This window comes from Haloprofundus sp. MHR1 (assembly GCF_005155585.1).
Classification (GTDB): Archaea; Halobacteriota; Halobacteria; order Halobacteriales; family Haloferacaceae; genus Haloprofundus; species Haloprofundus halophilus.
Genome location: NZ_CP039833.1, coordinates 2,944,199 through 2,999,914, shown reverse-complemented (window position 1 = coordinate 2,999,914; position 55,716 = coordinate 2,944,199). Strand labels below are relative to the sequence as shown.

60 protein-coding genes (1 of these 60 running past the window's edge) are annotated in these 55,716 nt (G+C 65.6%); 35 read left to right on the top strand and 25 right to left on the bottom strand.

What is annotated here, in order from left to right; all coding sequences use genetic code 11:
* The 3 genes from FCF25_RS15160 to FCF25_RS15150 form a co-directional block, all read right to left on the bottom strand.
* Positions 1-226, bottom strand: the start of a protein-coding gene (locus FCF25_RS15160) for a transcriptional regulator (RefSeq protein ID WP_117591025.1). Its footprint begins 401 nt before the window's first position; only the first 226 of its 627 coding nucleotides appear in the window; the start codon lies at positions 224-226; the stop codon falls past the left edge of the window.
* A gap of 19 nt (positions 227-245) precedes the next feature.
* The gene (locus FCF25_RS15155) at positions 246-875 is read right to left on the bottom strand and encodes a CDP-4-keto-6-deoxy-D-glucose-3-dehydrase (protein WP_137049286.1); all 630 of its coding nucleotides are present in this window, start codon (positions 873-875) and stop codon (positions 246-248) included.
* Positions 876-1,198: 323 nt separating this feature from the next.
* Positions 1,199-1,573, bottom strand: coding sequence for a YlbF family regulator (locus FCF25_RS15150; protein WP_117591027.1), 375 nt, complete (start codon positions 1,571-1,573; stop codon positions 1,199-1,201).
* 116 nt (positions 1,574-1,689) lie between these two features.
* On the opposite strand from FCF25_RS15150, the gene FCF25_RS15145 reads away from it, so the two are divergent.
* Positions 1,690-2,712 carry a sodium:calcium antiporter gene (locus FCF25_RS15145; protein ID WP_137049285.1) on the top strand — a complete coding sequence of 341 codons (1,023 nt, stop codon included), beginning with the start codon at positions 1,690-1,692 and terminating at the stop codon, positions 2,710-2,712.
* Positions 2,713-2,754: 42 nt separating this feature from the next.
* Here FCF25_RS15145 and FCF25_RS15140 read toward each other — a convergent pair whose 3' ends face one another.
* The 3 genes from FCF25_RS15140 to FCF25_RS15130 form a co-directional block, all read right to left on the bottom strand.
* Positions 2,755-3,171 carry an HIT family protein gene (locus FCF25_RS15140; protein WP_137049284.1) on the bottom strand — a complete coding sequence of 139 codons (417 nt, stop codon included), beginning with the start codon at positions 3,169-3,171 and terminating at the stop codon, positions 2,755-2,757.
* A gap of 33 nt (positions 3,172-3,204) precedes the next feature.
* Positions 3,205-3,861: an alpha/beta hydrolase gene (locus FCF25_RS15135; RefSeq protein ID WP_137049283.1), complete on the bottom strand. Its 657-nt coding sequence runs from the start codon at positions 3,859-3,861 to the stop codon at positions 3,205-3,207.
* A gap of 83 nt (positions 3,862-3,944) precedes the next feature.
* The gene (locus FCF25_RS15130; RefSeq protein ID WP_117591031.1) at positions 3,945-4,136 is read right to left on the bottom strand and encodes a hypothetical protein; all 192 of its coding nucleotides are present in this window, start codon (positions 4,134-4,136) and stop codon (positions 3,945-3,947) included.
* Between the two features lie 304 nt (positions 4,137-4,440).
* Here FCF25_RS15130 and dph2 point away from each other — a divergent pair, with 304 nt between their 5' ends.
* From dph2 to FCF25_RS15095, 7 genes are all read left to right on the top strand, one after another.
* Positions 4,441-5,487, top strand: coding sequence for a diphthamide biosynthesis enzyme Dph2 (gene dph2, locus FCF25_RS15125; protein WP_117591032.1), 1,047 nt, complete (start codon positions 4,441-4,443; stop codon positions 5,485-5,487).
* A 69-nt stretch (positions 5,488-5,556) separates the two neighbouring features.
* Positions 5,557-6,099 (top strand): hypothetical protein, encoded by a 543-nt coding sequence (locus FCF25_RS15120; protein WP_137049282.1) that lies wholly within the window; start codon positions 5,557-5,559, stop codon positions 6,097-6,099.
* A 68-nt stretch (positions 6,100-6,167) separates the two neighbouring features.
* Positions 6,168-6,710: a hypothetical protein gene (locus FCF25_RS15115; RefSeq protein WP_137049281.1), complete on the top strand. Its 543-nt coding sequence runs from the start codon at positions 6,168-6,170 to the stop codon at positions 6,708-6,710.
* A 46-nt stretch (positions 6,711-6,756) separates the two neighbouring features.
* On the top strand, positions 6,757-7,326 hold the full coding sequence (locus tag FCF25_RS15110; RefSeq protein WP_137049280.1) for a ribbon-helix-helix protein, CopG family: 570 nt from the start codon (positions 6,757-6,759) through the stop codon (positions 7,324-7,326).
* Positions 7,327-7,449: 123 nt separating this feature from the next.
* Positions 7,450-8,658 (top strand): Nramp family divalent metal transporter, encoded by a 1,209-nt coding sequence (locus tag FCF25_RS15105; protein WP_137049279.1) that lies wholly within the window; start codon positions 7,450-7,452, stop codon positions 8,656-8,658.
* Positions 8,659-10,677 (top strand): hydantoinase/oxoprolinase family protein, encoded by a 2,019-nt coding sequence (locus tag FCF25_RS15100; RefSeq protein WP_137049278.1) that lies wholly within the window; start codon positions 8,659-8,661, stop codon positions 10,675-10,677.
* Complete coding sequence (locus FCF25_RS15095; RefSeq protein WP_137049277.1) at positions 10,674-12,284, top strand: hydantoinase B/oxoprolinase family protein; 1,611 nt, start codon at positions 10,674-10,676, stop codon at positions 12,282-12,284. Before FCF25_RS15100 ends, FCF25_RS15095 begins: the two co-directional genes overlap by 4 nt.
* 30 nt (positions 12,285-12,314) lie before the next feature.
* On the opposite strand, the gene FCF25_RS15955 is transcribed toward FCF25_RS15095, so the two are convergent.
* Positions 12,315-12,449, bottom strand: coding sequence for a YHS domain-containing protein (locus tag FCF25_RS15955; protein ID WP_137049276.1), 135 nt, complete (start codon positions 12,447-12,449; stop codon positions 12,315-12,317).
* Between the two features lie 93 nt (positions 12,450-12,542).
* Between FCF25_RS15955 and FCF25_RS15085 the strand changes: the two genes are divergently transcribed.
* Entirely contained in the window at positions 12,543-12,758 is a 216-nt protein-coding gene (locus tag FCF25_RS15085; protein WP_137049275.1) for a hypothetical protein, read from the top strand.
* An 11-nt stretch (positions 12,759-12,769) separates the two neighbouring features.
* Here the strand turns inward: FCF25_RS15085 and FCF25_RS15080 are convergent, their stop codons facing one another.
* Positions 12,770-13,543, bottom strand: a complete 774-nt coding sequence (locus tag FCF25_RS15080; protein ID WP_137049274.1) for an SDR family NAD(P)-dependent oxidoreductase — start codon at positions 13,541-13,543, stop codon at positions 12,770-12,772.
* A gap of 133 nt (positions 13,544-13,676) precedes the next feature.
* Here FCF25_RS15080 and FCF25_RS15075 point away from each other — a divergent pair, with 133 nt between their 5' ends.
* Positions 13,677-14,669 carry a hypothetical protein gene (locus FCF25_RS15075; protein ID WP_137049273.1) on the top strand — a complete coding sequence of 331 codons (993 nt, stop codon included), beginning with the start codon at positions 13,677-13,679 and terminating at the stop codon, positions 14,667-14,669.
* Between the two features lie 277 nt (positions 14,670-14,946).
* Positions 14,947-15,510: a type 1 glutamine amidotransferase domain-containing protein gene (locus FCF25_RS15070; RefSeq protein ID WP_137049272.1), complete on the top strand. Its 564-nt coding sequence runs from the start codon at positions 14,947-14,949 to the stop codon at positions 15,508-15,510.
* Between the two features lie 85 nt (positions 15,511-15,595).
* Here FCF25_RS15070 and FCF25_RS15065 read toward each other — a convergent pair whose 3' ends face one another.
* On the bottom strand, positions 15,596-16,000 hold the full coding sequence (locus tag FCF25_RS15065; RefSeq protein ID WP_117591043.1) for a helix-turn-helix domain-containing protein: 405 nt from the start codon (positions 15,998-16,000) through the stop codon (positions 15,596-15,598).
* Positions 16,001-16,361: 361 nt separating this feature from the next.
* On the opposite strand from FCF25_RS15065, the gene FCF25_RS15060 reads away from it, so the two are divergent.
* The 6 genes from FCF25_RS15060 to FCF25_RS15035 all read left to right on the top strand — a co-directional run bounded on the left by FCF25_RS15060 (position 16,362) and on the right by FCF25_RS15035 (position 22,760).
* Positions 16,362-17,435 carry a phosphotransferase family protein gene (locus FCF25_RS15060; RefSeq protein WP_117591044.1) on the top strand — a complete coding sequence of 358 codons (1,074 nt, stop codon included), beginning with the start codon at positions 16,362-16,364 and terminating at the stop codon, positions 17,433-17,435.
* A gap of 42 nt (positions 17,436-17,477) precedes the next feature.
* Positions 17,478-18,311: an MBL fold metallo-hydrolase gene (locus FCF25_RS15055; protein ID WP_137049271.1), complete on the top strand. Its 834-nt coding sequence runs from the start codon at positions 17,478-17,480 to the stop codon at positions 18,309-18,311.
* A gap of 179 nt (positions 18,312-18,490) precedes the next feature.
* Positions 18,491-20,089 (top strand): hypothetical protein, encoded by a 1,599-nt coding sequence (locus tag FCF25_RS15050; protein WP_137049270.1) that lies wholly within the window; start codon positions 18,491-18,493, stop codon positions 20,087-20,089.
* An 81-nt stretch (positions 20,090-20,170) separates the two neighbouring features.
* Positions 20,171-21,079 (top strand): hypothetical protein, encoded by a 909-nt coding sequence (locus tag FCF25_RS15045; RefSeq protein ID WP_117591047.1) that lies wholly within the window; start codon positions 20,171-20,173, stop codon positions 21,077-21,079.
* Between the two features lie 234 nt (positions 21,080-21,313).
* Complete coding sequence (locus tag FCF25_RS15040) at positions 21,314-21,709, top strand: DUF5805 domain-containing protein (protein ID WP_117591048.1); 396 nt, start codon at positions 21,314-21,316, stop codon at positions 21,707-21,709.
* The gene (locus tag FCF25_RS15035; RefSeq protein WP_137049269.1) at positions 21,699-22,760 is read left to right on the top strand and encodes a tyrosine-type recombinase/integrase; all 1,062 of its coding nucleotides are present in this window, start codon (positions 21,699-21,701) and stop codon (positions 22,758-22,760) included. The genes FCF25_RS15040 and FCF25_RS15035 overlap by 11 nt, the downstream gene beginning before the upstream one ends.
* A gap of 328 nt (positions 22,761-23,088) precedes the next feature.
* On the opposite strand, the gene FCF25_RS15030 is transcribed toward FCF25_RS15035, so the two are convergent.
* Positions 23,089-23,793, bottom strand: coding sequence for an SOS response-associated peptidase (locus tag FCF25_RS15030; protein ID WP_137049268.1), 705 nt, complete (start codon positions 23,791-23,793; stop codon positions 23,089-23,091).
* Between the two features lie 97 nt (positions 23,794-23,890).
* Here FCF25_RS15030 and FCF25_RS15025 point away from each other — a divergent pair, with 97 nt between their 5' ends.
* Positions 23,891-24,637 carry a ribonuclease H-like domain-containing protein gene (locus FCF25_RS15025; protein ID WP_137049267.1) on the top strand — a complete coding sequence of 249 codons (747 nt, stop codon included), beginning with the start codon at positions 23,891-23,893 and terminating at the stop codon, positions 24,635-24,637.
* 21 nt (positions 24,638-24,658) lie between these two features.
* Here the strand turns inward: FCF25_RS15025 and FCF25_RS15020 are convergent, their stop codons facing one another.
* Positions 24,659-25,360 carry a helix-turn-helix domain-containing protein gene (locus FCF25_RS15020; RefSeq protein ID WP_137049266.1) on the bottom strand — a complete coding sequence of 234 codons (702 nt, stop codon included), beginning with the start codon at positions 25,358-25,360 and terminating at the stop codon, positions 24,659-24,661.
* A 112-nt stretch (positions 25,361-25,472) separates the two neighbouring features.
* Between FCF25_RS15020 and FCF25_RS15015 the strand changes: the two genes are divergently transcribed.
* Positions 25,473-25,823 carry a hypothetical protein gene (locus FCF25_RS15015; RefSeq protein WP_117591053.1) on the top strand — a complete coding sequence of 117 codons (351 nt, stop codon included), beginning with the start codon at positions 25,473-25,475 and terminating at the stop codon, positions 25,821-25,823.
* A 62-nt stretch (positions 25,824-25,885) separates the two neighbouring features.
* On the opposite strand, the gene FCF25_RS15010 is transcribed toward FCF25_RS15015, so the two are convergent.
* On the bottom strand, positions 25,886-26,083 hold the full coding sequence (locus FCF25_RS15010) for a DUF5800 family protein (protein ID WP_117591054.1): 198 nt from the start codon (positions 26,081-26,083) through the stop codon (positions 25,886-25,888).
* A 94-nt stretch (positions 26,084-26,177) separates the two neighbouring features.
* Here FCF25_RS15010 and FCF25_RS15005 point away from each other — a divergent pair, with 94 nt between their 5' ends.
* Complete coding sequence (locus FCF25_RS15005) at positions 26,178-27,032, top strand: polymer-forming cytoskeletal protein (RefSeq protein ID WP_117591055.1); 855 nt, start codon at positions 26,178-26,180, stop codon at positions 27,030-27,032.
* 47 nt (positions 27,033-27,079) lie between these two features.
* Positions 27,080-28,255, top strand: a complete 1,176-nt coding sequence (locus FCF25_RS15000) for a redox-regulated ATPase YchF (RefSeq protein WP_137049265.1) — start codon at positions 27,080-27,082, stop codon at positions 28,253-28,255.
* Positions 28,256-28,346: 91 nt separating this feature from the next.
* Here FCF25_RS15000 and FCF25_RS14995 read toward each other — a convergent pair whose 3' ends face one another.
* Together FCF25_RS14995 and FCF25_RS14990 are read right to left on the bottom strand one after the other, a co-directional pair.
* Complete coding sequence (locus FCF25_RS14995) at positions 28,347-28,667, bottom strand: PadR family transcriptional regulator (RefSeq protein ID WP_117591057.1); 321 nt, start codon at positions 28,665-28,667, stop codon at positions 28,347-28,349.
* A gap of 203 nt (positions 28,668-28,870) precedes the next feature.
* Entirely contained in the window at positions 28,871-29,086 is a 216-nt protein-coding gene (locus tag FCF25_RS14990) for a hypothetical protein (protein ID WP_137049264.1), read from the bottom strand.
* Between the two features lie 311 nt (positions 29,087-29,397).
* On the opposite strand from FCF25_RS14990, the gene FCF25_RS14985 reads away from it, so the two are divergent.
* Positions 29,398-29,577, top strand: a complete 180-nt coding sequence (locus FCF25_RS14985; RefSeq protein WP_137049263.1) for a hypothetical protein — start codon at positions 29,398-29,400, stop codon at positions 29,575-29,577.
* 30 nt (positions 29,578-29,607) lie between these two features.
* Here FCF25_RS14985 and FCF25_RS14980 read toward each other — a convergent pair whose 3' ends face one another.
* The 4 genes from FCF25_RS14980 to FCF25_RS15750 form a co-directional block, all read right to left on the bottom strand.
* Positions 29,608-30,462, bottom strand: coding sequence for a UbiA family prenyltransferase (locus FCF25_RS14980; protein WP_137049262.1), 855 nt, complete (start codon positions 30,460-30,462; stop codon positions 29,608-29,610).
* Between the two features lie 88 nt (positions 30,463-30,550).
* Positions 30,551-31,672 carry a pyridoxal phosphate-dependent aminotransferase gene (locus FCF25_RS14975; protein ID WP_137049261.1) on the bottom strand — a complete coding sequence of 374 codons (1,122 nt, stop codon included), beginning with the start codon at positions 31,670-31,672 and terminating at the stop codon, positions 30,551-30,553.
* 125 nt (positions 31,673-31,797) lie between these two features.
* Entirely contained in the window at positions 31,798-33,369 is a 1,572-nt protein-coding gene (locus FCF25_RS14970) for a nitrous oxide reductase family maturation protein NosD (RefSeq protein WP_168191270.1), read from the bottom strand.
* A gap of 132 nt (positions 33,370-33,501) precedes the next feature.
* Positions 33,502-33,654: a hypothetical protein gene (locus FCF25_RS15750; RefSeq protein WP_168191269.1), complete on the bottom strand. Its 153-nt coding sequence runs from the start codon at positions 33,652-33,654 to the stop codon at positions 33,502-33,504.
* Between the two features lie 104 nt (positions 33,655-33,758).
* On the opposite strand from FCF25_RS15750, the gene FCF25_RS14965 reads away from it, so the two are divergent.
* The gene (locus tag FCF25_RS14965) at positions 33,759-35,105 is read left to right on the top strand and encodes a DEAD/DEAH box helicase family protein (RefSeq protein WP_137049259.1); all 1,347 of its coding nucleotides are present in this window, start codon (positions 33,759-33,761) and stop codon (positions 35,103-35,105) included.
* 8 nt (positions 35,106-35,113) lie between these two features.
* Here the strand turns inward: FCF25_RS14965 and FCF25_RS14960 are convergent, their stop codons facing one another.
* Positions 35,114-35,521 carry a transcriptional initiation protein Tat gene (locus FCF25_RS14960; protein WP_137049258.1) on the bottom strand — a complete coding sequence of 136 codons (408 nt, stop codon included), beginning with the start codon at positions 35,519-35,521 and terminating at the stop codon, positions 35,114-35,116.
* Positions 35,522-35,652: 131 nt separating this feature from the next.
* Between FCF25_RS14960 and FCF25_RS14955 the strand changes: the two genes are divergently transcribed.
* Positions 35,653-37,158, top strand: a complete 1,506-nt coding sequence (locus tag FCF25_RS14955) for a DUF790 family protein (protein WP_137049257.1) — start codon at positions 35,653-35,655, stop codon at positions 37,156-37,158.
* A 201-nt stretch (positions 37,159-37,359) separates the two neighbouring features.
* On the opposite strand, the gene FCF25_RS14950 is transcribed toward FCF25_RS14955, so the two are convergent.
* Positions 37,360-37,647 (bottom strand): hypothetical protein, encoded by a 288-nt coding sequence (locus tag FCF25_RS14950; protein ID WP_217353076.1) that lies wholly within the window; start codon positions 37,645-37,647, stop codon positions 37,360-37,362.
* Between the two features lie 304 nt (positions 37,648-37,951).
* Here FCF25_RS14950 and FCF25_RS14945 point away from each other — a divergent pair, with 304 nt between their 5' ends.
* A complete protein-coding gene (locus tag FCF25_RS14945) occupies positions 37,952-40,537 on the top strand; it encodes a PAS domain S-box protein (protein ID WP_137049255.1) in 2,586 nt (861 codons plus the stop codon).
* Between the two features lie 116 nt (positions 40,538-40,653).
* On the top strand, positions 40,654-41,376 hold the full coding sequence (locus FCF25_RS14940) for a hypothetical protein (protein ID WP_117591067.1): 723 nt from the start codon (positions 40,654-40,656) through the stop codon (positions 41,374-41,376).
* 34 nt (positions 41,377-41,410) lie between these two features.
* On the opposite strand, the gene FCF25_RS14935 is transcribed toward FCF25_RS14940, so the two are convergent.
* The gene (locus FCF25_RS14935) at positions 41,411-41,968 is read right to left on the bottom strand and encodes a hypothetical protein (protein WP_137049254.1); all 558 of its coding nucleotides are present in this window, start codon (positions 41,966-41,968) and stop codon (positions 41,411-41,413) included.
* Positions 41,965-42,957: an RsmB/NOP family class I SAM-dependent RNA methyltransferase gene (locus FCF25_RS14930; RefSeq protein WP_137049253.1), complete on the bottom strand. Its 993-nt coding sequence runs from the start codon at positions 42,955-42,957 to the stop codon at positions 41,965-41,967. The genes FCF25_RS14935 and FCF25_RS14930 overlap by 4 nt, the downstream gene beginning before the upstream one ends.
* Positions 42,958-43,079: 122 nt before the next feature.
* Here FCF25_RS14930 and FCF25_RS14925 point away from each other — a divergent pair, with 122 nt between their 5' ends.
* From FCF25_RS14925 to FCF25_RS14895, 7 genes are all read left to right on the top strand, one after another.
* Complete coding sequence (locus FCF25_RS14925) at positions 43,080-43,823, top strand: proteasome assembly chaperone family protein (protein ID WP_137049252.1); 744 nt, start codon at positions 43,080-43,082, stop codon at positions 43,821-43,823.
* Between the two features lie 347 nt (positions 43,824-44,170).
* Positions 44,171-44,635 carry a hypothetical protein gene (locus tag FCF25_RS14920; RefSeq protein ID WP_137049251.1) on the top strand — a complete coding sequence of 155 codons (465 nt, stop codon included), beginning with the start codon at positions 44,171-44,173 and terminating at the stop codon, positions 44,633-44,635.
* A 184-nt stretch (positions 44,636-44,819) separates the two neighbouring features.
* Entirely contained in the window at positions 44,820-45,542 is a 723-nt protein-coding gene (locus FCF25_RS14915) for a nucleotide exchange factor GrpE (protein ID WP_137049250.1), read from the top strand.
* A gap of 171 nt (positions 45,543-45,713) precedes the next feature.
* On the top strand, positions 45,714-47,609 hold the full coding sequence (dnaK, locus tag FCF25_RS14910) for a molecular chaperone DnaK (protein WP_137049249.1): 1,896 nt from the start codon (positions 45,714-45,716) through the stop codon (positions 47,607-47,609).
* A 164-nt stretch (positions 47,610-47,773) separates the two neighbouring features.
* The gene (gene dnaJ / locus FCF25_RS14905; RefSeq protein WP_137049248.1) at positions 47,774-48,928 is read left to right on the top strand and encodes a molecular chaperone DnaJ; all 1,155 of its coding nucleotides are present in this window, start codon (positions 47,774-47,776) and stop codon (positions 48,926-48,928) included.
* A 416-nt stretch (positions 48,929-49,344) separates the two neighbouring features.
* On the top strand, positions 49,345-49,614 hold the full coding sequence (locus tag FCF25_RS14900; RefSeq protein WP_198665677.1) for a cupin domain-containing protein: 270 nt from the start codon (positions 49,345-49,347) through the stop codon (positions 49,612-49,614).
* A 78-nt stretch (positions 49,615-49,692) separates the two neighbouring features.
* Positions 49,693-50,871 (top strand): GTP-binding protein, encoded by a 1,179-nt coding sequence (locus FCF25_RS14895; RefSeq protein WP_137049247.1) that lies wholly within the window; start codon positions 49,693-49,695, stop codon positions 50,869-50,871.
* Positions 50,872-50,888: 17 nt separating this feature from the next.
* Here FCF25_RS14895 and FCF25_RS15745 read toward each other — a convergent pair whose 3' ends face one another.
* Together FCF25_RS15745 and FCF25_RS14890 are read right to left on the bottom strand one after the other, a co-directional pair.
* Positions 50,889-51,041, bottom strand: a complete 153-nt coding sequence (locus FCF25_RS15745; RefSeq protein ID WP_168191268.1) for a hypothetical protein — start codon at positions 51,039-51,041, stop codon at positions 50,889-50,891.
* A 259-nt stretch (positions 51,042-51,300) separates the two neighbouring features.
* Entirely contained in the window at positions 51,301-52,461 is a 1,161-nt protein-coding gene (locus FCF25_RS14890; RefSeq protein WP_137049246.1) for a glutathione-independent formaldehyde dehydrogenase, read from the bottom strand.
* Positions 52,462-52,661: 200 nt separating this feature from the next.
* Between FCF25_RS14890 and FCF25_RS14885 the strand changes: the two genes are divergently transcribed.
* Both FCF25_RS14885 and FCF25_RS14880 read left to right on the top strand, forming a co-directional pair.
* Positions 52,662-53,381, top strand: coding sequence for an acetyl-CoA synthetase (locus FCF25_RS14885; RefSeq protein WP_137049245.1), 720 nt, complete (start codon positions 52,662-52,664; stop codon positions 53,379-53,381).
* Between the two features lie 84 nt (positions 53,382-53,465).
* Positions 53,466-54,821 (top strand): amidohydrolase, encoded by a 1,356-nt coding sequence (locus FCF25_RS14880; protein WP_137049244.1) that lies wholly within the window; start codon positions 53,466-53,468, stop codon positions 54,819-54,821.
* A 2-nt stretch (positions 54,822-54,823) separates the two neighbouring features.
* Here FCF25_RS14880 and FCF25_RS14875 read toward each other — a convergent pair whose 3' ends face one another.
* Entirely contained in the window at positions 54,824-55,618 is a 795-nt protein-coding gene (locus FCF25_RS14875; protein WP_137049243.1) for a winged helix-turn-helix domain-containing protein, read from the bottom strand.
* Positions 55,619-55,716 lie beyond the last annotated feature (98 nt).

Here is a 55,716-nt window from a genome sequence, read left to right as displayed (position 1 = left end):
TCGGGCGACCGACTCTGGTCGTCACCCGGTCGAGGGCGTCCTGCACCGCCTGGTCGGAGCGAACCGTCGTCAGGTACAGCGTGCCGCGCGTCGACGTCAGTTCGTACAGCAGCAACTCCGACTGGCTCGCCGGCGTCGCCGCGAGCGTGACGATGCTTCCGGCCGGGATGCCGCCGCCTAACTGGCGGTCGAGCACCGTGATTCCGGTCGGAAGCCTACTTGCCATACAGTTCCACGAACGTGAATCATAATATGTCTTGCTCACGAGAGAGCGCGTTCGCCACGCGGGTGTACGCCGCCCGTCCGCCGCCCGTCCGACGCACCGACTCCGACGGCGTCTCGTACTCCGGAACCGCCGCGAGGAGGGGGCAGTCGAACAACTCCGAGACGGACCCGGGAGCGAGTCGCGTCCGGTTGAGCACGACGCCGACCACCCGCGTCCCGAGCGCGCGCGCCATCGCCGCCGTCTTCGCCGTGTCGCGCAGCGCGGGCGCGCAGAGCGTCGTCACCAACAGCGCCGCGTCGGCGACGCGCAGCGGTCCGGCGGCGTCCGGTCCCGCTCCGGCCGGGCAGTCGACGAGCGTCGCCGCATCCGCCGACTTGACTCGGGCGAGTTGCGTCGCGGTGTCGCCGTCGGGACCGCCCGGTGCGGCCGGGAGCACCGACAGTCCACCCGACGACTCGTGCGCAATCGCCAGCGCGTCGTCGCTCACGTCCGCGACGGTCGGTTCGCGCGGTACGTCCGCGAGCGCGTGGAGGTTCGGCATATCCCGGTCGGCGTCGACGACGAGCACTTCGCCGTCGAGCGCCGTCGCCACCCCGAGCGTCGTCGTCGTCTTTCCGCAGCCACCTTTCCCGCCAGCGATTGCGAGCATACGGACTCTGGCCGCGCTCTCGGATTTGAATGTTCGGACGGTGGTGGAGTGGTGCTGTGGTGGGCGACGACGGAGGCGGTGCTGTGATGGGTGATGACGGAGGCGGTGCTGTGGCGGATAGCGGTGAAGGCGGTTGCGGCGCGGACAGTCGAACCCGTCGTTGTACCGCGAGCGAGGCCGAGAGGCCGAGCGAGCGGGCTGAGGAAGGAGCGGAATCGCCGCGAACGAAGTGAGCGGCGAAGAAGCGACTGACGAATGCTTTTGGTCCAGCTTTTACCGAGTGAGGGCGCTTTGCGCCCTCACGCAGCGTAAAAGGTGGGTGCTTAGTCGTGACAGCAGCCGCCGGCCTCGCCGCCGAAGTCGACGGCGAGCGGCTCCGAAATCGCCCTGTTGATCTCTTCGAGGCGGCTCTGGAGCTCCTCCTGCGCTTCGAGATACTCGGCCATCGTCGGCAGCGAGTGCAGTTCCTGCTGGGCGCGCTGAACTTTCTGTAGCTGCTGTTGGTTCGCCTCGCCCATCTGACGCGCGACCATGAACTCCTCGCGGAGCTGCTCGAACTCCGAAATCTGGGCTTGGACCTCGTCGTCGTCCTCGACTGCGGCTTTCGCGTCTTCGAACGCTTCGTACTCGGGGAGGGCCGCGATGGCGTCGCCGAGTTCGCGGCCGAGCTCGTCCGTCCGCGCCGTCTCGATGCTCATGGGCGCGCTTGGAACCGGAGCGGTTTAGGCCTGCCGAATAGCCGACCGGACGGCGCTCACCGGAATCGACGATCGTACCACCGGGTTATATCCGGTCGACCGAGAACGCTCGGACGATGCAGTCTGCGCTCTCTCTGCTCGGGCTCGCCGTCGTCTCCACGGCCGTCGTCTGGTACGGCAGCGACCTGCTCGAATCCTCCAGCGAGCAACTCTCGGAGCACTACGGCCTCCCGCCCGCCGTCCACGGGGCCGTCGTCGTCGCCGTCGGGTCGAGCTTCCCGGAACTGGCGAGCGTGGTTCTCTCGACGGTTCTGCACGACTCGTTCGGCCTCGGCGTCGGCGCTATCGTGGGGTCGGCCATCTTCAACGTCCTCGTCATCCCGGCGGTGGCGACGCTGTTCTCGGACCGCCTCGAAGCCGACCGCAACGTGGTGTACAAGGAGGCGCAGTTCTACATGCTCTCGGTCGCCGTGTTGCTGTTGGTGTTCTCCTTCGGAGTCATCTACTCGCCGAGGCCGGTCACCGACGCCGGCGGACTCGTCACCACCGTCACGCGACCGATGGCGCTCCTGCCCATCCTGCTCTACGGCCTGTACATCTTCATCCAGTACCAGGACACCGCCGACTACGACCCGCCGTCGCCCGGTGGAACCGTCGACGTCGGCAAGCAGTGGGCGCTGCTGGCGGCGAGTCTCGTCATCGTCGTCGTCTCCGTCGAGGGGTTGGTCCACGCCGCTCGCGGCTTCGCCGACGTGTTCGGCACGCCGGAGTACCTCTGGGGTCTCACCGTCGTCGCCGCCGGGACCAGCCTCCCCGACACGCTCGTCAGCGTCCGCGCCGCCCGCGACGACCGCGGCGTGACGAGCCTCGCAAACGTCCTCGGAAGCAACATCTTCGACCTGCTCGTCGCCGTTCCGGTCGGCGTTCTCATCGTGGGTACGGTCGAGTTCAACTACGGCGCGGCCGTGCCGATGATGGGCTTTCTGACGGTGGCCACCGTCGTGCTGTTCACCGCGATGCGGACCGACCTCGAACTGACCGACGGCGAAGCGACGGTGTTGCTCACGACCTACCTCTCGTTCGTCGGATGGATGGTCGCCGAGACGGCCGGGGTGACCTCGTTCGTCCCCGGGGTCTAGCTGTCGACGTTCGGAGTTTCGGACGCGCGACGCCTCGACTCGCTATCTCTCGTCGCCGAGCACCGCGTGGAGTTCGTCGTACACGCCGTGCTGGTTCGTTCCGTCCCACTGGTTCGAGGCAGGCCAGAGGTCGTAGCCGTCGACGTCTCGACGCGGCGCGAGGTGGATGTGGAAGTGGGGCACCGACTGCTGGGCGGCCTCGCCGCTGGCGTGTAGTAGGTTGACGCCGTCGTAACCGGCCGTCTGCAGGCGATGCGAGACGTCCCGAGCGTGCTCCGTGACGTCCGAGAGCACTTCCTCGGGCACGTCGAAGAGACTCCGATAGTGGTCTCGGGTGACGACGAGCACGTGTCCCGGCGTCTCCGGCGTTCGAGGGACGACGACGAGCGACTCGGAGCGTTCGTCGAGGACGACTCCGGGAGCGTCGCCGTCGACGACCGCACAGAACGGGCAGGGCATCGCCGCAACGATTCGGAGCAGAGTAATTGAGCGTTACGACAGTCGGTTCTCGACGAACTCGGCGAGGTCGCGGAGTTCGTCCTGACCGACGCCGTGACCCACTTGGTACACCGAGAACGAGACGTCCGCACCGAGTTCTTTCAGGCGCTCTGCGGCCGCCTCGGCGCGCGCCGCGGGGATTATCTGGTCGGCGCTGCCGGCTCCGACGAACACCGGCTTTCCGGTGAGTCCGGACGGTTCGAGCTCCGTGTGCGACTCCGCGAGGTAGCCGTGCAGCGCGACGACCCACGCGAATCGCTCGGGGTTCTCCAAGAGGAGCGCGAGACTCGTGATGGACCCCTGGCTGAAGCCGAGCAGTCCGAGGTTCCCCGCGTCGAGGTCGTACGCCTCGACCGCGGCGTTGACGCTCTCCGATACGAGGTCGAGGCTCCGGCGGAACTCCTCTGCGTGCGGTTGGCTCTGGTGGAGGCCGCCCCCGGACATGTCGAGTTCGTACCACGTGTACCCGCCCATCAACCGGTCCGGCGCTCGGAGGCTGACGACGTGTAGCGTGTCGGGCAACTGCTGGGCGACGGGAAGCAGGTCCTCTTCGTCGGCACCCCGTCCGTGGAGAACGAAGACGGCGGGCGCGGGGCCGTCGCTCGATACGGCGGGTTCGACGTGTACGTGTTCCAGTGGCAGGTCGGCCATCGGCCCCACGTATGGCCTCGTCGGTCTTTAAACGGGGAGTGACGCCGACGTAACCGGTACCGTTCGCCGTGCGTCTCGGGACGTTAGTTGACGCCGAGGACTCGCCCGCAGTTCTTGCAACGCCAGAGGTCTCTGGTCCCCGCGCCGAGAATCACGCGCGGCGGGTCGACCGCGTCGTCGAGTTCGAGTTCGGCGACTTCGTGGTCGTGTTCGAGGTCGTCGGTCGTTTCGATATCGGCTTCGCAGTCGGGGCATCGAACCGGTTCCGCGGACATACACCGACTACGACACGCAGACGCATGATTACCACGGTGCGGTGTCACCCCCGACGACGCGCCGACGGTGACTGTGTCGAGGTCTCGCGGCGGCGGCACATCCGAAACCGACCGAGGTCGTTCTCCGATACGTGCCCGAGGTACCCGCGACGGGGCGACCCGCACACGCTCGCTCCGGCGACTCGACGAACGGTCGCGGAACTCCCGCGGTGTCGATTTCTCGTCCGCCGAGCGGCGTCGAAGCCGCTACGCGGCGAATCCCAGAAACGCCGAGGTTAAACGTCCCGACGCGCAAGAGAGGCCAATGAGCCAGGACGCCTACTCCGAGGGGGACCTCAGGAACACGGGCATGGCCCTCCGCCACGACCGCGAGTGGGACTACGAACTCGAACGCATCATCGACGAGATCGAGGAGCGCGACGCGACGAAAGTCGGCCTGCAGTTCCCCGAAGGTCTCAAGCGCCGGGGCCCGGCCGTCGCCGACGACCTCCGAGAGCTCTGCGACGACGACGTGACGTTCCTGCTCTCGGGGCAGCCGTGTTACGGCGCGTGCGACCTCGACACCTACCTGATGCGCCGGACCGACGTGTTCGTCCACTTCGGCCACTCGCCGATGAAGGAGTCGGACAAGATAATCTACGTTCCCCTCTTCTCGAACGTCGACCCCTTCCCCATCATGGAGGAGTCGCTGGAGGAACTCGACGACCCCGAGGAGAACCCCGACGTGGGTCTCGTTACGACGGCCCAGCACATGAACCTCTTCGAGGACATGTGCGAGTGGCTCGAGGAGCGCGGCTTCGAGGTCCACACCCGCCGCGGCGACGACCGACTCACCCACGAGGGGCAGGTGCTCGGCTGCAACTACGCCTCCGCGGACATCGACGCCGACCAGGTGTTGTACGTCGGCGGCGGGAAGTTCCACCCGCTCGGCCTGGCGATGGAACACCCCGACAAGAACGTCGTCATCGCCGACCCCGTCAACAACGTCGTCACCATCGCAGATACGGAAAAATTCCTCAAGCAGCGCTACGGCGCGGTCCACCGCGCGATGGACGCCGACAAGTGGGGCGTCATCTTCTGCACCAAAATCGGGCAGGGTCGCTGGGAGAAAGCCCAGGAGATAGTCGAGAACAACGAGAACGCCTACCTCATTACGATGGACGAAGTCACGCCGGACCGCCTGCGCAACTTCAACATGGACGCGTTCGTCAACACCGGCTGTCCGCGCATCACCACCGACGACGGCCCGCGCTTCCACAAGCCGATGCTGACCCCAGGCGAGTACGAAATCGCCGTCGGCAACGAACCGCTCGAAAATCTGGAGTTCGACACGTTCCACGGCACGTGGTGAGGTCGGCGTAGTCGTCGCCGGCGGTCGTCTCTCCACAATTTTTTCACGTATCTGCTCTGTCCCTCCGCTATGGTCTCCAAACGCGTTCTCCGAGTCGCGGGGTCGGCCACCGTCGCGCTCGTCGCGCTGGCGGGCGTCGTCGCCGCACAGCAAGTGCCCTCGCCCCGGAGTACGCCCCGGTTTTCGCCGCTCGTCGCCGTCGGCGGGTCGTTCGTTTTCAACCTTCTCGTCGGCGGCCTCCTCGTCGTCTTCGTACCGGACTACCTCCGGCGGACTACTACCCGCTTCCGCGACGACCCCGTTTCGACGTTCCTCTGGGGCCTTCTCGCGTTCGTCGTTCTGGTAGTCGGTTCCATCCTCATCATCACGATGATCGTCACGATTCCCGCGATGCTGGTGTTCGGTATCGTCGGGAACATCATCGCTTGCGTGGGTATCGGGATGGCCATCGTAGGCGGTGGCGTCGACGACAGTCTGCTCAAGCCGCTCGCAGTCGGCCTCCTCGTCGTCACGCTCGTCAGCCAGATTCCGATTCTCGGTCTCGTGGTGAACTTCGTCATCGGAATGATGGGCGCTGGTGCGATGGTCAACGAGTTCCGCGACGGTCGCTGAAGGCGAGTACCGAGCGACGCCGGCACTCAACCCCAAAACATTTCATGGCGTTGTTCATTCTCACTGGTATGGTCTCCAAACGCACTCTCCGCGTCGCGGGGTCGGCCACCGTCGCGCTCGCCGCGTTGGCGGGCGTCGCCGCCGCCCAGCAACCGCCCTCGACTCCCAGCCCGCCGCAAATCTCGCCGATTCTGACTTTCGTCGCCTCGTTAGCACTCAACCTCGTCATCGGCGGCATCGTCGTCGCCGTCGCGCCGGACTACCTCCGACGGACCTCCGCCCGAGTCCGCGACGACCCCGTCTCGTCGTTCATCTGGGGACTCATCGCGTTCGTCGGACTGCTGGTCGCCTCCATTCTCATCATCACGATGATCGTCACGATTCCCGCACTGCTGGTCCTCGGTATCGTCGGGAACGTCATCGTGGCTGTGACCCTCGGGATGCTCGTCGCGGGCGGCGCAGTCGACGACAGCCTGTTCAAGGCACTGGTCGTCGGCGTCATCATCGTCTCGCTCATCGGCCTCGTCCCGATTCTGGGCGGCCTCGTGAACTTCGTCCTCGGGATGATCGGCGGCGGCGCGGTGGTCAACGAGTTCCGCGACGGTCGGTGAAATACCGAAGAAACAGCTTTACCCCCGGCCGCTCGTAGCGGAGGGCATGCCGACGAACCGGTTGACGATCTCGCTCGACGACGAGGCGGAGGCGGCGCTCGGCGACCTGGTCGGTCGGACCGACACGTCGCGAAGCGAGGTCGTCCGCCGAGCGCTGACGTTCTACGCCGCGAACTTCGAGGCGGCGACCGCCGACGCCGGGCCCAATCTCGAAGCGTACCACCAGATGCTCTCGTCGGGCGAACACGTCCTGCTGGACGTGGACTTCCTGCACTGCTTTCTCGACCACGTCGAAGCCGAGGACGGCAGGCCCGACCCGGAGTTCCTCGCGGCCGCCAACCGCGTCGCCGACTACCACGCCCACGAGTACGAACGGCGCTTCGACTCGCTCGGCGAGCTGCTCGACTGGCTCTCGTTCTGCGGCTTCCTCACGGTCCGGCGGACCGAAGGCGGCACGGAGCGTCGCACCTACCACGTCGTCTTTCCCTCCGAATCGGTCAAGTGGTTCATGCTCGGGTTCATCGACCGCTCCACCACCAACCTCTCGTTCGACCTCACCATCAACGAGGGCGTCTCGAAGGTGTTGTTGACCGAGACGCGGGGTTCCGGCGGCTGAACGACGCGACGGCTGTCGAGACTGCACGGTCGTTCATACCTGTTCACACGGGCCGCGTATTCGGTGTTCACCGGTCTCAACAACCCTTTTGCCGTGAGCGAGAAGTGTGTGAATACAGCACATATGTCACTCGTAGACAGACTGAAAACCATCGGTCCCGGTGCGATGGTCGCCGCGGCGTTCATCGGCCCCGGGACGGTAACGACCGCGAGCGTCACCGGCGCGGAGTTCGGCTACGCGCTCGTCTGGACTATCCTCTTTTCCATCGTCGCGACGATCGTCCTCCAGGAGATGAGCGCCCGACTGGGGCTCGTCTCTCGCGAGGGACTCGGCGAGGCGTTGCGTAACCAGTTCGACAACGAGGTCGCGAAGTGGGCCACCATCGTCCTCGTCGTCTCGGCCATCGGCATCGGTACCGCCGCCTACGAAGCCGGGAATATTCTCGGCGGCGCGGCGGGGCTGGAGACGATAACCGGCGTGAGCGCGACGTGGTGGGGCATCCTGATGGGCCTCGTCGCCGGCGCGCTGCTCTACACGGGGAAGTACGAACTCATCGAGCGGGTGCTCGTCGGGCTCGTCGCGTTGATGGCGTTCTCGTTTCTCGCCTCGGCGGTGCTCATCGGCCCCGACCTCGGCGCGCTCGCGCTCGGGTTCGTCCCGGCGGTCCCCGAGGGGTCGCTGTTTCTCATCACCGGGCTCATCGGAACGACGGTCGTCGGCTACAACCTCTTTCTGCACGCGAGCAACGTCCAGGAGCGCTGGGCCGGCCCCGGCGACCTTCGCGAGTGCCGGACCGACACGGTGCTCTCGATCGTCGGCGGCGGCGTCATCACCATCGCCATCCTCGTGACGGCGGCCGCGGCGTTCCCCGTCGGCACCGAGATCGATGACGTCGGTCGGATGGCCGAACAGCTCCGACCCATCGCCGGGCCGTACGCGACGCTCTTCTTCAGCATCGGCCTCTTCGCCGCCGGGTTCACGAGCGCGACGACCGCCCCGCTCGCGGGCGCGTACGCAACCGCGGGAGCGCTCGGCTGGGAGTCGGACCTCTCGGACACCAAGTTCCGCGCCGTCTGGGCGGTCATCCTCACCGTCGGCGTCTCGTCGGTGCTGCTCGGCGGGAGTCCGGTCGAGATCATCGTCTTCGCGCAGGTCGTTAACGGAATCTTGCTCCCTATCGTCGCCATCTTCCTCATCGTCGCGATGAACTCGGACACACTCCTCGGCGAGTACACGAACGGCACGGAACAGAACGTCCTCGGCGGCATCGTCACCGCCATCGTCGTCTGGCTCGGCATCCGAACGCTGCTCGAAGTCGCGGGGGTGCTCTGAGTGCCCTCGCACATCGGCGTCGACGTGGGCGGCACGTTCACCGACGTCGTCCTCCTGACCGACGACGGGTCGCTCGTCACCGCGAAAGTTCCCAGCACCGACGACCAGAGCGTCGGCGTGATGGAGGGCATCGAGAAAGCCTGTGCGGAGGCCGACCTCGACCCCGCGAGGCTCGACGCGTTCTCGCACGCGATGACCGTCTCGGTCAACGCGCTGCTCGAATCGAACGGTGCAAAGACGGCGCTCGTCACCACCGAGGGCTTCCGCGACGTGCTCGAAATCAGACGCCAAAACCGTCCGAGCCTCTACGACCTCGACGCCGAACTCCCCGACCCGCTCGTCCCCCGTCGTCGCCGTTTCGAGGTCGACGAGCGCGCGACCGCCGACGGGGTCGAACGCGCCGTCGACGCCGACGAAATCCGCGACCTCGCCGGCGACATCGAGGCCGCGGGAGCCGAGAGCGTCACCGTCTCGCTCCTTCACGCGTACGCGCACCCGGAGAACGAGCAGGCCGTCGCCGATGTACTCCGGGAGGAACTCGACGTCCCGATTTCGGTGTCCCACGAGGTGCTCGCGGAGTTCCGCGAGTACGAGCGAACCTCGACGACCGTCGTCGACGCGTACGTCACACCGGCCATCGACGCCTACGTCGGCCGTCTCGAAGAGCGAGCGAGCGACGCCGGCGTTCCGACGCCGCGAATCATGCAGTCGAACGGCGGCATCGCGTCGGCCGAGACGGTACGAAAGCACGCGGTGACGACGGCGCTCTCCGGACCCGCCGCGGGCGTCGTCGGCGCGGGGGCGACCGTCGAAGCGGCCGAGTCGCTGCGCGGCCTCGTCACCTTCGACATGGGCGGCACCTCCAGCGACGTGAGCCTCGTCCGCGACGGCGAGGTCGAACGGACCACCGACGCCGAGATAAACGGCCACCCCATCCGCGTGCCGATGGTCGACGTGCACACCGTCGGCGCGGGCGGCGGGAGCGTCGCGTGGGTCGACGCCGGCGGCGCGCTCCGCGTCGGCCCCGAGTCGGCGGGCGCGAACCCCGGACCGGCCTCGTACGGTCGCGGCGGCGAGAAGCCGACCGTCACCGACGCGAACGTCGTGCTCGGCTACATCGGCGGGGACACCGCCCTCGGCGGCGAACTCTCGCTCGACGTCGACGCCGCCCGCGACGCGCTCTCCGTCCTCGCCGACGATGCCGACCTGCCCGACGCGCTCGCCGCTGCGCGGGGCGTCTACCGCGTCGCCAACGCGAACATGACTCGCGCCATCCGAACTATCACCGTCGAACGCGGCCACGACCCCCGGCAGTTCGCGCTCGCCGCCTTCGGCGGTGCGGGGCCGATGCACGCGGCCGCGCTCGCCGACGAGTTGGGCGTCGAAACGGTCGTCGTCCCGCGCGCCTGCGGGGTGCTCTCGGCGTACGGACTCCTCGCGGCCGACGAGAAACACGACTCGGTCCGGACCGTCCGGACCTCGCTCGCCGACGTGGACCCCGACCGCGTCGAATCGGCGTACGACGACCTCCGCGCCGACGTGTTGGCCGACGTCTCCGCGCCCGACGACGCGAGTATCGACCGCGTCGCCGACCTCCGCTACGTCGGCCAGAGCTTCGAACTCTCCGTCCCCGTCGGCGACGAGTTCGACGCCGAGGCGGTCGCCGAACGCTTCACCGCGGCGCACGAGGAGGCGTACGGCTACACGCTCTCGGACCCCGTCGAACTCGTCAACCTCCGGCTGACGGCGACGGTCGAACGCGACCCGCTGTCGGTCGATTACGAGGGTGCGGGCGACCCGGTTCGCGGGACGCGAGAGGCGTTCTTCGGACTCGACGGCGGCGGCGAGTTCTACGAGACGACCGTCTACGACCGCGAGGCGCTCGGCGTCGGTGCGACGTTCGACGGCCCCGCGATTCTCGAACAGGACGAGAGCACCGCCGTCGTCCCGCCCGGGTGGTCCGGCGAGGTCGAGGCCGACGGCACCGTCGTCCTGACGAAGGGAGGTGAGGGTCTGTGAGCTCTCCCGACGCCGAAATCGACGCGGTGACGCTCGAAATCCTTCGCAACCAGTTGGAGGGCGTCGCCGAGGAGATGGGACAGGTGCTCATCACCTCGGCGTACTCGCCGAACATCAAGGAGCGCCGCGACTGCTCGACGGCGCTGTTCGACGCCGAGGGACAACTCGTCGCACAGGCAGAGCACATCCCGGTCCACCTCGGCGCGATGCCCGCCTCGGTCGCGGCCATCCTCGACCGAAATCCGAAACCGGGTGACGTGTTCGTCCTCAACGACCCGTTCGAGGGCGGCACGCACCTGCCGGACGTGACGATGGTCTCGCCGGTCGCCGTCGACGGCGAGATTCTCGGCTACGCCGTCTCGCGCGCCCACCACGCCGACGTGGGCGGGATGACGCCCGGGAGCATGCCCGCCGGCGCGCGCGAAATCTTCCAGGAGGGCCTCCGCCTGCCGCCCGTCCGACTCGTCTCCGAGGGCGAAGTCGTCGACGACGTGATGAGCCTCCTCTTGGCGAACGTCCGCAGTCCGAGCGAGCGCCGCGCGGACTTCCGCGCGCAGATCGCCGCCAACGACCGCGCGCAGTCCCGCATCTCCGACCTCGCCTCCGAGCACGGCCGCGAACGCCTCCTCGCCGCCTTCGGCGCGGTCATCGACTACTCCCGCCAGCGCATCACGAGCGAACTCGCCGACCTCCCCGACGGTACGTACCGCGCCGTCGACGCGATGGAGGGCGACGGAATCACCGACGACGACGTGCCAATCGAAGTCGAAGTCGAGATAGAGGGAAGCGAGGTTCGCGTCGACTTCTCGGGCACCGCCGACCAGGTCGCGGGCAACGTCAACGCGCCGCTCGCGGTCGCAAAGAGCGCGGTCTACTTCGTCGTCCGCGCGGTGACCGACCCGGACATCCCACCGAACCAGGGCTGTTACGACCCCATCTCGGTCACCGCGCCCGAGGGCTCGCTGCTGAACCCCGTGCCGCCCGCGGCCGTCGTCGGCGGTAACGTCGAAACCAGTCAGCGCGTCACCGACGTAGTCCTCACTGCGCTCGCCGACGCCGCCCCCGACCGCGTCCCCGCGCAGGGACAGGGCACGATGAACAACCTCATCCTCGGCAACCGCGAGGCCGGCGGGTTCACCTACTACGAGACTATCGCGGGCGGGTTCGGCGCGCGCCCGACGAAGGACGGGATGGACGGCGTCCAGGTCGGGATGACGAACACGCTGAACACGCCGGTCGAGGCGATGGAGGCCGAGTACCCGCTCCGGGTCGAACGCTACGCGCTCCGCCCCGACAGCGGCGGCGACGGCCAGTTCCGCGGCGGCCTCGGCGTCGAACGCGCCGTCACCGTCGGCGTCGACGCCACCGTCTCGCTTCTGACCGAGCGCCGACGCACCGCTCCGGCGGGCGTCGCCGGCGGGAGACCGGGCGCGGTCGGCGAGAACCTCGTCGGCGGCGACCCCGTCCCGGCGAAGACGACCCGCGAAATTTCGGCGGGGACGACGGTCACCGTCCGCACGCCGGGCGGCGGCGGCTACGGCGACCCCGACGACCGCGACCCGGCGGCCCGAGAACGCGACCGAGAGGACGAGAAGACCAGCGAGTAACCCGCGGACGGGCGACCCCCGAACTCTCGCTCACTGGACGTGTTCGTCTTCGAACTCCGACTGGTGTTCGACGCTGCAGAAGTAGTACGTCTCGCCCTGGTAGTGGCCCTGCGTGGGCGGGTTGTGCTCGTCGACCAGCGACTCGCAGATTGGACACATCGCCATGGTTCGTTCGAACCGACTGCCGCCACGTCCCTCGTTCGTCCGCTTGTATTCTCCACGTCGGAAGCCAACCGTTCGCGGTCCCGACGTTCGAACGTGTCCCGCGCGCCACCCGACAACGACCAACCGAGCGACGAGGAGAATCAGATTTCCCGACAGCGAAACTTCACCCCGGACGCGGAGATGGGGCTCATCGGCGGCATCATCGGCGTGCTCATCGCCGTGCTGACGTTCCCGTTACTGCCGTTTTACCTACTGTTCAGAGTCGTCGACTCGCTCGTCGGCAACGACGAGACGAACCAACCTGACTGACCGGCCCCGACTCAGACGTCCGGCGTCTCCATCACGTCGGGGACGCCGCGGGCGGTGACGGTCTCGCCGACGACGTACGAGGAGGCGGGCGCGGCCAGAAATTGTGCAATGTCCGCAATTTCTTCGCTGAGGCCGATGCGTCGCTTCACCTCGTCGCGCTCGATGTCGTCGCCGGAGACGCCCATCTGGCTCTCGACGCCGGGCGTGGCGACGAACCCGGGGGCGATGCAGTTGACGCGCACGTCGTGGTCGGCCCACTCGTACGCCAGCGAGGTGGTGAGGTTGATGACGCCCGCCTTCGCCGCGCCGTAGTGGCTCATGTACGGCGACCCCTGTTGGCCGGCGACGCTGGCGAGGTTGACGACGCTGCCGCCGCCGTTCTCGCGCATGTGCTCGCCGGCGACCTGCGTGCAGTGGAACGTCCCGGTGAGGTTGATGTCGACGATGGTGTTCCAGCCGTTCGGCGAGATGTCCTCGAACGAGGACATGAACGACGCGCCCGCGTTGTTGACGAGCGTGTCGACGCCGCCGAACTCCTCGACGGTCGCCTCCACGAGCGCTTCGACGGCGTCGCGGTCGGTGACGTCGCACTCGACGGCCAGCGCGTTACCGTCCGATTCGCGGATTCCCTCTGCGACCGGTTCGACGTTGCCCTGCTCGCGCGAGCAGACGACGACGCTCGCGCCGCCGGCGGCGAACTCCTCGGCGATTGCCTTCCCGATGCCGCTCGACGCCCCGGTGACGATGGCGGTCTGTCCGGCGACGCTGAACCTGTCTGTAGACATGACAGAACCCACGGCTGCCGGATTGATAAAGGTGACAGCGTGGCCGTCACTCCCCCCGGGAGTCTCCGACCGGAGCCACGCGCTCCCGGGCCGACCAACTTTCTTGCGATAACTCGTGGTACGTCCCTCACCCATGACAGAACCGGACGTGAGCGACGGCGGATTGTCCCAACTCGGCGACCGTTCAGCGCTCCAGAGAGCGCACGAATGGGTTCTCCTCCGCGGGAACAGGGTCACGCTCTCGGCGCTCGTGTTGGCCGTTCTGTTCTCGGCGGTGTATCTCTTCGTCGCGGTCGGACTGGTGCAGTTCGACCAGTTGCAACCGGTCTACTACGTCTTCGGCGGGTTGATCAGCGGGAACCTCACGCTCGTCACCGTCGTCGTCTCTATCAACCAACTGCTGCTCTCGCGGACGCTCCGGACGCCGGGCGAACTGGAGTCCCAGATAGAGAACACGGAGGGGTTCAAACACCGCGTGGAGAACGCGGCCGGCCGTGTCGCTCCCGTCCGTCCGACGGCGTTTCTCGACCTACTGATGGAGAACACGCGGCGGGAAGCCCAGCGCCTCGGCGGCCTCACGATCGGCCCGGGAAACGACGACGCGTGGGAGGAGATCGACGACCTCGTTGCGTCCGTGACGAGACACGTCGACTCGGTCGTCGAACTCATCGAGAACACCGACGACAGTCCGTTCCGCGCGCTCTCGGCGACCCTGACCACGAACTACGCTGAACAGATCTACCGGGCGCGGGCGATTCGAGAGCAGCGCGACCTCACCGACGAGACCGACGCGGCGCTGGACCGCCTCGTCGACAGACTCGAAGACGTCGACGTCGCGCGCCAGTACTTCAAGACCGTCTACCTGCAGGACGAACTCTCGTCGCTGTCGCGGATGCTCCTCTACGTCGGCGTCCCGGCGGAGGCGCTCTGTATCCTCGTTCTGTTGTCGTTGACGACGACGCCGAGCGCCATCCCACCGCTCGCCAGAGACGTCGTACTCCCGGGCATCGCCGTCGTCGGTCTCGCCCCGCTCGCGGTTCTGTTCTCGTACATCACCCGGACGGCGACGGTCACCCAACGGACCTCCGCGACGATCCCGTTCACGACGCCCGGACAGGAGGAATGACTCCACTGAGGACCGGCGGGTCTGGTCCACGGCTCGAACGCGGCCGCTCGACACACCACCTCACTCGTTCACGGTTCGACCCGCTCGACACTCCACTTCACTCGTTCACGGTCCGACCCGCTCGACGGCGCGGACGAGCGCGGTGAGTCGGTCGGTCGGTCGGTCACGGTGGTCACTTCGAGGCGACACGAACAGAAGGTAGCCGGACGCCGGACGCGGCGAGAGGCTTGTATTTGCCGCCCCGTCGTTTACACGCGCGGCGGCCGTCTCTTCCACGATGGCAGACGAACTCGCCGACACGACCGTCGCGCTCTTCGTCGCACAGCGAGGTACCGAACAGGTCGAGTTCACCGAACCTAAGCAGGCCGTCGAAGACGCCGGGGCCACCGTCGACGTCGTCAGCAGCGGGACCGAGGAGGCCGAAACCGTCAACGACGACCTCGACGCGGGAGAGAGCTTCGAGGTGGACGCGACGTTCTCCGACGTCTCCGCCGAGGAGTACGACGCGCTCGTAGTCCCCGGCGGCTGCGTCGGGGCGGACCGACTCCGCGCCGACGACGACGCGGTGACGTTCGTCCGCGAGATGTTCGACGCGGACAAGCCGATAGGCGTCATCTGTCACGGCCCGTGGACGCTCGTCGAAGCCGGTGTGGCGGACGGACTGACGCTCACCTCCTATCACAGCCTCCGAACCGACATCCGAAACGCCGGCGGCGAGTGGGTCGACGAGGAAGTCGTCGTCGACGCGGGCGTCGTTACCAGCCGGAACCCCGGCGATTTGGACGCGTTCTGCGAGAAAATCGTCGAGGAGTTCGAAGAAGGACGACACGAACGCGAGTGACACAGACGTAACGTCGTCGCCGCCGAAACCCGCGCAGCTCTCCGTCTCTCGGGCGAGGTGATGGACGACCGAGGCAATCGCCGTCTCAGCTCTCGGCCGGGGGCGAGGGGACGGGTTCGTCGTCGTACTTCTCGTTGAACTCGCCGATGAGCTGTCCCATCTTCGCGTACCAGTCGTTGAGCATCCGCTGCATCTCCTGTGCGATTTCGTCGGCATTGCGCGGCCGGTAGACGTGGTAGTAGCCGCCCTGTTCGTAGTTCACTTGCTCCTTCTGGAGAAAGCCCGCCTGCAGCAACCGCTGGACCGAACGGTACGCCGTCGACCGCTCGCGGTCGATCTCGTCGGCGATTTCGTCGACCGTGAGGGGGTCTTCGGTCCCGTTCAGCAGTCGGAAGACGTCCTTGTCGATCTCCTTGAGGTCGTGGAAACACTCCAGCAGTCCCTCGCACTGCATGTCCTGCCGGAGCATCTCGCCCATCGAATTCGCCATCGCTTGGCGGCGCTAGGCGACGCTCGCTCAAAACCGTTTGCATCACCGGTGCAATACTGACTCGAAGCGGAGATTCGCCGGAACCGTCCCGACGGCGTCCCGGGGTGAAGGGACTCGGAGGCAGCGATGCGGGGATACGCGCCGGTGTGCCCGGCTGTCGCCGATTTCCGACGCTGCGTGAACTCGGCTCGTCTCACCGCCGACCACGAACTTCGTACAGCGAAATACAGTTTACAAGGTACCAGACAGACGCAGCGGTTTCGGGAACCCGGCGACGAGAGCGGTCGAACGCCCTCGAAACTGCGTCCTCACGTCGGCCGCGACACACAGTTATTCATGCTTCGGGTGCGCGTGTACTCCCATGACACGCGAGGGCGACTACTTCACCCGTCTCGTCGACCCCGAACGCCTCCGCGAGTACCTCGCCGCGGAACTCGGTCCCGTCGCCGACGACGAGTACGCCGTCGACCACCACCAGGAAGGCCACTCCAACGAGACGCTGTTCGTCACGTGGGGGAACCGAGAACTCGTGATTCGTCGCCCGCCGCCGGGGGAGACGGCGTCCAGCGCCCACGACGTCCTCCGGGAGTATCGAGTGATGGACGCACTGCAGGGCACCGACGTCCCGCTGGCGCCGACGGTTCTCGCCTGCGACGACCACGACGTGCTCGGCAGCGACTTCTACGTGATGGAGCGGATCGACGGCGACGTGCTCCGTGAGGCCGAACCCGAGCGGTTCGCCGCTGCCGCCCACCGCGAACGAATCGGGACGGAACTCGTCGACACCCTCTCGACGATTCACGCTGTCGACCCCGACTCCGTCGGCCTCGGCGAGTTCGGGTACCCCGACGGTTTCACCGAACGCCAAGTCGAGCGGTGGTCCGAACAGTTGACGTGGGCCTTTTCGAGAACGACAGAGGAGCGCGAAGTACCGGTACTGTACGACGTGATGTCGTGGCTCACCGACAACGTCCCCGAAGCGTACCCACACACGCTCGTCCACGGCGACTACAAACTCGACAACGTGATGTACGCGCCCGGAACGCCGCCCGAAATCGACGCCGTCTTCGACTGGGAACTGTCGACGCTCGGCGACCCGCGAACCGACGTGGGGTGGATGCTCTCGTACTGGCGCGACGCCGACGACCCCGAACCCGCGGTTCCGGACCTGACGACGACGTTCATGGAACATCCGGAGTATCCGACTCGCCGCGAACTCGTCTCGCGGTGGGAAGAGCAGACCGGTTTCGAGTACGAACACGACCGCTTCTACCGGACGCTCGCGGTGTACAAACTCGCGGCGCTCGGCGAGATGTTCTTCCGGCGGTACCTGGAGGGCAACTCCGACGACGACCTCTACCCGCAGATGGAGACGCAGGTACCCGCGCTCGGCGACCGAGCGATGCGCATCATCGAGGGCGACGAACCGCTCTGAAGAGTCCACAACACTTAGCCCGTCGGCCGTGGATGGAGAGGTATGACCGGTAGTGACTGGGGTGATTGGCTGCCGCGCGCCGTCGCGACGGCCGAACCCGAGACTGTCGCCGTCTGGTATCTCGGCTGTAACGGCTTCGTCATCAAGGGGAACCGCGGGACGACGCTGCTCGTCGACCCGTATCTCGGCGTCGGCGACCCGCCGCGGACGGTCCGGATGATTCCGGTCCCGTTCAACCCCGAAGACGTCGAAGAAGCGGACGCGATTCTCGCGACCCACGAGCACACCGACCACGTCCACGGCCCGAGCCAAGCGCCGATTCTCGAACACACGGGAGCACAGTTTTACGCGCCCGACGACAGTCTCGCCGTCGCCCGCGAAGAGGAGAACTGGACGGACGTCTGGGACGTCAGCGACGACCAGTTCACCGAAGTCTCGGAGGACGACTCCTTCGAGGTGGGCGAGTTCACGGTCCACGTCGAACTCGCCGCCGACGCCGACGCGACGCACCCGGTGAGCTACGTCGTTGAACACGACGCGGGCACCATCTTCCACGGCGGCGACACGAAACCGAGCGACGCGTTCGACGATATCGGCGAGAAGTACGACATCGACCTCGGCATCCTCGCGTTCGGCTCGATCGGCAACATCCCGAACAAGGAGACCGGGGAGATGGTCCGAACCAAGTGGTACAGCACCGAAAACGAGATCGTCGAAGCCGCCAGCAGTCTCCGGTTCGACCGCCTGCTGCCGAGCCACTGGGACATGTGGCGCGGGATGACCGCCGACCCGACGGCGCTGCACGAACACGCCGCCAGCTACGCGTATCCCCGGGCGTTGACCATCGTCTCCATCGGCGACCGCGTCGACCTCTGAGACGCGCTGGCGACGGCTTCTTCCCTTTTCTCTACTTTTCGTTCTTTCCCCACTCTGCTTCGTTCCGTGCTCGTCCGTCTGTGCACGCGTCGCGGCCGACTCGTTCGATTCGGGAACTATCGTTGGTAACAGTATATCCGTCGGTTGTTTTATGTACTGTCTCCGGGATACCCCGGTAGATGAACCACGAGCCAGACCACGAAGGGACGGTGACAGTCTCGGCGGGCGGGGTGAGCGTCGAAAAGACGTTCGCGGCCGAGGAGTTCCCGGTTCCTGCGATCAAGTTCGTCATCCGATCTGAGCGAGACGACGTCGTCGACGTTCGACTCTCCGACGACATCCCGGAGTCGTTTTCGATGGAGCGTGTCGGCTTTCACCCCGACTACGAGAGCGCGAACTGGACCGCGTACGAGGACCAGTTCGTCGAGTACGAGCGCACGTTGGACCCCAAAGAGGAGGTTCTAACCGTCTACGGCGTTCGAGTCGGCGACGACGGGGACGTTTCGGCGTTTCTCACCGACCCGATGCTGGAGACGGTCGTCCCCGGCGACGGCGGCGACACCGTCAGTTCCGTCGTCGGAGACGACAGCTCCGAAGTGGTCCGCAACGCGCTCGCGGACGAGGCGACGGCACTGCCCGGCCTGGAAGCGGACGGCCTCGACGCCCCGGAGTCGCCGGAATCCGCGTCGGACGACGCCGACGCACCGGAGCCACTCGAACTCGAAGACCCCCTCGCGGAGGACCCGCTGTCCGGGGTTACGGAGACGACCGACGCTCCGGTAGAGACAGCCGAGGACTCGGCGGAGTCGACGGAGCCAGCCACCGGCGCCGACGCCGACGAGGACCCCGAACCGCTGACGCTCGAAGACCCGCTTTCGACGCCCGACGAGGCGGACGGGTCGCCCGAATCACCCGCTGATTCCGTCGACGAGAGTCCCGACGAGCGGACGTCAGGCCCCCGTTCGCTCTCGTCGGGCCTCACCGCAGCGGTCGTCGCTCGCCCGCCGGACGCAGCACCGCTCGGCGCGCAGTTCGACGAAGTACCGGAGGGTACGCCGACCCCCGACGCCGACGTCGAAGAAACTCCGGCCGCCCCTGTCGATGCTTCCGATGCCGTCGACGCTTCCGATGCCGTCGATGCTTCCGATACCGTCGACGCTTCCGACACCGTCGACGCGTCCGACGCCGCACCATCTCCGCAGACGGGCGTCGCCGCGGCGCTCGCCGAGGAGATTCGGTCGGGGGCGGTCGACGACGACGACCTCGAACTGCTCCGCGACGAGCTCGACCTCGGCCTTCCACGGAGTGTCGACGTGCGGATTCGCCGCCTCCAATCGCAGATGAACGACCTCGATGCGTACTCCGACGCACTCGAGACGTTCATCGACGAGAACGGCACGGCCGACGAACTCGTCACCGACCTCCGAGCGGAACAGGAGTCGCTGTCGGCGACAGCCGACGAACTGGAGACCGACGTCGCCGCGTTGCGAGAGGACCGTTCCGAGTTGGAATCGACGGTCGACGACGTCTCGGGTCGCCTCGACGACGTCGACGAGCGCGTCGATACCGTCGAGACGAGCGTCGAATCGCTCGACGACGAGATGGGCGAAGTCAGAAGCGACCTCGCGGACCTCGATTCGCACATCGTCTCCGTCGAGGAACTGAGCGCGGACGAACGCGCCGAACTGGAAGCCGAACTCGAACAGATTCGTCAGGAACTGGAGGCGCTCGATTCGTTCCGCGACCGCCTCAGTAGCGTTTTCGGCGGCGAACAGTAGTCCCGTCGACCCGGACACGAGTTCTCTGGAGAATCTCCCGAAACGTAATCGGTTTACGACGCCGCCCCCTCTCAGCGGACAATGACGCAGACCGTGTCCGTCGCCGTCCCACGGAAGGGACGCCCGCTCGAAGCGGTACTCGAACGTTTCGCGACCGTGGCGGGCACGCATTCGCATTCGGTCGCCGACGAGATTTCCTCGACACTCCGCTACGAGAAGTCGGTCACGAAAGGGAACACCGACGACGACCGGACAGTGTACGAACGGCTCGGCGAGTACAGCGAGCTCTCGGACCCGAACGAACCCGAGTACACCCTGTTACGAGACGGACGCGCCGGACTGCCGCGACGCATCGTCTTCGACAGCGTCACGCTCTCACTCGACGGCGTCGACGTCCAACTCGTCGGCCGCGAGGAACCGTTCCGCGCGCTTCGGACCCACGAGTTCGCCCTTGGATTCGACAGCGCGGATCTCGTTCTCGAAGAGGTCGTCAGCCTCGAACCCGACGGTATCGGCAGTATCGACGACATCAACGCCCGAATCGACCCGATGGAGTCCGACGTTCGTGTCGTCACCGGCCTCGGCGACACCGTCTACCACACGCTGATGGCGACGCCGGAGGTGCTGCCCGCGGGAGCGACGCTCGACCGCTCGTTCGTCGCCGACTACGAGGGACCACTGTGCATCTCGCCACGGTACGAACGGCTCGTCGAGGCGGTGCTCGGAACGGACACCATCGAAAACGTCGCGTTCCGATACCCCGACGCAGACGACGGAAGGGAAGAGGAAGCCGCCATCGCCGACACTGGCCTCGGCGTCTATCTCACGATGACGGGGTCGACCGCTCGCGACCACGGTCTCGTCCTCGGCGACCACCTGTTCCCGAGTGAAACCGTGCTGATGGAGAACGACGCCGAACGGGGCAGCGCGATCGACCGGGTCAAGGCGATTCTCTCCGACGTCTCCGAGGAGACAGCTATTCGAGCGTAACACGAACCGCTCCAACTTTGCTGACGACGCTCGGGTGTTCTCGAATCGTCCGACTGAGATTCCTCTCCGACTCCTCTGCAGATTGCATTCTAGAGCCACACCCGGATTCTATAGACATACAGTCCAATCTTTGTAGCCTTTGGCGGCCGCCTCGGTGGTCCCAATAGCACATCTTAGTGCGCTAAGATTCGTGCGTAGGGATAACTTGATGTGGGGTCGCTCCGACGCCAAACCGTGAGCGAACCGGACACCAGTCGGTCGTCGGTGAAGACGTACGTGCCGACGTACCAGAAAGAACAGTGGGCCGACCACGCCGCCGAACTCGGGATGACCCAAAGCGAGTTCGTTCGGACGATGGTCCAGGCGGGTCGGCGCGACTTCGATCTCGACGCGTCGGACGAGAATCTGGAGGCCCCTGTCGAGGGCTCGAACCCCGGGGGTGACGTGCTCGAAGACCGGGTGCAAGAAGTACTCCACCGACGGGGTGTCATGTCGTGGAACCAACTCGTCGAGGCGCTCTCGGGAGATTTCGAGAGTCGGTTGGAAGACGCCCTCGACTCGTTACAGTCGGCGAACCGCGTCCGGTACAACGGACGGGAAGGAGGATACGTGGTGACCGATGGCGAGTGAGTCGACCGGAACGGGCGAAGAAACCGACGACCCCATCGGTTACTTCCTCCAGGACATGGTGTACCACGGCAAGTCCGAACGAACGAGAACCGAGTACGAACGGGTGCTGCGTCGGTTCGAATCGTTCCTCGCCGACCCGGACCGGAATCCGGCGGGCCGGTCGGTCGTCCCCGCCGACGCCACCCACCGCGACTGCATGGCGTGGGTCCACTCGCTTCGCGGCACCGTCGCGTCGAGTACGGTCGCCATCTACGCCGCGTACCTCCACAGATTCTACGGTTACATGACGCAGGTCGGCGTCTTCGACTCCAACCCGATGACGCTCGTCACCGAGGAGATGGACGAGTCCATCGAGAAAGACCCGACCCGCCGCGACATCGACGTTCCGACGATGCGGGCGTTCGTCGCCGACGTTCGACATCCGCTCCACCGCGCGCTCGTCGGAACGTTTCTCAAAACCGGCATCCGAGTGGGCGAGCTCTGTAACCTCGACCTCCGGGACGTGTCGCTCGAGGACTCGGAGTTGACGAACGCCTACGACCTCGGCGGACGACCCCAACTGGACGCCCGTCCGAACTCGATTTTCATCTCTTCGAGTCCGACGGTCGGCGAACGACACAACGGCGAGGTCCGGTCGGCGTCGAACAAGCGGAAACGCGACACCGTGATACCGGTCGACGACGAACTCGCTCGGCTCCTGAAATCGTGGCTGGCGATCCGTCCCGACTCCGTCTCACCCGCCGACCCGCTGTTCGTGGGGACGAGCGAGGGATGGGGTGAACGACTCACGCCGAACACCGTCCACAATGTCGTCACCACGTACGCGAGCGAGGCGGGGTGGTACCGCTCCGGGGGCGGTGCGACCGAGAACGTCACGCCGCACTACTTCCGGCACTTCTTCACCACCCATCTCCGGGACCGGACCGGCGACCGGGGTATCGTCAAGTATCTTCGCGGCGACGTCGCAACCGACATCATCGACACGTACACCCACAACTGGGGGGGACAGGTTCGGGAGACGTACGACTCGAACATCTACTCGATACTCTGAGTCGTCGGCCTCTGTACCGCGTTCGGGAAGACCGAATCAGTACACCGCCTCGGATGGCTTTTTGGAGGACACTCCCGACAGCCGCCCGTAAAGATATCTGTCTATCTTTCCAGAGAGATTTCCATATTCGTTCTCACGCGGTACCCGACCCGATGTCCGGGTGATGGAGAACTCCGGTAGCAGTCCGCCGAGGATGTCACGCGGCAACTCGTCTGAGAGCGCCAGTTCCGACGAGCGGCGGGACGTTACCGAACTCTCCGAACTCGCGGTCCGTCGTTACGACGCCATGTATATCCCATATCGCTATACCCAAACTGCGCCGACACCGTCACGCCGGATTCACTTCTTCGACCAACGTCGGAGAGTCGTTCGCGGGGCTGTTCACCCGCGTCGAGACCGGATACGCACGCATCTCGGCTTCGGGATAGGGGTCCAAGAGCGTCGACGCGGTGTCGGCGTCGGCGGAGAGCCACTTCTCTTCTTCCTCGAGCGAGAGGACGACGGCCATTCGGTCGTGAAGCGGCGATACGACGCCGTTGGGCTCTGTCGTGATGATTGCGAACGTCTCTATCGGCTCGGGGTCACCCGCGCCGTCGTCGGTGAACTCGTCGAGTCCGGTCTGGGCCTCCGGCGGCGTCCACCGCTCCCAGATACCGGCCATGGCGAACGGGCGGTCGTCCTCGAACGCCACTCGGTACGGTTGCTTGCCGTCGCCGTTCTCGCGCGGGGTCCACTCGTAGAAGCCGTCGGCGGGCACGAGACAGCGACGTCGCTCGAACGCGTCGCGGAAACTCCGCTTCTCGGCGACGCTCTCAGCGCGGGCGTTGATGAACGACTTCGAACGCGACTCCGCCCACTCGGGAATGAACCCCCACTGGACGAACCGCAGGGTGTCGGGCGCGTCGTTCCGGATAATCGGTAGTTGCTGGCCCGGAGCGCAGTTGTATCGCGCTTTCAGCGGGCGCTCGGCGGTCACCTCGAATCGCTCTTCGAGTTCGGGTTGCGGGGTGAAGAGGGTGTAGCGGCCACACATACTCGAGAGGAGGACGCCGAGCGAGTTAGGTCGTCGGTCCGTCCGCTCTCCGTGACGGTGCGACGGGTTTAGGTTTCCCCGTCTCCGTCCTACTGGCGTGCGAATCGAGAACAGTTTCATCCCCGTTCGCGGCGTCGGCGAGAAAACCGAGCGTCGACTGTGGGAGTCGGGTGTCACTCACTGGGACGAGTTCGAGCCGTCGGCCGTCGGCGAGACGACCGCGGACCGAATCGAGGCGTTCATCGACGAAGCGACCGACCGCCTCGACGCCGGCGACTCGCGCTACTTCGACGCTGCCCTCCCGAGCAGCGCGCGCTGGCGGCTGTACGAGAACTTCCGCGACGACGCCTGTTTCTTCGACATCGAGACGACCGGTCTCGACGCCTCCTACGCCGACGTGACGACGGTGAGTCTCTGTCGCGGCGGCGAGACGACGACGCTCGTCCGCGGGCAGGACCTCTCCGCGGAGACGCTACGCGAACACCTCGCGGACGTGCCGCTTCTCGTCTCGTTCAACGGCATCCGCTTCGACGCGCCCTTCTTAGAGGAGTCGTTCGGCATCGACGTCGATGCACCGCACCTCGACCTGATGTACCCGTGTAAGACGCTCGGTCTCTCGGGCGGCCTCAAGCAGATCGAGAGAGACGTCGGTATCGACCGCGACCGACCGGACCTCTCGGGTCGCGACGCGGTTCGTCTCTGGCGGCAGTACGAACGCGGCGACGACGACGCCCTCGACACGCTGGTCTCGTACAACCGCGACGACACGGAGAACCTCCGGGCGTTGGCCGACGACGTTTCCACTCGTCTCCACGAGAACGTCTTCGCGGACGTCCTGCCGTAGTAGTCGAAACGGAGCGCTCGTTTAGCTCGCGGGAGAACGCTCCTGTTCGGGCCGGCCGTCGCTCGCTCGCTTGCGCTCGTCGACAGGAGAGAGCACGTTCTCGACCAGCGTCTTCACCGCTCGGCGGAACCGCTCGGACGCCGCGTTCCCGGAGATTCCCAGTTCGTCGGCGAGTTCTGACAGCGACTGTTCGCGCGGGATTTCGAGATAGCCGCTCGACACCGCCGCGAGGAGCGTCTCGCGCTGTTCGTCCGTCAGTCCGTACTCGTCGACCGACGCGGTCTCGCGCTCCTCGAAGAGTCGGTGAAACTCGAAGTCGACGTCGCGCTCGCGGCAGAACGCGTGACACCGGGCGAACGACTCCCGGTCGGGGAACTCCGCGCGGAACTGCCATCCGTCGTGCGTCGCCGTGAGTTCGTGGATGACGCCCCCCTCCTCGACGACCAGCGGATAGATGCTCGTCGCGAGTCCTTCGCCGCGTAGTTCCGTCTGATAGAGCCGTCTGGAGCCGGCGGTGGCGACCACCGACAGCGACTCGACGGTCGGGTCCTCCTCGGCCGCCCGCTCGAACGTCTCGAACTCGTCGCTCTCGGCCCAGACGAGGAGCCGGACGCGGTCGCCGTCGACGGCGTCGGACCGTTCCCAGACGATCTTCGTTCCCGGTTCCCGCTGCAACGCCCGGCGCAGTATCGGATGGTCGAGGGTAAACTCGACGACGATCACCGCACTGCCCTCCAATCGCTCGACATCGATACCAGAGAGCAGTCATCCGTATATAAGATGCGGGAAAATGCACGCTGTTACCTCATTGTGTGCGAGGGAGTAGCTACGCGCAGTGTTTGGCGAAGACTTCGACTCGACCTCGACCGACGTTCTCTTCGACCTGCTCTCCGACGTCCGCCGCCGACAGCTCTGGGAGTGTCTCGATTCGACGACGGCCGACGTTCTCTCGGTCGACGAACTCGCACGTCTCATCGAAGAGCGAGAGCCACAGACGAACGACGCGGAATCACCGCAGGCCGACCGTCTCGCCCACAACCTGTACCACGTCCATCTCCCGAAGTTCGACGAGGCGGGGCTCGTCGCGTTCGACGCCGACGAACTGACGGTTCGGCCCGGGTCTATTCCGTCGTTAGAAACGCTGTTCGACGCGGAGAACATGGTTCCAGTCGCCGAGAGCGACTGACCGGGTCGCTCCCGATCACACAGATTCGAGGAGAGAGCACACGACCGAAATCGTGGGAGCAGTCACGCGAGAATGTCGCCGATGCGTCGCGCCTCGCCGCTTAGCTCGGGCTGTTTCTCGACGATTTTGAGTACTTCGTGATCGGTTACGTCGGGGTAGGACTTCTGCGTCGCGTCCTCGATGAGTTTCTTTTCGAGGCGGAACTCGGTGCCGTCGTAGACGACGTCGACGCCTTCTTCGTCGAAAGAGAGAACGGTCATACCCGCCGTTGGCCACCGCAACGTAAAAACGTGGCTCGTTGTCCGCCGGGCGTCTTGCGGACGGTTTATTATCCCTGACGTTTTGGTGCGCACTGTGCCACCCGGTCAGGACCCGCTCGACGCCCTCCGCATCCCCGACGGGACGACCGTCGAGGAACACGACCTGGTCACCGACGGCGACGTCATCGTCGGGAGCCAAGCCACCGTCGACTTCGGCGTCCGCGGCCGGAACCTCGCAGCGGGCGAGCGCGTCACCTTCGGCGGCGACATCGAAGCCGACGGCGACTGCCGCCTCGACATGTGGTGCGACGTCGCCGGCAACGTCCTCGTCGGCGACGACGCCTACCTCGGCGAGCGCGTCCACATCGGCGGCCGCCTGATGGTCTCCGGCGACCTCGACATCGGCGACGACGTCGAGATAGAGGAAGGGTTCGAGGCCAGCGGCTGGATCGTCATCCGCAACCCGGTGCCGACGCTCGTCTTCTACTTCATCGTCCTCTCGCAGCTCTTGAAACTCGGCGAACGCGACGCCGCCAACGAACTCGCGGCGGCGATGGCCGACGGCGACGAACAGCGCGACCCGCTCGTCGTCCCGCGCGGCGGCCACGTCTCCGACGACGCGTGGCGCGTCTCGACGCCCGCCCGCATCGGCGGCGACTGCCGACTCCACGGCAACGTCCGCGCGGAGTCCATCCAGGTGGGCGAACGGAACAACATCTTCGGCAGTCTGCGCGCCCGCGAGGACATCTTCGTCGGCTCGGGGACTCGGGTCCACGGCGACGTGACGACCCGGTCGGGAACCGTACACGTCGCCGACGACGCGCGCATCCTCGGCGACGTGGTCTGTTCCGACCTCGTCGTCCACGAGGGTGCGACCGTCGACGGCTCGATGCGCGCCCGCGGCGAGGTGCGGTTGGTTCGCACCGACATGACGCGCGAGATCGAGTAGCCTCCTCTAACCGAAAGGAAATTCCCCGCGACTGCGGAAGGGAGGGTATGCTCACCATCGCGCTCGCGGGCAAGCCGAACGCGGGCAAGTCGACGTTCTACACCGCGGCCACGATGGCTGACGTGGACGTGGCGAACTACCCCTTCACGACCATCGACGCCAACCGCGGCGTCACGTACGCGCGCACGGTATGCCCCTGTCTGGAACGCGACGAGCGCTGCGGCAACTGCGAGGACGGAAAGCGCTACGTCCCAGTCGAACTGCTCGACGTGGCCGGACTCGTCCCCGGCGCGCACGAGGGGAAAGGACTCGGCAACCAGTTTCTCGACGAACTGACGAACGCCGACGTCATCGTCAACGTCGTCGACGCCTCCGGCGGCACCGACGAGGAGGGCGAACCCGTCGAAGTCGGGACGTACGACCCCCTCGACGAGGTCGACTTCATCGAGGAGGAGATGGACCAGTGGCTCGCGGGCATCGTCGAGCGCAACTGGGAGTCCATCGAGCGCAAATCTCGCTCTCCCGACTTCGACATCGACGACGCGCTCGCCGACCTGCTCACCGGGTTCGGCGCGTCGGAGTACGAAGTCGCCGCCAGCCTGCGCGAACTCGACTACCCGGCGGACCCGATGCAGTGGAGCGACGAGCACCGCGAGGCGCTGGCCCGGGACGTGCGCGCGCGGACGAAGCCTATCGTGCTCGTCGCCAACAAAGTCGACATCGCGCCCGAGGAGAACATCCGCCGACTGCGCGAGACGGAGAAACTCGTGATCCCGGCCACCGCCGACGGCGAGCTCGCGCTCCGTCGAGCGGCGGAGGCGGGAATCGTCGACTACGACCCCGGCGACGAGGACTTCGAGCTCGTCGGCGACGTGAACGACGCCCAGCGGAAAGGGCTCGAACAGATCCGCGACGTGATGGCCGAGTACGGCGGCACCGGCGTCCAGCAGGCGATAAACGCGGCGGTGTACGACTTACTCGACCACCTCACGGCGTACCCGGTCCAGAACGAGTCGAAGTGGACCGACGGACAGGGGAACGTGTTGCCCGATGCGTTTCTCTTACCTCGGGGGTCGACGCCCGCGGACCTGGCCTACGCCGTCCACTCAGACATCGGCGACGGCTATCTCCACGCGGTCGACGCCAAATCGAAGCGACGCATCTCGGACTCCTACGAACTGGAGGAGGGCGACGTCATCAAAATCGTGAGTACGGCGACGTAGCGGCGAGTCTGAAAGTCCCGAGGGACGGACCGCACGCACCGACGCTCCGCTCTCGACTACGACGCTCGAAAAATCCGCTGGAGCCGCGTGTTCAGTCGGCGCTGCTGCCGACGGTGTTGTCGCTTCGTGCGTCCGACGCGCGACTGTGCTGGCGTCGCTCCCACGCCCAGCGCTGGCGGATAGCGCGACGGCCCTCTTCGGTCAGCTCGTAGTAGTTCGTCCGCTGGTCGAGCGTGCCCTTCTCGACGAGTCCCGCTTCGACGAGGATGTCGAGGTTCGGGTACAGACGACCGTTGTTGACCTCGCCGCCGAGGTACTCTTCGATGTGGGCTTTGATGTCCTGCCCCGAGGGGTGGTCGTGTCCCGCACAGACGAACAGCAAGTCTCGTTGGAAGCCAGTTAGGTCGTTCACATCAAAGCGGAGGACACTCAGGATGTTAGTTATCGAGCTGCTAAGCAATAGAACGTGAATTTCACCGCGAGGTTAGTAGTTGCTTGTCGTCGCTCCCGGCGGTCAGTCGCGGACCGTTTCGGACCGTTTCGGACCGTTGCAACACGACGCAGTCGTGCGATTTCGTCCGTTCATACGCTCCTCCTAAACCGGTGTCGCATCGCCTACACGAACCGCGGGTCCCCCGTCGCTGCGATGCGGAGCAACACGGCCGAGAAGATGACGACCCAGCAGGCGAAGAAGACGACGGCGATGGTTCCGAGATACTCGACGTCGGTGCCGCCGACCTGTAGCTCTTTGAGCTGCCAGAGATACACCGTCGTCTCGACGCCCATCACGACGAGAAGCACCGCGACGACTCTAATCGCCCTCGTCGACACCGTCTTCCCTCCGTCCGTCGCTGAACGAGCCTGAATATCTGAAACTCAGTTTCGAAGACACTTTCGTGACGCTACCTCGCCGGGGGCGTAGATATAGATACTGCTCGTACGCTGGCAGGTTTCGACGGGATATGAACTTCTCTGCGACGCGACGGGAACGGACTCCTCGACGGGGACGGGTTCCTCGACGAGACGACGGGCGAAGATGAGACGACGGGCGAAGATGAGACGACGGGCGAAGATGAGACGACGGGCGAAGACGGGAAGGAGTGGACCGACGTTTCAAGTATCTCCTCGCTGGTTGGTAACCTATGTACAGGGCGATCCTCCCCGACGGCGATATGGAGTGTGCGGAGTACGAACACGGCGACTACGGCGTCGACATCTTCACCGAAGACGAGGAGTTCATCGCCTTCATCCCGTACGCGAACCTCGTCGCGCTCATCAACGAAGAGGTCCAGCTCGGCGACGAACCGTCCATCGCGGACTGAACGGTCGACGGCCGACGGGCGGACCCTTCCTCACGAGAACGGTCGATACCAGACCGCGACGACGAGAAGCGCCAGGAAGACGTACGACCCGCGAACTAGGAGCATCGTCGCCAGCGCCGGGTCCGTCGTCCGCGCGGAGACGGCGACGACGACGCCCAACGCCGCGGCCGCGAGAACCGCCCCGGTCGGGAACACGCCGACCAGCGCGAAGACGGCGACGAGACTCAGTCCCGCGACGAGGAACCCGTAAGCGAGCCGACGCGCGTCGCGTCGGCCGAACAGCACCGCGACGGTCTGTTTGTCGATGGAGCGGTCGTACGCGTAATCCTTCGAGTCGTCGATTATCTTCACCCCCGTGAGAATCACGAGAAACACGAGCGCGAACGCGAGCGGCGTCGCCGCGAACGACTCCGTCTGAACGTAGTAACCGCCGAGAATCGCCAGCGAGATGCCCGTCGGATAGCCGAGCGTCGTCGTCGCCGCGCGCATGTCTAACTGCGGCGCGTGGAGGTAGCCGATGACCCAGCAGGGAAGCGTCACCGCGGCGGCGGCGGGGCCGACGAGCGCCCAGAGCGCGGCGAGGCAGGCGACGAATCCGAGCGTCGCGCCGACGAGTGCGAGTCGGCAGCCGCCGACCGACAGCGGGTGGTCGTCGTCCTCGCCGCGGAGGTGGAAGTCGACGTAGCCGTCCTTGACGTGGGCCGTGTAGACGGCGAAGAACACCGCGAGCGCGTGGACCGCTCCGACCGCAGGCGAGAACGACCCGGCGAGAACGCTGCCGAACCACGACGCGGCGACGGGCGGCAGCATGAACACCGGGTGCACCTGCGACCCGAACGCCCGAAGCGCCGCCATCGGTCCGGTTCCGTGTCGTGCGACTCCCATGGGCTAGTTGCCAGCGAACGAGGGGATAAATCCTGTCCGCGACGAACCGCATCCGCGACGAACCGCATCCGCGACGAGAGCGTCCCGTTCAGCGGACGGCGCGGGCGGCGTCGGTCATGATCTCGATGGCCTCTTTCAGCTCCTCCGTCCCCGTCGCGTACGAGAGGCGCGCGTAGCCCGCGCCGTGCTCGCCGAAGGCGTCGCCGGGGACGACGATGACGCCCCGCGAAAGCACTTCGTCGACCCACCCGTCGGGAACCTTGGGCATCGCGTAGAACGCGCCGCCGGGCGTCGGCACCTCCAGCCCGGCGTCGGTGAGGCCGTCGACGACGAGGTCGCGTCGCTCGCGGAACGAGGCGGTCATCTCGTCGACGACGTCGCGCGGCCCCGACAGCGCCGCCTCGGCGGCGTACTGCGCCGGCGCGCTCGCACACGCCTGGACGTACTGGTGGACGCGCAGCATCCGCTCGACGCGGCGCTCGGAGCCGTACACCCAGCCGAGTCGCCAGCCTGTCATCGAAAAGAGTTTGGAGGCCGAATTGACGACGACGACGTTGTCGGTCTCGGCGTACTCGATCGGCGAGTGGAACTCGCCGTCGAAGACGGTGTACTCGTACACCTCGTCGGAGATACAGAGCACGTCGTGTTCGTCGGCGATGCGGGCGAACTCCCGGATATCCTCCTCGGGAGACACCGCTCCGGTGGGGTTGCCGGGGCTGTTGACGACGAACGCCGCCGTGTCCTCGGTGATGGCGTCTTCGACCGCCGCGGGCGAGAGCGTCAGGTCCTCGCGGAGCGGCACGGGGACGGGTTCGCCGCCCGCGAGTTTCGTCAGCGCGTCGTAGGAGACGAAGCCGGGGTCGGGGATGAGGACCTCTTGGCCGTCGTCGACGTGCGCCTCCATGGCGATGTGCAGCGCCTCGCTGCCGCCCGCGGTGGCGATTATCTGTTCGGGCGAGAGGCTCACCCCTTGGTCGGCCTCGTGTTTGGCGGCGATAGCCTCCCGGAGCGGGAGAATCCCCTTGTTTCCGGTGTAGCCGTCGGCCTTCCCGGATTCGATGGCGTCGACGGCGGCCGCCCGCGCGTGTTCGGGCGTCGGGAAGTCGGGTTGGCCGATGCCGAGGTTGATAGCGTCCTCGCCGGCCGCCTCGAACACCTTCCGGATGCCGCTGATAGAGATTCGCTCGACTCGCTCGGAGAACTCCGTCATGCACCTATCCGTGTGTGCCGCCAGCATAGTTCTTGCTTCCGCGGAAGGACGGGCGTCGCTGAGGCGGCCAGCGGTGACTCTGGGGCGTCGAACCATCGAGTTATAACCGGGAAAACGGGTCGAACTCAGTTGTTGCGGACGACGTTGCCGTTCGAACCGTTGCGGACGAGTACCTCGCGACCGTCGTTGTCGCGCACGTCGTTGTTCTCGACGAGGTTGTCGTCGGAGTTGTCGAGTTCGATACCCTCGTCGTCGTTGCTCGCGACCTCATTGTCGACGAGTTCGTTCTCGTCTGCGCGGAGGAGGTAGACGCCGTCGTCGCCGTTGTCGCGGACGACGTTCCCGAAGAGGTCGTTCCCACCGGACCCGCGCAGGAAGAACCCGTCGTCGTCGTTGCCGGTGACGACGTTGTCGACGAACTGGTTCCCGTCGCTCTCGCCCGCTCCGATACCGTCGTCGCGGTTGTTTCTGACTTGGTTGCGTTCGACGGTCGCGCCGTCGGTGTTCGTGAGTCCGATACCGTCGTTGCGGTTCGCGTCGACGACGTTCTCGACGACGGTCGTGCCGGGGGCAGCGACGACGTTGATGCCGTTGACGCCGTTGCCGACGAGTTCGTTGTCGTCGAGAGTCGTTCCCTCGGCACCGCGGACGAAGACGCCGTCACCGCCGTTGCTGCGGACGGTGTTCTCCGAGACTTCGGTGTCGAGGGCGCCTTCGCCGAGGCTGATACCGTCGTCACCGTTGTTCTCGACGAGGTTCGAGCGGAGGACGTTACGCTCGGCGGAGCCGAAATCTTCGAACTCGGCCTGAACACTGATTCCGTCGTTGCCGTTTCCGCTGACGACGTTGCGCTCGACGACGTTGTCGGCGGTGTGTGACGAGATGAAAATCCCGTTGACGCCGTTGCCGACGACGTGGTTGTCGCGAACGACGTTCTCGGTCGAGTCACCGAAGTCGACGTCACCGACGAGGTACACGCCGTGTCGGTCGTTGTTCTCGATGGTGTTGTTCTCGACGATCAGGTCTCCGTAAATTGACCAGATGAGAACGCCGAACTCGTTGTCCTCGATTACGTTGCCCGAAACCTCGATTTCGGAGCCGACGTTCACCGAGAGGCCGAACCGCTCGTTCCCGGCGATTCTGCTCCCGACGACGACCGAATCGACGGTCTCGAAGAGTTCGACGCCGAACTCGTTGGACACGACTTCGGTCGATTCCACGACGAACGTCCCGGACGACCCGGAAATTCCGATAAAGTCGTTATCGCGAACGACGCTCTCCCGGACGGTTACGTCGCTTCCCAGCGCGTAGATTCCTACTCGATTACTCTCGGTGACGACGTTCTCGAGAGTCACTCGACTATCGAAGAGAACCTCGACACCGGTGTCCCAGTCGGAGACGACGACGTCGCGGATGGTGATATCGTCGGCGGGGTCGAAACTCCCCCCGACGCTGATACCGGTGTTCCCCTCACGCATATCGCTTCGTCCATCGACGACGTAACCGTCGCCGTCGAAGACGACATCACCGGATTCGATGACGATACACGCCTCTCCATCCGCGGTCGCGTCCGTGATATCACCCGCCAGTACGTACCGTCCCGGTTCCGAAATCACGGTACACTCGTCGAGCGGCGTCGCCGTCTGTCCCGCGACGACGCCGACGAATCCGCCGAGCGTCGAGAGGACGAGTAGCATCACGACGGCAGACACACTTATTTCACGAATATTCATGTTACTAATGACGGCGGTTCAGGAGATAACAGTATTTCACGAATTCAGGACGATTGAAACGGCGAGAGGCGGTGTTTGACCCGTCTCTCCCGGTCGTTAACCTTCGTACTCGTCCCTGAAGTCTTCGACGTGCGACCGGAGCAGTCCTAACGCGGCGTCGGCGTCCATGTAGCCCTGTTCGTACTCGCCGAGGACGGTGTCGGCGTCGTCGAGGAACGTTTCGACTGCGGTTTCGAGTTCGTCTGCCATACTCGCCCCGTCGACTCGGAGCCTCTTGTCTCATCGGTCCGCGTCCCCGAGGGACCGATAGCTCTCCGGAGCGCCTTTAATCTCCACCCGCAAATCTCGGAGTAGTGACGGTCACACTGCGCTACGAGGACGGCACCATCCGTATCGACGCCGAGGGCGGCGACTCGGTGCCGTCGCTTCCGTTCGTCGAGGACGACCCGCGAAGCGGCGTCGCCCGTACGCCCGCCTATCGATACGCACAACTGCGGCGCGTTCTCGACGAGTGCGGCGCCGACTACGACGACCGGGTGCTACCCGACACCACCGTGGACCTCTCGACGACGTACGACCTCCGGGAGTACCAGCGCGACGCGCTGGAGGCGTGGTTGTCGAACAGTCGGCGCGGCATCCTGGAACTACCCACCGGGAGCGGGAAAACCGTCGTCGCCATCGCCGCGATGGTCGAACTCGGCGTGCCGACGCTCGTCGTCGTTCCGACCATCGACCTGCTCGAACAGTGGCGGCGCGAACTCGAAACGGAGTTTCAGATTCCTATCGGTCAGTTCGGCGGCGGCGAGCAGAAGCGAGAAAAAATCACCGTCTCGACGTACGACTCCGCCTACTTGCGCGCCGACGATATCGGCGGCGAGTTCGGCTTCGTCGTCTTCGACGAGGTCCACCACCTCGGCGGCGAGGGGTACCGCGACATCGGTCGCCTCCTCGCCGCGCCCGCCCGGATGGGTCTCACGGCGACGTTCGAGCGACCCGACGGCGCGCACGAGGTCGTCGAGGAGTTGGTCGGCAGCAGGGTGTACGACGTCTCCGTCGACGAGTTGGCTGGCGACCACCTCGCCGACTACGCGATACGCCGCGTCGAAGTCGAACTCACCGACGAGGAGCGCGAACGCTACGAAGCGGCCCAGGGGACGTTCGTCGACTACCTCCGGACGGCGAACATCACGTTCCGAAGCGGCAGCGACTACCAGCGACTCGTGAAGCGCTCGGGGAACGACCCGCGCGCCCGCGAGGCGCTGCTCGCGAAACAGCGCGCCCGCGACATCATGATGAACGCCGACGAGAAGGTGCGCGAACTCGGTCGCATCCTGGACCGCCACCGCGAGGACCGCGTCATCGTCTTCACCGCCCACACCGACCTCGTCTACCGGCTCTCCGAGCGGTTTCTGCTCCCCGCAATCACGAACGAGACGGGCGCGCCCGAACGCCGAGAGATTCTGAAGCGGTTCCGCGACGGCACCTACTCCCGAGTCGTCACGGCGAACGTGTTGGACGAGGGCGTCGACGTCCCCGACGCGAACGTCGCCGTCGTGCTCTCGGGCAGCGGGAGCGAACGCGAGTTCACGCAGCGACTCGGACGGATTCTACGCCCGAAGGAAGACGGGCAGACGGCGACGCTGTACGAACTCGTGAGCGCCGAAACCGCCGAAGAACGGGTGGCGGCGCGGCGGCGGTAGTCGAGGAGTCAGTCGGACCCGGCCGCTTCGACGGTCACCTGTAACTGTCCGTTTCGCCGGAACGTCTCGAACGACACCGGAACGACCGTCTCGAACTCGGCGGTCGAATCGCCCGGAACCGTCACTTCCGTTGTCCCGACGGTCTCCTCGTCGTCGACGGTGACGCGAACGCGCACGACGCCGGTTCGTTCCTCCGGGCTTCGGTTGTCGACGGTGCCGAACGCCCGCAGTTGGTCGTCGTCGGTTCCCTCGTAGTCGAACGTCTCGATGGAGAGGTGGTCCGGTTCGGGCGTCTCGCCGGGTTCGCTCGCCGGTGCTTCGGGGGGCCCGCGCGGACCCGTCGCCCGCGGGAGCGAGGAGAGACAGCCCGCTGACAGCGCCGGGAGGAGCGCAGTGACGAACGTCCGTCGCTTCATAGCCGAGCGTCTGCACGGGCCCGTATGAGCCTTGTCCTCCGTCGGCGTCGCCCTCGCCGTCGACGCCGTCCGCCCGAACCCGGTAGTTCGAACCCCGCGGCGCTTTTATCACTCGACACGAAACGACGCCCGTGCTGACGAAAGACCTCCTCCGGGTGTCGCGCCGCGGCGGCGGCTACCGCCCCCAGTTCGTCGACTCGTCGCGTCGTCCCCTGGCGGTGACGGTGCTCGGCACGTACGAGGAGCACGTCGGCGAGCGTCGGGGGACGCTCACGGCGGCGCTGGACGACCTCGAAGCCGAGTCGGACGACTTCAAACTCGTCCGCGGGTTCGCGGCGCTGGTCGAGCGGGAGGCGACGTTCGAAACCGACGCGGCGTTGCCGCCCGAGCGAACCCGCCGCGCCGTCTTCGAGAGCGCCGAAGCCGTCGGCGGCGTCGCCACCGACGAGGAACGAGCGGCGGCGCTCGACGCCGCGGCGGACAGGCTGGGCGTCGCCACCGGCGCGCTCGAAACGTCGCTGTACGCCGACCGGGACGTGAACCAGCGACTCGCGGCGTTCGATTCGCGGTGGTCGCCCGACGAACTGCTCGCTCAGTATAACCTCTCGCTCGCGCAAACGGCGCTTTTCGACGCCACCGAAGTCAGGGTCCGAAGTTCGGACCCGAAGGCGCTCGTTTCGGCGGTGAAGCGCCTTCGACTGATGTACGAGATTCGCAGGACCGAGCGGGGTAGAGAGGTCGTCGTCACCGGTCCCGACGCGCTGTTTCGGCGCACTCGCCGCTACGGGACGGGCTTCGCTCGCTTGCTTCGGACGGTCGCTACGTCGACCGACTGGTCGCTCACGGCGACCATCGACGACCGGGGGACCGACCGCGAGCTGACGCTCACGGACGCGGACGTGTCGGTTCCGGGCGTCGAACCGGTCGCCGAGCCGACGTACGACAGCGGCGTCGAATCCGACTTCGCCGCTCGCTTCGCTTCCTTGGACCTCGACTGGGCGCTCGTCCGCGAACCCGAACCGCTCGAAACGGGCTATCGCGTGATGATTCCCGACTTCGCGTTCGACTACAAGTTCGCCGACTTCCGGATTTACTTCGAGATTATGGGCTTCTGGACGCCCGAATACGTCGAGAAGAAGCTCTCGCAGCTGGAGGGAGTCGAGGGAGTCGAGATGCTCGTCGCCGTCGACGAGAGCCTCGGCGTCAGCGAGGAGATCGAGGCGCGCGACCACCGGGCGATTCCGTACTCTGGTTCGGTGCGGCTGAAGGACGTTCGCGACGCGCTCAGGAGCTACGAAGAGCAGTTGGTGACGGAATCGGCCTCGGACCTTCCCGCCGAGTTGCGGCCCGACGCCGACGTCACCTCCTTCGAGGCGCTGGCGGAAGCGCACGGCGTGAGCGAGGCTGCCCTCGAAGACGTCGAGTTCCCCGACCACCGGCGCGTCGGCCGAACGCTGATTCGCTCGGAACTGTTGGAGGAACTCACGGCGGCGCTCGAACCGGGGATGTCGCTCGAAGACGCCGAGGCGCTGCTGTCGAGCAGGGGCGTCACCGACTCCAGTTCGGTGCTTTCGGAGGCCGGGTACGAAGTGGCCTGGGAGGGGCTCAGCGGCGGGACGCTCCGGCGAAAGGAGTGAAAACGACCGGACGCGGTGGGTGAAGAGGACGTCGGGCATTTGCTTCGAACGTCCCCGTAGCGGTTTCGGATGGCCCCGGAACAGGCGCGGAGAGACCCCGCGAGCGCGCCACCGTTACTATCGAGTTCGAGGCGTACGTCGTGAGTCAGACTCGGCGCACCGACTCGGCGAAGTCGTCGTCGAGCCGCCGAGCAGAATGCGCTACGTCGTCCGAGAGTCGGAGCGACGAGGACAGAACTCGACCGATTTCACGTCCGGGTCGTAGTCGATGACGCCGAGATCGGCCATCATCGGGAGGTGTGCGTGGTGGAGCCGGAGCGCTATCCGGTCGATGGCCTCGTCGTCAGCCGTCCCCATCCCCTCCGCTCTCGCTGCGATCGCCGCCGCCAACTCCTCGAGGTCGACAGGGGGATTTCTGCTCTCGAGGACGTCGAGCGCGGTTCGACGCTGCTTCGAGGCGTGCAGTCGGTGATACTCGGTCGCAGTCAACTCGGTTGCCCTCGACCGCTTCAGTGCAAATTTGTGCGAATATTGAGTCATATGAGAGTTAGTCTCCGTTCTCTCGGCTATCTCGACGGTCGTGCTTTCGCCAAGGGGTCGCGCACGCGTAAGACTGCACTAAAACTGAGTAGGTCCGGTCGAGTCAGACTCCCTCGAAATAGCCCCGTGCGTCCTCACATCCGCCTCGCGGACGCGGGGACGGGAGTAGTTTTCGGGCTCGCTCACCGTCGTCTACACTCGTTTGACTCCATCGGCGGAGGGTTGATGAGTGCGAACCGCCTGGTACAGCGTAATGCCCGATTCGCTGACCGAGAGCCTTCGGGAGACGCTCGACCTCTTCGACGGCTCCGGGGAACCGCAGACGACGCCCGAGGTGGCGGACCTCCTCGACCTCGGTCGTCGGAGTACGTACGAACGCCTGGAACGGCTCGTCGAGCACGGCGAACTCGAAACCAAGAAGGTCGGAGCGAACGCGCGCGTGTGGTGGCTGCCGCCATCGGCGTCGGTCGATCACTCTCTCGACACTCGGCGGGACCACGAGCGGTTCGCGTCTCTCGTCGAGGCGGTCGAAGCGTACGCCATCTTCGTACTCGACTCAGAGGGACGCGTCCGAACCTGGAACCGAGGCGCCGCGCGAATCGAGGGGTACGACGCCCGCGAGGTCGTCGGCGAACACGTTTCGACGTTTTACACCGAGGCGGAACGGGACGCGCGGGTCCCCGAAGAACACCTGTCCACCGCCGCCGAAACGGGTCTCCTCGAAGACGACGGATGGCGCGTCCGGTCCGACGGCTCGCGCTTCTGGGCGAGCGTTACGATTGCGGCCGTCAGGGACGACGGCGGCGAACTCGAGGGCTACGTGACGGTCGTTCGGGAGACGACCGGCCGCGAGGAGCGCGAGGTCGAAAAGTCCGAGCAGCGTTACCGCACCCTCGCGGAAAACTTTCCGAACGGAGCGGTCGCGCTCCTCGACGAGGAGTTGCGGCACACGCTCGTCGAGGGACGGGGTTTCGAGAAGCTCGACTTTAGCGCCGCTGATCTCCGGCGTAAACGGGTACAGGACGTGTACTCCGAAGAGCTCTTAGAGGTCGTCGAACCGAACTACCGCGCCGCACTCGAAGGCGAGTCAAACTCGTTCGAGTTGGAGGTCCAGGGGCGGACGTTCGCGTTCCAAACGCTCCCGTTGACCACCGACGACGGCGACGTGTTCGCGGCCATGGCGACGAGCCAGGACGTCACCGAACGGAAAGAGTACGAACAGACCATCCGCGACGCCAAATCCCGACTACAGGCTGCAACCGAGGCCGGCGCGGTCGGTACCTTCGAGTGGTACATCCCCGAAGACAGGGTAGTCGTGGGGCCCTCGTTCGCCGACCAGTTCGGCGTCGACCCCGACCTGGCCCAAGAGGGTGTGTCGTCCGACCTATTCGTCGCGGCCATCCACGAGGACGACCGTGAGCGAATCGTGCGAAAAGTAGAAGAGGCGGTTGCATCCTGCGGGGAGCACAAAGAGGAGTACCGCGTCCGGAACGCCGACGGCGAACTCCGGTGGGTGGCTGCTCGCGGTCACGTCGAGTGCGACGACGACGGCGACCCCGTCGTCTTCCTCGGCGCACTCGTCGACATCACGGAACGGAAACGAGCCGAGATAGCCCTCGAAAAGCAGAGACACCAACTCGCCGCGCTGAACGACCTCAACGCCATCATCCGTGATATCACGGACACGGTCATCGACCAGCCCACTCGCGAGAAAATCGAGGCGACCGTCTGTGAGCGACTCGCCGACGTGGACTCGTACGAATTCGCCTGGATCGGCGACGTCGACGCCGCTTCCCAGGCGGTGAAAGTGCGAGCCGAAGCCGGCGTGGAGGGGTATCTCGACGAGGTTCCGATCTCCGTGGACCCGGACGACTCGACGGGGCGAGGGCCGGCCGGGAAAGCCGTCAGAACGGGGGAGATACGGGTTCTCCAAGACGCCCTGTCGGACCCCGACTTCGAGCCCTGGCGCCACTTCGCCGAGCAGTACGGCTACCGCTCGTCCGCCGCGATTCCGCTCGTCCACGACGGAAACCTGTACGGACTGCTCGCGATATACGCGGACCGCCCGAAAGCGTTCGACGGTCAGGAGCGCGAGGTAATCGCTCAACTCGGCGAAGTCGTCGGTCACGCTATCGCGGCTATCGAGCGCAAACAGGCGCTGATGAGCGACGAGATCACCGAGATACAGTTTATCATCCCGTCTATCCTCGAGACCTTCGGAGTCGATTTCGACGTCGATGGGACGATCACGTTCGAACAGACCACAACAATCGGCGACGACGATTTCCTCCAGTACGGAACCGTCGACGCGACGGCCATCGACGTCGTGAAGGGGCTCACCGAACAGATTCCTCACTTCACGGATATGACGGTCGTCGACCGAGAAACCGACACGAACTGGTTCGAACTACGGGTCTCCGAGCCACCTGTCGTGTCGGCCGTCGCGTCTCACGGCGGTCACGTGAAGCAGATGAAGGTCGAAGACGGCGACTGCCACATGACGATCCACCTCCCCACCAGCGTCGCCGCTCGGAGCATCATCGACACGGTTCGAGAGACATATCCGACGGCGAAGATGGCCTCACGTCGGCAGATTGCGCGGGACGACGACAGTCTCGAAAGGGTCCATCGGTTGGTGACCGAAGACTTGACCGAACGTCAACGAACCGCACTCGAGGCGGCCGTCTACGCGGGATATTTCGCGTGGCCGCGCGAGAGAACCGGCGAACGTATCGCCGAGTCGATCGGCATCGCGTCTCCGACGTTCCACCAGCACCTTCGGAAGGCTCAGCAGAAAGTGTTCGGGTCGCTGTTTGCGACACCGGCATCGGGTCAGTAGTCGTCTGGAAGTGCGGAGGCTAATCCGCCTCTCGGACCGCGGGGGCGTCGCCGGACCGCTCGCGGTTGACAACCAACCGATAAAAAGCACTTACCGCTCGCCTGCGTTCCGACGATATGACCGACTCAGCGGGACCAGCGCCGACCGAGAACGCTCGACGCGGCGAACTGATTCCGTGCACCTTCGGGGGTGACGACGCCGAGTACGAGGGGGAGATACAACCGTGGGCCGGTCGGACCGGCGGCCTCTACGTCGCGTGGCGGGTCGGACCGGTGGCGGGTCGACTGGGAACGTACCGCGCTGCGCACGACGAACTCCGGTTCGGCTACGGGGCGTTCCCGGAACAGCCTGAAACGCGACGATACGCTGCGGCGCTCTCCGACGCCGTCTCGGGGCGACTTCGGTCAGAGCTCGACGCGCTCACCGAGCCTATGCTGTCGCCGCACCTCGGCGCGATACCCACCGTCTTCGACAGCGAGGTGTTTCTGGCCCCGCCGGACGCCGCCGATACCGGCGAGATTCACCACCACGAACTGGTCGGCCGGAAGGGGCAGTTCCGAGGCTGGTTCCAGCCGTGGCGACCGCCGAACGGCGGTGCGGTGTACGTCGCGTGGCGTCTCGACAGCCAGGACCACGACACGTACCCGTTCGAGGCGACGGGTCACCGTTTCGGCGTCTTCTACGACGACGCCGTCTGGCTGGGTTCGGTGTTCGACGCGGTGTCGCTGTTCCGCGTCGCCTCCGGCAGAACTGGTGCGCTCGCCAGCCTCGGCGACGACGTGGAGGCACTGTACGGCGACGTTCCGGAGCGGCGTTTCACGGCGACCGAGCGCGAGTAACCGAGCGAGAGTCGTTCAGTCTGAGCGAGGTCGTTCAGTCCAGCACCGGCAGCGACTCCTGTCGACCCTTCGGCACCGTCGACCGAAGTTCGCCGTAGAGATACAGGCCGACCCCCATCGGTTCGCGCTCGCCGACGAGTTCGTGAGCGACGACGAGATAGCCCCAGTCGCCGTCCCACTCCACTTCCTGGTCCTCTCCGGCGGCGAACCGCTTTGCCGTCTCGCCCGAGAGTTCGACGACGTTTCTGTTCGCCTTCTTTCCGAAGCGCTGGACGGCGTTCGTCGTCGGCTTCCAGTGCTCTTGACGCGTCCGGAGGAACGACATCCCGAGACCCTCGATGCGTATCGGGTCGACGGTGTCGCCGTGGAACGCCCAAATTTTGCCTTTGCCTTTCTCCCAGAACGTGAAGCCGTCGAACGTCTCCGGGGGGATGCCGAAGCGCTCCTCCCACCAGCCGACGACCTCCTCGCGGGTCGCCCGGCCCGGGACTTCGCGCTCGTCGTCGGTGGCGGGGAGGCGGTCGAACTGCTGGCCGGAGTTCGTCGGCGCGTCCGAACCCTCGTCGTCGACTCCGTCCGCACCGTCGCTCATGCTTCCACCTCCAGTTTCGCGCAGAAGAACCCGCCCGTGTCGTTGTGGTGCGGGTAGACGCGGTGCGCCTTCGTCACGTCGGGGTGGTACTCCTCGTCCTCCCACTCGGTGACGCCGGGCACCGTTTCGAGCGGCGAATCGAACTCGACCATCCGGCACGCTTCTTCCTCCAACGCGTGGCTGAGAACGGCCTCGTTCTCCTCGGGTGCGAAGGTGCACGTCGAGTAGACGACGGTGCCGCCGGGTTTCGTCGCCTGAATCGCCCGCCGGAGGATTCCCTTCTGGATACCCGCGACGCTGTGGACGTGGTCCATCGTCCACTGGTCGAGCACGTCGGGGTTCTTTCGGACCGTTCCCTCACACGAACAGGGCGCGTCGACGAGCGCCCGGTCGAACGCCTCGCGGGCGGCGTCGTCGGGCGCATCGTCGCTATCGTCGTCGCTGTCGCCGTCGTCACCGTCGTATCCGTAGCCGCCGAACTGGCCGGAGCCGAACGGTTTGAGCGAGAAGTTTCGGGCGTCCTGGTTCGTCACCGCGAGGTTGGTCACGCCGAGTCGCTCGGCGTTGTGTCGGAGCGCCGAGAGGCGTCCGAGGTTGTTGTCGTTGCCGACGAGGAGTCCGGTGTCGTCCATCAGCGCGGCGAGTTGGGTCGTCTTACTGCCCGGCGCGGCGCAGGCGTCCCAGACGAACTCGCCCGGTTCGGGGTCGACGGCCAGCGCCGGCAGCGCCGACACCTCCTCTTGGCCGTGGAGCCAGCCGTGGAAGTACGGCCACGTCGTCCCCGGACTGCGGCCGTCGAGTTTCAGGATTTCGTCGTGCCAGCCGGCCGGTTCGTAGCCGACGCCCTCCTCGTCGAGCGCCTCGCGGGCGCGGGCGGGCGTGGTCTTGATGGTGTTCACGCGGACGACGGACGGAAGCGGTCGCTCGCAGGCGTCGAAGAACGCCTCCTCGTCGTCGACGAGCGGCGCGTACCGCTCCAAGGGATTCATGGGTCGACTTTCCCGGCGGCGCGCTTGTCGGTTTCGGAGTTGACCGGTCGTGGCGACGTTCGACGGGACGCCCTGCCGCCCTCGCAGGGCGGTTTTACAACGATGGCGCGCTTACCTCGCCCATGGCTCGAATCAACGTGCTCGCCGACGACCTGGAGTTCGACGAACCGCTGCTCGTAGAGGGGCTTCCCGGTGTCGGACTGGTCGGGAAGATCGCCGCCGACCACCTCGTCGAGACGTTCGAGATGACTCACTACGCGAACGTCCACTGCGAGAGCATCCCGAAGGTCGCCGTCTACCGCGACGCCGACCGGAGCGTCCACCCGCCAGTCCGAATCTACGGCGACGCAGAGCGGGACCTGCTCGTCCTCCAGAGCGACGTGCCCATCTCGCCCGGCGCGGCCACCGAGTTCGCCGACTGCCTCGGCGACTGGTTCGACGAGATCAGCCTCACGCCCGTCTACATCAGCGGACTCCCCCGTGAGAAGGACGACGAACCCCCGGCGCTCTACGGCATCGGCACCGGCGACGCCGCGTCGATGCTCGACGACGCCGGTATCGACGCCCCCTCGGAGATGGGACTCGTCTCCGGACCGACCGGCGCGCTGCTGAGCTACGCCGTCGAGAACGACCAGAACGCCGTCGGCCTCGTCGTCGAGTCCGACCCGCAGTTCCCGGACCCGGAGGCGGCCCGCGTCGTCGTCACCGAGGGACTCAACGCGCTCTCGGATGTGGCGGTGCCGACCGACGACCTCGTCGACCGCGCCGAGGAGATTCGAGAGGCCAAGCAGCGTCTCGCCCAGCGCCTTCAGAACGCCGAGAACGACGAGAGTTCGCAGGCGCAGCCGCTTCGGATGTATCAGTAGTGACCTTCTGCGCTGTCACCGAAAGCCGCAAAGCGCCTTTCGAGACCGGGCGAACGCAAAGCGTTCGCAGGCCTCGCGAATCTCCGATTCGCTCAGTGACGAGAGACGCCTGCGTCGTCTCTCGAACCACGGGCCGCCTCCGGCGGCCCTCGGCAAAAGCTCCGTAACTCTGTGAGAATCCCCTCAGAAATGATTGTTTGGTGATGCTATGTACGGAGACGGAGGATACATCCAGCACGGTGCACCAACCCTACCCAGAAAAATTATGAAAACAACGTCCAATAGCGGTGTTATCCACGATAAATGGCATCAATAGAACTAACACTTTAACGAAATATAGATCGAATATGCCCTCCAGACGAGGCGTGATAGCCACGGTACCGGTTCTATTTGCGGGATGTACCGGATTACAAAACGGGCTGGATTCGGGAGATGAGCGTGATGAAATTCCCCCACCAGACCGAGTTGCAGGGATTTTCGGCGTACCTGTCGTTAAGGGCTACGAAGGAGAACCCTCGACTAGATACAACGATGAGCGAATTGCAGAAGTAAACGCTCTTCAGACGCTTATCCAAATGGCTGTAGATTCGGATATCCCGCCGGAAAGTGTACAAAAAAGAAATAACCCCGACAACCCTAAAACCATAACCGTTGGACACAATCACGACGACTTTTCACAGCACGACCTGTACGAAGCCGTAGAAGCGCTATTCGAGCTCCCTCCAGCAGAAAATCCTGATTTTGGCAATTATCGGTGGTACATCGAACATCCCGAGCGGGTACTCAGAGTCTCCTATATCCTCTCAAATTAACTTCATCTGTAGTAGCCAATTTAGCAACTCTGCCAGTCTCGGTCTGGGTCGTCTCAACGCGCACTCAACGCGCATTGATTATCGATAGATAGTCATTATGGCAGATTCCTCTACTGCTACCGCCACCCCCACCCCGCCGTTTGTTTCTGCAATCCTTAAGCCGAACCAGCGGCACAGTCCGACTATGACCGACGACGCACCCGACGAGTCAGCGGCGGAGCGAGAAGCCGAGGAATACACCGAGCAGTCGGTTACGGACGCGTCGGCGGCGGACGCCGAGGCGACCGAGAACGGCGCGAACGACCCGAGCGGTGAGCGCGTCGAGAGCGACGAAAACGCGGCGGGTTCGGTCGAAGCCGAACCGACGGCCGACGATGCCGACCTTGCCGCGCGCGCCGCGGAGTACGACGACGAACTCGCCGCCGACGTGGCCGCGTTGCAGTCGCGGGTCGAGGAACTCGAAGCCGAACTCGCCGAGAAGGACGAGCGCGTCGAGGAACTGGAGTCGGGCCTGCGCCGCACGCAGGCGGACTTCAAGAACTACAAGAAGCGCGCGAAGAAGAAACAGGACGACATCCGCGACCGGGCGACCGAGGACCTCGTCTCGCGCCTCGTCGGCGTCCGCGACAACCTCCTGCGCGCGCTCGACCAGGAGGAGGGTGCCGACATCCGCCCCGGCGTCGAGTCGACGCTCAAGGAGTTCGACCGCGTCCTCGACGACGAGAACGTCGAACCCATCGAACCCGATGCCGGCGAACCCGTCGACCCGCAGCGCCACGAGGTGATGATGCGCGTCGACAGCGACCACCCCGAGGGCACCGTCGCCGACGTCTACCAACCGGGTTACGAGATGGCCGAGAAGGTCATCCGCGCGGCGCAGGTGACGGTGAGCAAAGGCGACGAGTGATCTCTCACGGGCGGCCTGCGAGTCGTTCGCTCGGAAAGCGCGTCGATAAAAATCCGCCGACCTCGTCCGATGCGGCGAGACGAAATCGCACGAGGGGAGCGAGGTGTTTTCCTCGCGGTCGCCGTTTAGTCTAGTAACCTTTAACCGGCGCAAACCGGTAGTTGTCGGCAAATGGCGAGTAACAAGATTCTCGGTATCGACCTCGGTACCACGAACAGCGCGTTCGCGGTGATGGAAGGTGGCGACCCCGAAATCATCGTCAACGCCGAGGGCGACCGCACGACTCCCTCCGTCGTCGCGTTCACCGACGACGAGCGACTCGTCGGCAAACCGGCGAAGAACCAGGCGATTCAGAACCCCGACCGGACGTTCCGCTCCATCAAGCGCCACATGGGCGAGGAGGAGTTCACGGTCGACGTCGACGGCGAGGAGTACACGCCCGAGCAGATCTCGGCGATGATCCTCCAGAAGATCAAGCGCGACGCCGAGGAGTATCTCGGCGACGACGTGGAGAAGGCGGTCATCACGGTCCCCGCGTACTTCAACGACCGACAGCGCCAGGCGACGAAAGACGCCGGCGAGATCGCCGGCTTCGAAGTCGAGCGCATCATCAACGAACCGACGGCGGCGTCGATGGCGTACGGTCTCGACGACGACTCCGACCAGACGGTTCTCGTTTACGACCTCGGCGGCGGCACCTTCGACGTCTCTATCCTCGACCTCGGCGGGGGCGTCTACGAGGTCGTCGCCACCAACGGTGACAACGACCTCGGCGGCGACGACTGGGACGAGGCCATCATCGACTACCTCGCCCAGGAGTTCGAGAACGACCACGGCATCGACCTCCGCGAGGACCGGCAGGCGCTGCAGCGCCTGAAGGACGCCGCGGAGGAGGCGAAGATCGAGCTCTCCTCGCGCAAGGAGACCGACATCAACCTCCCGTTCGTCACGGCGACGGATTCGGGTCCCGTCCACCTCGAACAGTCGCTCACCCGCGCGAAGTTCGAGAGCCTCACCTCCGACCTCATCGACCGGACCGTCGAACCCACCGAGCAGGCGCTCTCGGACGCCGGCTACTCGAAATCCGACATCGACGAGGTCATCCTCGTCGGCGGGTCGACCCGGATGCCGCAGGTTCAGGAGAAAGTGAGCGACCTCGTCGGCCAGGAACCGAAGAAGAACGTCAACCCCGACGAGGCCGTCGCGCTCGGCGCGGCCATTCAGGGCGGCGTCCTCGGCGGCGAAGTCGACGACATCGTCCTGCTCGACGTGACGCCGCTCAGCCTCGGTATCGAGGTCAAAGGAGGTCTCTTCGAGCGCCTCATCGAGAAGAACACCACGATTCCGACCGAGGAGTCGAAAATCTTCACCACGGCGGCGGACAACCAGACCTCCGTCCAGGTCCGCGTCTTCCAAGGTGAGCGCGAGATGGCGCAGAACAACGAGTTGCTCGGCGAGTTCCAGCTCACGGGCATCCCGCCCGCACCCGCCGGAACGCCGCAGATCGAGGTGACGTTCAACATCGACGAGAACGGCATCGTCAACGTCGAAGCCGAGGACAAAGGCTCCGGCAACAAGGAGGACATCACCATCGAGGGCGGCGCGGGGCTCTCCGACGAAGAGGTCGAGCGGATGCAGGAGGAAGCCGAACAGCACGCCGAGGAGGACAAGCAGCGCCGCGAGCGCATCGAGGCTCGCAACGAGGCCGAGGGCGCGGTCCAGCGCGCCGAGAAACTGCTCGACGAGAACGAGGAGAACATCGACGACGACCTCTACGTGGATATCGAGTCGGCAATCGAGGACGTCGAGGCGACGCTCGAAGACGAGGACGCCTCCACCGAGGAACTCGAAGACGCGACCGAGGACCTCTCGCAGGAACTGCAGGAGATCGGCAAGCAGATGTACCAGCAGCAGGCCCAGGCCGGACCGGGTGGCGCAGGCGGGGCCGCGGGCGGCCCCGGCGGCGCGGGTCCCGGCGGTATGGGCGACATGGGCGGCGACGAGTCGGACGACGGCGACGAGTACGTCGACGCCGACTTCGAGGACGTAGACGAGGACGACTCGTAGAGTCGTCTCATCCGCCAACCAGAAATCTATGATTTCTGGTGACGTAGACGAAGAGGGCGAGAAGTAACGACAGCAACACAGCACTCGCGCGCTGGACGACGCCGCCTCGTTCCGCGCCGAGCCATTCCGTTCAAGTAGTTCCCCCGAATAACCAGAGACAACTGATGAGCGAGGACTTCTACGACGTACTCGGGGTGTCGCGCGACGCCGACGAGGACGAGATAAAACAGGCGTACCGGAAGAAGGCTGCGGAGTACCATCCGGACGTGAGCGACGACCCAGACGCCGACGAGAAGTTCAAGAAGGTCAAGAAGGCCAAGGAGGTGCTCACCGACGACGAGAAGCGCCGGATGTACGACCAGGTGGGCCACGACCGCTTCGAGGAGGCCCAGAAACGCGGCGGCGTCGGCGGCGGGGGCGGTGGCTTCGGCGGCGGCAACCCCTTCGGCGGCGGGGGCGGCGGCGGCTTCGAAGACATCTTCAACCAGTTCTTCGGCGGCGGCGCGGGCGGCAACGGCCGCGGCCAGCAGAACCGCCCACGGCAGGGCCGCAACCTCCGCACGAACGTGACGCTCGACCTCGAAGACGTGTACGAGGGGGTCACGAAGCAGGTGACCATCACCCGACCCGAGCGCTGTTCGGACTGCGACGGCGAGGGTCACCCGTCCGACGCCGAGGCGCAAACCTGCCCCGAGTGCAACGGCCAAGGGCAGGTCACGCAGGTGTCGCAGACGCCGTTCGGTCGCGTCCAGCAGACGACCACGTGTCGGCGCTGCGGCGGCGAGGGCGAGCTGTACGACGAGACCTGCGCCACGTGCGGCGGTGACGGCACCGTTCGCGAGGAGGCGACGCTCACCGTCGACGTGCCCGCCGGAATCCAGAACGGCCAAACGCTCCGGATGGAGCGCGAGGGTGCGCCCGGCGAGAATCGCGGCCCGAACGGCGACCTGCTCATCGATGTGCAGATTCGCCCGCACGACGACTTCGAGCGCGACGGCGACGACCTGCACTATCAGCACCCCATCTCGTTCCCGCAGGCGGTGTTCGGGTCGACCGTCGAGGTTCCGACGCTCGGCGGCAGCGTCGAGATGGATATCCCGGAGGGAACCCAGAGCGGCGAGACGTTCAGACTGAAGGGAAAGGGGATGCCCCGACTCCGCCGTCGCGGTGAGGGCGACCTCTACGTGCAGGTGCAGATCGTGACGCCCGAGCAGATGAACAAAGAGCAGCGCGAGGCGCTGGAAGCGTTCGCCGAGGCCGGCGGCGAGGAGGTCGACGTGAAGGAAGGCTTCTTCGAGAAGATCAAGAACTCCTTCTAGACCGACCTTTTGCGCTGCGGGGTGGCTTCGCCACCCCTCGGCAAAAGTTCTCTTCGCGGTTCCACCGCGAAGGCTTAGCAGACGCGAAGCGTCTGCTCTCGGACCAAAAGCACCGTCAGAGCGGAGCTCTGACGAGCCCTCGTTCACTTCGTTCACGAGGACACCCGTCGCTCACTTCGAGACGGCAACGCCGTCTCTCCGTTCGCTCCTCGGCCCGCTCGCTCCCTCCGGAAGAGCCTCGCTCTTCCGTGCACCCGTTCGCTCCCTCCAGTCGCTCACGGGAATTCCGGTCGCTCGCGGTACAGAACAGTCGTCTCGACCCCCCCGCGACCAACTTACTTGGAATTCGCCACCGAACCCTCCGTGTGCCCTACTCGAAGGTCAACTACCGCGACGTCGAACCGAAAGCCGACGGCATGCACTTCCTGCGCGACGCGCTCGACGCCGACAACCTCGGCGTGACGGTGCTCGACTGCGAGGCGGGCTGGTCAGGAATGGAACACGACCACGGCGAGGAAGACCACGAGGAGATCTATCTTCTCGTCCACGGCGCGGCGACGGTCACCGTCGACGGCGTCGACGTATCGCTCGAACCCGGCGACGCCGTTCGGATTCCGCCGGATGCGACGCGGCAGATCAACGTCGGCGACGAGGACAGCACGCTCGTACTCGCGGGCGCACCGTAGCTACGTTCCCGACGCGGTGAGTGTCACCGTCGAGTGACGGTGCCAGAGGATACGTTACTCGGTACCGTCTCACGCGATATGAGTGACACCGACGCCGACCGAATCCCGGTCACCGTGGTCAGCGGCTACCTCGGCGCGGGGAAGACGACGCTCGTCAACCACGTCCTGCAGAACCGACGCGGCATGGAAGTCGCCGTCGTCGTCAACGACATGGGCGAGGTGAACGTCGACGCCGAACTGCTCGCCGACGCCGCGGACAGTGGTGACGGCGACAGCGACGAGGGCGTTCTCGACCTCTCGAACGGCTGTATCTGCTGCGAGTTACAGGGCGACCTGCTCGAACAAACGGCTGAACTGGCCGAGACGCGGTCGTTCGACTACCTGTTGGTCGAGTCCTCCGGAATCAGCGAACCGCTGCCCGTCGCGCGGTCGTTCGTCGAAGGCTCGCCCGAGAGCGACGTCGACCCGACCGACCACTACCGACTCGACACCACCGTCTCGGTCGTCGACGCCTACGGGTTCTGGAAGGAGTTCGACCCGACGACGCGCAAGGAGTCGGCGTCGGTGGACCGCCCGCTCGCCGACGTGTTCGTCGACCAGATCGAGTTCTGTGACGTGCTGCTGTTGAACAAGTGCGACATGGTGCCCGACGACGAACTCGACCGCATCGAGTCGGTGGTTCGTGAACTGCAACCTCGGGCGGACCTCACCCGAACGACCTACTCGGAGGTCGACCCCGAGCGCATCCTCGGTACCGGTCGGTTCGACGTGGGAGAAGCCCGGAAGAACGTCGGCTGGAAACGGCGACTCGCCGAACACGAGCGAGGTGAGGAGACGGGGGACTTCCACGACGAGGACGGTCACGAGCACGACCACGGCGGACTGACCGCCGCCGAAGCCCACGGCGTCTCGTCGTTCGTCTACGCGGACGAGACGGCGTTTCACCCGCAGCGGTTCGCGGCGTGGCTCCGAGACTGGGACGGGAGTATCGTCCGCGCGAAGGGGTTTTTCCTCCTCGCGGGCCGCGAGGAGTCGGTGATGGGGCTGAGTCAGGCGGGGCCGTCGGTGCAGGCGGGTCCCATCGGCGACTGGGACGACGCGGACACCCCGCGGACGCGACTCGTCTTCATCGGGAGCGAGATGGACGAGACGAGACTCCGAACGGAACTCGACGACTGTCTCGTCGACGAGCGCGAACGCGCCGAACCCGCAGCGCGCGACGACCCGTTCCCGCTAGCGACGACCGTCGACGAGTGAGGTGGCAGACCCGGCGCTCACGCGAACTCCTCGCGGAGTTCGTCCCACGACTCGTCGAAACCGTAGTTCGCGTTTGCCGCCTTCCGCTTCCCGATAGCGTCCTGGTAGACGGTGTCGTACTGAAGGAGCTCCGTCCATCCCTCCATCGCGTAGTTACAGTACTGGCACATTGTCACGATAGATACGATGCGTTCACGTTTATATCTACCATCTGTGACGCTTTCGAGACGACGGAATAAGAAAATTGATAAGTGGGTGTGAGCGAGGGGCGTGTGACCAACTGTGATAACCGGACGTTGCGACCACTGTGACTGGTCGATGATAACGACATCGTACTCGGAGATGGTGCGAGCGTATCAGACGCACCTCCGAGAGAACCACCACCAGACGTGGCTTCGCACCTGAAAAAATCGAGGTAGTGTCCGTCGACTACGGCTCCAGTAACACCTTGGTGACGCCCTCCTCGCGGCTGTCGAAGCGCTCGTACATCTCGGGCGCTTCGTCGAGGCCGACGCGATGCGAGACGACGAACGTCGGGTCGGCGCGACCCTCGATGATCATGTCCCGGAGCTGTCGGTTGTAGCGCTTGACGTTGCACTGTCCAGTGCCGAGCGCGATACCCTTCTCGAACAGTTTTCCGAAGTCGATACCGAGTCGACCCTGCGCGGCCATCTCGTCGGGCGCACCCGGGTCGGAGGGGACGTAGAGCCCCGGAATACCGAGCTTCCCGGTCGCGCGGACGGTCTGGATGAGCTGATTGAGGACGACTGCCGGGTTCTCCCGCGCCGGGTCGTACGCGTCGTCACTGACGTCCGTCTCGGGGTCGATAGCCTGGTAGCCGACCGCGTCGACGCCTTTGTCGACACCTTCGCCGTGGGCGTCTTTGATCTGCTCGACCGGGTCGGACTCCTCGAAGTTGATGGGCATCGCGTCGCAGTGCTGCTCGGCGAGTTCGAGGCGACTGTCGACGCGGTCGACGACGTATATCTCGGAGGCACCCTGAATCTTCGCGCTGTACGCCGCCATCAACCCGACCGGGCCCGCTCCGTAGACGGCGATGGACTCGCCCGGCTGGAGGTCCGCGAGTCGGGTTCCGTGCCACCCCGTCGGGAAGATGTCCGCGAGGAGCGCGAACGCGTCCTCGTGTTCGTCACCCTCTGGCAGTTTCAGCGCGTTGAAGTCGGCATACGGTACCCGAAGTTTCTCGGCCTGTCCGCCCTTGTACGGACCCATCGCGACGTAGCCGTACGCGCCACCGGCGAATCCGGGGTTGACGTTCGTACAGAACCCCGTGTAGCCGTTCTCACAGTTCTGACAGAAACCGCAGGCGACGTTGAACGGCATGACGACGCGGTCTCCCTCCTCCAGCGTGTCGACACCCTCGCCGACTTGCTCGACGATGCCCATGTTCTCGTGCCCGAAAACGATGCCCGGGTCCGCCGACGTTCGCCCCTCGTACATGTGGAGGTCCGACCCACAGATGGCCGACGTCGTGATGTCGACGATGACATCGTTCGGGTGTTCGAGTTCCGGATCGTCCACTTCCTCGACGGCGACCTCGTTCGGTCCTTTGTAAACCACTGCGTTCATTGACATTCGTTAGAACCTCACGTGGTAACCCATCAGACACCATCATATATCTAATTCAAGATAATTTGAGTTACGGCCGAGATGGTAGCATCTTCCGTAGGTGAGTTGTTATCGTTTCGGTACACAATCCACAATTCGGAACGATATCCTCGGTGCCGACGGCTCGGTGTGTTTTTCTACGGACTCGCCGTATCGCGGTCGTGAACGTTCTGGGAGAGATTGTCGCGCGCGACCGGCGGTCCGACCGCTCGGCGGTCCACGTTCCGGCGGCCGACCGAACGATGAGTTACCACGACTTCTGTACGACGGCGTGGAAAGCCGGGAACGTCTTTCGACATCTCGGCCTCGCGAGCGGCCGAGGCGTCGAAGTCGAACCCGCGGGGTCGCCGGAGTCACTGCTCGCATTTTTCGGCGCGGCGTTGCTCGGGTCGCCCGTCAGATTCGAGGTCCGCGGCGACGCCGGGACGCGCCTCGTCGTCACCACCGCCGACCGGGAGACGGGGTTCGACCCCGCACCGGGCACGAAACTCGTCGTCTACGGCGGCCGCCCGACCCGTCCGGAGACGACTCACTGGGAGACGGAGGTCTGGAGCGAGAACCCGGCGATACCGCCGTACGACGTGACTCCCTCCACACCGGCGCTCGCCGCCGACGAGACGTACGCGCACGGCGAACTGCTGGAGTTCGCCGAGGACGTCGTCGACGAGTACGCTCTGACCGACGCCTCCCGCGTCGTCGTCCGGAGTTCGCTGTCGCACCCCGGCGCCGTCGTCGCGGGCGTCGTCGCGCCGCTTCTCGTCGGAGCGACGGTCGTTCTCGCCGACGCCGACGCGGGGAAGTCCGGAGAGGTTGCCGTGAGTCCGACGGACGACGCGCCGGAACCCATCGTCGTCGACCCGACGGGCGTCCTCGCTCGGTAGCGCTCTCCTCGCTCTCGGGTCGCAACCGACTGCGTGAACTGCCGGACACCCAAACGCTACGTTCTTCGGGCGAAACCACCCGTCATGACCGACGTAGCCGACCGAAAACGCCGGGCCGTCGAAGCCATCGACGCGCACGCCGACGACATCGTCACCTTCGCCGAAGACGTCGAAGCGGAACCGGAACTCGGGTTCAAAGAGACCGAGACGACCAGAAAGGTCGTCGCCGAACTGGAGGGGATGGGGCTCGACGTCGAGGAAAACATCGCCGTCACCGGAGCGAAGGCGCGGCTGGGAACCGACGCAACCGGCGGACTGGACGATGCGGACGAGTTCGTCGTCGCCGTCCTCGGCGAACTCGACGCGCTCGTCAACCCCGCGCACCCGAAAGCCAACCCGGAAACGGGGGCGTGTCACGCCTGCGGCCACCACGCCCAACTGGCGAACCTCGTCGGCGCGGCCTACGGCCTCACCGCCGCGGGCGTCGTCGACGACCTGGAGGGTGCTATCGACTTCGTCGCCGTCCCCGCCGAAGAGTACCTCGACCTGGGTTACCGCCGGACGCTGGTCGAAAACGGTGAGGTGGAGTTCCTCGGCGGCAAGCAGGAACTCATCCGCCGCGGTCACCTCGACGACGTCGACTGCGCGATGATGATACACGCCGGGAGCGACACCCCCGAGCGCGTCGTCACGAGCGACTTCTCCTCGAACGGCTTCGTCGGCAAATTCGTCACCTACGAAGGGAAGGAGTCGCACGCGGGCGCCGCCCCCGAGGAGGGCGTCAACGCGCTCAACGCGGCGATGCTCGGCATGAACGCCGTCCACGCCAACCGCGAGACGTTCGCCGACGACGACCACGTCCGCGTCCACCCCATCGTCACGAACGGCGGCGACGGCGTCAACGTCGTCCCCAGCGACGTGCGGATGGAGTCGTACGTCCGCGCGAGCACCGTCGCTGCCGTCGAGGACGCCAACGAGAAGACGAATCGCGCGCTCGAATCCGGTGCGATGGCCGTCGGCGCGGACGTCGAAATCGAGGACTACCCGGGTTACATGCCGCTGCGGACCGACGAGACGATGGTCTCGACGTACGACGCGAACGTCTCCGAACTCCTGGGCGAGGACGCGCTGACGCCGGGCAAACCCCACCTCACCGGGTCGACGGACATGGGCGACGTGACGCAGGTCATCCCCGGCATCCACCCCTACGTCGGCGGGTTCTCGGGGGCGGTCCACGCCCGCGACTTCGAGGTCGTCGACGCGGAGATGGCGTACGTGATTCCGGCGAAGCTGACGGCGATGTTAGTCATCGACCTCCTGGCCGACCCCGAGAAGCAGGCCGCGATTCGGGCGGCGAAAGCCGAAAAGCGGTCCGTCGAGGAGTATCTGGATATCGTGCGCGGAATGCGCGAGACGGTCGTCGGCGAGTACAGCGGGTGAACTCAGTCGGCGAAGTCGTCGGCGTCCAGCGGCCGGGCCTCGTTCCGGTACCGGTCGTGAACGTCGCGCGCCCACGTCAGCACGGCCTCGTCGTCGGTGTCGACCGAGGCCTGTAAGAGGCCGTCGTCGTCGCGCAGAAAGAGGTGGACCACGTCGTCGGCGACGGTGAGCGCGACGGGTACGTCGTCGTCGACGACGCGGAGTTCCGCGCCGGGCAGGTCGACCAACTCCCGAAGGCGTTCGCGGAGCGCGGAGTCGTCGGCGATGGCGTCGATGGCGCTCGCCGAGAAGATCCCCTCGAACGTCTGCCCCTCGTCGGCGACGCGTCGTCGAACCACGTCCATACTCTGTTCGTTGAACGCGTACGAGACTATCTCGACGCGTTCGGCGTCGCGCAGCAACTCCAGCACGCGCTGGACCGGGGCGTTCGGACGCGTCTGCGTCGGTGTCGTGATTGTCGCGTCTCGGAGCCGTCTGAGGTCGAACGTCATCGCCTCGGTGGGGAGCCAGTTGGCGACTTGACGGAGTTTCTGTTCGGTCTCGACAATTTCGCGGAGGTTCGAGAATCCGTCCGCGACCAACCGTCCGGTCGGCGTCGCCGCGTACTCCCGGCCCGTCGCCTCGACCCAGTTTCGCTCCTCGAAGTCCCGGAGAATGCGGCCGAGCGTCGGCTGTGACGCGCCAGTTCGCTCCTGGAGATCACGGCGCGTGTGGGGTGTTTCGGCCACCGCGTTCAACACCTCGACCCGGTTCACCGAGAGCGCGAGAAACTCGATATCTTCGAGCGCCGATTCCATGGGACTACGTTCGACCGACTCCCACAAGTGGCTTTCGCACTGTGAATATATTTCACTATATGAAATGCCGGCGAACGCCACCTGAATTTCTTGCTGTG

Coding starts and splice junctions, on each gene's coding strand:
- FCF25_RS15155 (WP_137049286.1), bottom strand. CDS start 875: ATGCTCGCAATCGCTGGCGGGAAAGGTGGCTGCGGAAAGACGACGACG.
- FCF25_RS15150 (WP_117591027.1), bottom strand. CDS start 1,573: ATGAGCATCGAGACGGCGCGGACGGACGAGCTCGGCCGCGAACTCGGC.
- FCF25_RS15145 (WP_137049285.1), top strand. CDS start 1,690: ATGCAGTCTGCGCTCTCTCTGCTCGGGCTCGCCGTCGTCTCCACGGCC.
- FCF25_RS15140 (WP_137049284.1), bottom strand. CDS start 3,171: ATGCCCTGCCCGTTCTGTGCGGTCGTCGACGGCGACGCTCCCGGAGTC.
- FCF25_RS15135 (WP_137049283.1), bottom strand. CDS start 3,861: ATGGCCGACCTGCCACTGGAACACGTACACGTCGAACCCGCCGTATCG.
- FCF25_RS15130 (WP_117591031.1), bottom strand. CDS start 4,136: ATGTCCGCGGAACCGGTTCGATGCCCCGACTGCGAAGCCGATATCGAA.
- dph2 (WP_117591032.1), top strand. CDS start 4,441: ATGAGCCAGGACGCCTACTCCGAGGGGGACCTCAGGAACACGGGCATG.
- FCF25_RS15120 (WP_137049282.1), top strand. CDS start 5,557: ATGGTCTCCAAACGCGTTCTCCGAGTCGCGGGGTCGGCCACCGTCGCG.
- FCF25_RS15115 (WP_137049281.1), top strand. CDS start 6,168: ATGGTCTCCAAACGCACTCTCCGCGTCGCGGGGTCGGCCACCGTCGCG.
- FCF25_RS15110 (WP_137049280.1), top strand. CDS start 6,757: ATGCCGACGAACCGGTTGACGATCTCGCTCGACGACGAGGCGGAGGCG.
- FCF25_RS15105 (WP_137049279.1), top strand. CDS start 7,450: ATGTCACTCGTAGACAGACTGAAAACCATCGGTCCCGGTGCGATGGTC.
- FCF25_RS15955 (WP_137049276.1), bottom strand. CDS start 12,449: ATGGCGATGTGTCCAATCTGCGAGTCGCTGGTCGACGAGCACAACCCG.
- FCF25_RS15080 (WP_137049274.1), bottom strand. CDS start 13,543: ATGTCTACAGACAGGTTCAGCGTCGCCGGACAGACCGCCATCGTCACC.
- FCF25_RS15075 (WP_137049273.1), top strand. CDS start 13,677: ATGACAGAACCGGACGTGAGCGACGGCGGATTGTCCCAACTCGGCGAC.
- FCF25_RS15070 (WP_137049272.1), top strand. CDS start 14,947: ATGGCAGACGAACTCGCCGACACGACCGTCGCGCTCTTCGTCGCACAG.
- FCF25_RS15065 (WP_117591043.1), bottom strand. CDS start 16,000: ATGGCGAATTCGATGGGCGAGATGCTCCGGCAGGACATGCAGTGCGAG.
- FCF25_RS15060 (WP_117591044.1), top strand. CDS start 16,362: ATGACACGCGAGGGCGACTACTTCACCCGTCTCGTCGACCCCGAACGC.
- FCF25_RS15055 (WP_137049271.1), top strand. CDS start 17,478: ATGACCGGTAGTGACTGGGGTGATTGGCTGCCGCGCGCCGTCGCGACG.
- FCF25_RS15050 (WP_137049270.1), top strand. CDS start 18,491: ATGAACCACGAGCCAGACCACGAAGGGACGGTGACAGTCTCGGCGGGC.
- FCF25_RS15045 (WP_117591047.1), top strand. CDS start 20,171: ATGACGCAGACCGTGTCCGTCGCCGTCCCACGGAAGGGACGCCCGCTC.
- FCF25_RS15035 (WP_137049269.1), top strand. CDS start 21,699: ATGGCGAGTGAGTCGACCGGAACGGGCGAAGAAACCGACGACCCCATC.
- FCF25_RS15030 (WP_137049268.1), bottom strand. CDS start 23,793: ATGTGTGGCCGCTACACCCTCTTCACCCCGCAACCCGAACTCGAAGAG.
- FCF25_RS15010 (WP_117591054.1), bottom strand. CDS start 26,083: ATGACCGTTCTCTCTTTCGACGAAGAAGGCGTCGACGTCGTCTACGAC.
- FCF25_RS15000 (WP_137049265.1), top strand. CDS start 27,080: ATGCTCACCATCGCGCTCGCGGGCAAGCCGAACGCGGGCAAGTCGACG.
- FCF25_RS14985 (WP_137049263.1), top strand. CDS start 29,398: ATGTACAGGGCGATCCTCCCCGACGGCGATATGGAGTGTGCGGAGTAC.
- FCF25_RS14980 (WP_137049262.1), bottom strand. CDS start 30,462: ATGGGAGTCGCACGACACGGAACCGGACCGATGGCGGCGCTTCGGGCG.
- FCF25_RS14975 (WP_137049261.1), bottom strand. CDS start 31,672: ATGACGGAGTTCTCCGAGCGAGTCGAGCGAATCTCTATCAGCGGCATC.
- FCF25_RS14970 (WP_168191270.1), bottom strand. CDS start 33,369: ATGCTACTCGTCCTCTCGACGCTCGGCGGATTCGTCGGCGTCGTCGCG.
- FCF25_RS15750 (WP_168191269.1), bottom strand. CDS start 33,654: ATGGCAGACGAACTCGAAACCGCAGTCGAAACGTTCCTCGACGACGCC.
- FCF25_RS14960 (WP_137049258.1), bottom strand. CDS start 35,521: ATGAAGCGACGGACGTTCGTCACTGCGCTCCTCCCGGCGCTGTCAGCG.
- FCF25_RS14945 (WP_137049255.1), top strand. CDS start 37,952: ATGCCCGATTCGCTGACCGAGAGCCTTCGGGAGACGCTCGACCTCTTC.
- FCF25_RS14940 (WP_117591067.1), top strand. CDS start 40,654: ATGACCGACTCAGCGGGACCAGCGCCGACCGAGAACGCTCGACGCGGC.
- FCF25_RS14935 (WP_137049254.1), bottom strand. CDS start 41,968: ATGAGCGACGGTGCGGACGGAGTCGACGACGAGGGTTCGGACGCGCCG.
- FCF25_RS14930 (WP_137049253.1), bottom strand. CDS start 42,957: ATGAATCCCTTGGAGCGGTACGCGCCGCTCGTCGACGACGAGGAGGCG.
- FCF25_RS14925 (WP_137049252.1), top strand. CDS start 43,080: ATGGCTCGAATCAACGTGCTCGCCGACGACCTGGAGTTCGACGAACCG.
- FCF25_RS14920 (WP_137049251.1), top strand. CDS start 44,171: ATGCCCTCCAGACGAGGCGTGATAGCCACGGTACCGGTTCTATTTGCG.
- FCF25_RS14915 (WP_137049250.1), top strand. CDS start 44,820: ATGACCGACGACGCACCCGACGAGTCAGCGGCGGAGCGAGAAGCCGAG.
- dnaK (WP_137049249.1), top strand. CDS start 45,714: ATGGCGAGTAACAAGATTCTCGGTATCGACCTCGGTACCACGAACAGC.
- dnaJ (WP_137049248.1), top strand. CDS start 47,774: ATGAGCGAGGACTTCTACGACGTACTCGGGGTGTCGCGCGACGCCGAC.
- FCF25_RS14900 (WP_198665677.1), top strand. CDS start 49,345: ATGCACTTCCTGCGCGACGCGCTCGACGCCGACAACCTCGGCGTGACG.
- FCF25_RS14895 (WP_137049247.1), top strand. CDS start 49,693: ATGAGTGACACCGACGCCGACCGAATCCCGGTCACCGTGGTCAGCGGC.
- FCF25_RS15745 (WP_168191268.1), bottom strand. CDS start 51,041: ATGTGCCAGTACTGTAACTACGCGATGGAGGGATGGACGGAGCTCCTT.
- FCF25_RS14890 (WP_137049246.1), bottom strand. CDS start 52,461: ATGAACGCAGTGGTTTACAAAGGACCGAACGAGGTCGCCGTCGAGGAA.
- FCF25_RS14880 (WP_137049244.1), top strand. CDS start 53,466: ATGACCGACGTAGCCGACCGAAAACGCCGGGCCGTCGAAGCCATCGAC.
- FCF25_RS14875 (WP_137049243.1), bottom strand. CDS start 55,618: ATGGAATCGGCGCTCGAAGATATCGAGTTTCTCGCGCTCTCGGTGAAC.